Here is a 57,671-nt window from a genome sequence, read left to right on the forward strand (position 1 = left end):
GAATTTTAGCTAAAATAACAGCTTTAACTTTGGTTCAATTCATCAATAGATTTATTTTTGAAAGACCAATAAACAATATTAAAACACAAATAGTTTAATTACACCCAACGGGTTAATTGTATAATATAAAAGCACTAATACAAAAATAATATGGGCAGACTTGGAGCTACAGAGATAGTTGTTCTGATTTTCATCGGTGGAATAATTTATTTCGCTTTCAAACAGAATAAAAATAATATAAATATAGATGTTTTGAATAAACACTATTTGCAATCACAAATTAAATCTAGCGGAACTGCCTATCTTTTATGGTTCTTTTTTGGATTTCATTATGCTTACCTTGGAAAATGGGGGATTCAAATTTTATATTGGATAACTTTTGGAGGATTGGGAATTTGGGCAATTATTGATTTGTTTACTCTTTCCGGAAGAGTTGCTAGTCATAATGCGTTAATTTTTCAGCAAATTGACACTATTGACAGGAAAGAAAGAGATGCCGAACAAGCTAGAAATATGGCTATGATATTAGCAGCAAAAGGAAATTAAAAATCAATTTAAATAAATAACATGGATACACAATTTGCCGAAACTCATATTAATGAGTTTATTGAGAAGTTAAGAAACGATTACGAAGCAAGACAAAATGCTGTTGTGAAAATTGCAATTTCAGGACAAAGTGGTTCTGGTAAATCTTCGTTAATTAATGCTATTTTAGGAAGAAAAGTCGCTGAAGTTGGAATTACAGAAACTACAACTCATATTAAATCATATATAAGTGGAGGTATTCATTTTTCAGATTTACCTGGATGTGGAACTGTGAAATTTCCTGTAAATTCATATATTGATAATTGTAAATTAAATGATTTTGATGCTGTAATTATTGTTACCGCAAATAGGTTTTATGAAAATGATATTTGGTTAATTGAAGAAATGGTTAGTATAGGAAGACCCGTTTATGTTGTAAGAACAAAAATGGATACCTCTATCAAAGATGGTGAACATGATGAAGAATTAAATGAAACTGAAGTTTTTGAAAAGGTAAAAGAGGATATTAAAAAAAATGTTGGAAATATTAAAATTAATGGAGTCTATTTAATTTCATCTAGGGTGCCATTAAAAATGGATTTGCCAAATTTACTTGTAGATATAAAGAGTAATTTAGACTCAATAAAGAGACAAAGATTTATCTCAGATGTTTCACCTTTAAATTCTCAAATATTATTAGCAAAGAGAGAAGTTGCCATATCAGTTGTAAAATATAGAGCTGCCGCAGCTGCATTAAATGGGATAAATCCTATTCCTGGTTTAGATATTTCCTTAGATATTGCGATATTATTGAATATGGCTTCAGAAATCAAGAAAATTTATGGTTTAGATGAAGAAAACATAAGTGAACTTTCTAAAAAAATGAAGTCGAAAGCAAATTTTACTGCTTTTAGTCTTAAAGTTGGACAATATTCATCGAAGTTTATTACAAAGGAAGGAATAATTATCATTTTAAAAAGATTTGCCGTAAGTTTAAGTTCACAAGAAATGCTTAAATATATTCCAATTATTGGTCAAATAGCATCTGCTGGTATTGGATATAAAATGACTTATAGTTTTGGAGATAATTTAATAATGGAATCTGAATCTTTAGTGAATGAAATCCTTGTTAGAACGGAAGAGGATATTGTTAGTTGAAAAATTTGAAATATAACTAATTAGATATGATACAATATATTATTATACGGTTATTGAATTTTGTAATGTGGGTATTTTTTGCAATTGTTGCTATCCCTTTTGGAGTGTTTATGTTGCTAAATAAATGGTTTCCAGTTTTTAGCCACGATTTAGGTTTTTGGTTTTGGTCCGTTTTTGGGATTGTTACTATTGTAGCTTATGTAGTTTTATGGAAACCCTTACTTTGGATAATAGGAATTTTTCAACTATTGGGAGGAGCTGGGCAATAGGGAAATAATTTTGGTATAGCGATGAAAACACTATCCTAAAAAGTGTGTGTCTTAATAAATTACGAGGTTTGACTTTTTATTAAAAAGTCAAACCTTTTTTTATTTAAAATTATTCTTCGCTAACAACGAAAAGAAACACTAAAAATGCTCCCTATAATACTCGCAAATCCCATTAATTGGACATTCTGGACACTTGGGTTGAGGACGACAAATTTCTCTTCCTAAAAATGAAATCGCCATGCCTATTTCTCCCCAAATGGTCTTTGGCAATACTTGCATAAGTTGCTTTTCTACTTTGATGCCGTCTTTCGATTCTGGGATTAATCCAATTCTTGGAGCGACACGAATCAAGTGTAAATCGGCAATAATTCCTTCAACGGGAACATTGGCTTCTCGCATAATGACATTGGCGGATTTACGCCCGATACCTTTCAGAGCCGTTAATCCGTCCATCGTGAGCGGAATATTTTCATCTTTTTTGATGGTTTGTGCAATTTCTATTAGCCAATTGGCTTTGGTGCCAAAATTCCTTACTTTGGAGATGTGAGGAATTAATGCTTCCACATTAGAAACGGAAAGACTTTCCATATTAGGAAAAACTTCAAATAGGGAAGGAGCAATTTTGTTGATATTCGCATCGGAATCTTGGGCAGAAAGGACAACCATTACCAGCAATTGGTACAAATTATGATAATCCAACGGATGTTTTCGACCTTTGTATTTCTTTAGAATTGGTGCTAATTTTTCCGTCCAATCATTTGTTTCTTCAAATAAATTCATAATTTGGGATTTTATATTTCACAAAAAAAATACTGATAATTCCTCAGTTTAGTTGGGAAAGTATCAGTATAAAGTTAAGATAAAAATGCTGAAAGATTGTTTTTGCTTTTACGAATTCTTCCAATACATTGGGTTAGTTTCTTCGGTTCTTTGAAACCAGTAATCTTGTGTTACTTTGTGGCCATCTAGCGTTTTCATTTTCCGTTCGAAAATCCAGATTGTAGGATTGAAAACCATATTGGTTACTGCCACGGTATATAATTGTAGATCTTCTTCCGCTTTTTTAGTTTCTTCTTCGATAACTACTTCTAATCCATTGTGTTCTAATAGTTTCTTTAAGAAATCTTTACGGTTTTCATCAACCCCTTTTTCTACAAAAGTGACTCTTGTTTCTCCAATGCTTCCAAATGAATGTTTTCCGTCTAATGTTGCCATAACTTATTTATTAAAAATGGTACTTAATTCAAAAATGTAATCGTATAATGGACTGTATAATCCAAGAGCTAGAATGCCTAAAACGGTAATTATTAGCCCCAAACGCATATAAATTTTGCTCTTGAAAAAAGGAATTGGATTGTCACTTTTTCTAATGAACATAGCTCTTATTAACAATAAATAATAGTATAGCGAAATGGTTACATTGACAACTGCTAAGAAAACTAATAGATAATACCCTTTGCTTGCTGCTGCTGCGAACAAGAAAAATTTACCGAAAAAACCAGCAACTGGCGGTATTCCTGCTAATGAAAATAAGGCTAACATCATCACAAGACTCAAGTTGGGATTGGTTCTGTACAAACCATTGTAATCATCTCTATTTTCTTTCCCAGTTTGCAACGAAATAGCTTGTACCACTCCAAAAGCTGCTAAATTTGTGAATATGTAAACCATTATAAAATAAACAACTGTAGCAGTTCCTAATTGTGTACCAGAAATTAGACCTAATAAAATAAAACCAGCTTGCGCAATTGATGAAAAAGCCAAGAATCGTTTCATATTCTGTTGGCGTAAAGCAAATAAGTTACCAATAAACATTGTGGTAAGTGCTATCAAATAAATGATATTTTCCCAAATGTACATCAAGGGTTTTAATACAGTAAACATTAAAATCATCAAAATAAACACGGCAGCTCCTTTTGAAATTACAGATAAATAGGAAGCAATTCCAATTGGCGCTCCTTCATAAACGTCAGCTGTCCAAAAATGAAATGGAACCAATGATATTTTGAATGCCAATCCGACAAAAAACAAGATGGAACCTAATATAGTCAAGTTGGTTGACGTTAAAACTTCAATGACATCATTAAAATAAATGGAACCCGTTGCAGCATATAACAACGAGATTCCAAACAAAGAAACTCCCGATGCCAATCCTGCCGAAAGTATAAATTTAACACCTGCTTCACTCGAAATTCTTTTGGAAGTTTCCCAAGCTACCAACGCAGCAACTGGCAAAGTTGATAATTCCAATCCAATGTAAAACATTAGAAAATCACCTGCCGAAATCATAAAATACATTCCCAAAAGAGAAGAAAAGAGCAACATAAAAAACTCGGTTCCTTTATTCAAGGGCACCATTTTTTCTTGAATCCAATCGGCTGATTGAAGTAGGACTATTAATACACCTACATTAAGCGTGTTTTTAAAGAAGTGAATCAGCGTATTTGTGCGGAACATTCCACCAAACAAACTAGTTTCCTCGATAGCAAAAAAGCCTAAAATGGTATGGATACCAAATAATATTATAGCTATGTGTACAATCCTTCCTTTATTGTTTTTATTTATGAAAATTTCGCCTACAATCAATAATAGTATAATTGTCAATAGGAAAATTTCTTGTCTCATTGCGATAAAACTGGTCAAATTCATTTTTGTTATTTATTATAAATGATTTAATACTCCTTGAATAAATGGCCCAACACTGTCCATCGTCATATTGCTTAACCAAAGCGGTGCTACTCCCATTCCAATCATAGGAATTAATAGCAACATTATACCTGTTACCTCGAACCAGGTTACCTTTGGTAAGTCTAAAAACTCTTCGTTTTTAACTTCTCCCATCAACATAATTCCCAGAACTCGCAGGATGTAAACTGCGGTAACCACAATTGCCGAAACTGAAATTATCGTCGCTACTCTATAGAACATTTCTTCGTGTTGGAATGCACCAACGAAAATGTTCATTTCAGCAATAAAACCACTAAATCCAGGCAATCCCAATGAAGCCAAACCCGCAATTACATAAATCACAGAAATGAATGGCATAACTTTTAATAAACCACCCAATTTTGTGATGTCTCTGGTGTGTGTTCTTCCATAAATCATCCCGATTAAGGCGAAGAATAAGGCTGTCATAAATCCGTGGGAAAGTGATTGTAAAATCGCACCGTTCCAAGCGGTTTTGTTCAACATCAACAAAGCAAACAACACCATTCCCAAGTGACTCACTGAGGAATACGCATTGATGTATTTTAAATCGGTTTGTTTCAATGCTCCAAAGGCGCCATAAATAACTCCCGTTGCGGATAATATGATGAAAAACCAAGACCATTCGATAGCTCCCAATGGCAATAAAAACATTGCAATTCTAAAGACTCCATAACCTCCCAATTTCATTAAAACTCCCGCGTGAAGCATTGATACTGCTGTTGGTGCCGAAGCGTGACCATCAGGAGACCAAGTGTGAAAAGGAAATAAGGCTCCAAGAACGGCAAAGCCGATAAAAGTCAAAGGGAAAAATAGTTTCTGAGCTTCAAATGGGATATGTACTTTGGAAATTTCTAATATATTGAATGTCAGCACCCCTCCATCAGCATTGGAATTAAAATAAATTCCCAAAACGCCAACCAATAAAACTGCTGAAGCTCCCATTAGCATTAATGTTAATTTCATTGCCGAATATTCTTTTGGTCCTGAGCCCCAAATTCCAATCAACAAATACATTGGTATAACTGCAATTTCGTAGAATACAAACATCGTGAACAAATCGATTGAAATGAAGAATCCGTAAACGCCAGTGGCCAAAACCAATAGCGAAACAAAAAATTCTTTTGGTAAATCGTCCGTTTTCCAAGAAATAAAAACACCAGCCAAAACAACTATTGAAGTCAACAACAATAATGCGGTCGAAATACCATCGACTCCAATGGCATAATGCACATTGAAATTTTTAAACCAAACCGTGTCTTGAGTAAAAAGCATTACGCTTTTATTGATAGCTCTTTCTCTAAAATAAGCAAAAAGCAAATTGATAGCCATTCCTAGTTGAATGAAACTTCCAATCATTGAAATAATTCGTGCCTGTTTTAATCCTTTGGAGAAAACCAAAGCTATAACTGTGAGTACAGGTACAATTACAAAAAGTGATAAAATATCCATATTAATTGATTAGTTTGTCCATAAATAAATGAAAACCAAAGCGACAATCACAACTCCCGATACAAAAAACATTGCGTAATCTTGTAGTCTTCCGGATTGCAATCCTTTTATTTTTTCGGAAATAATTACCGTTTTGTTTCCAATGCCTTCCATCGTTCCGTCAACATATTTCTTATCGAATTTTGCAATTGGAGTGGAAATTAGATTAAAAACAATTTTTTTGGTAACGAACATATAGATTTCGTCGAAGTAAAATTTATGAAAGGCCCATTTGTACAACATTCCAAAAGCATTGGAAAATCGTTCAGCCAAATCATTTTCTTTTTTGTAGAAAATCCAGGCAAGGATGATTCCAACTAATCCGGTTCCCACGGCTACTGCGGCCATTGGATAATTCAAATGTCCTTCAAAAGCAACTCTATCGGCAGTCACGAATTCGCTGAAAGGAATAAATCCTGCCACGATACTCATAAAAGCCAAGAACAATAAAGGAAATGTCATCGAAATTGGTGATTCGTGTGGAGTGTGTTTGTATTGGGTATCTTTGCCCCAAAATATTCCAAAATAAAGTCGGAACATATAAAAAGCAGTTAATCCCGCCACGAAAAGCGCCATAAAATAAATCAGCTGATTTTTTTCGAATGCTGCCACCAAGATTTCGTCTTTACTCCAAAATCCTGCAAACGGTGGAACTCCGGCAATTGCCAAAGCTGCAATCAAGAACGTAATATTGGTAATTGGCATATATTTGCGCAATCCGCCCATATCTTTCAAATAATTGCTGTGAACTGCGTGAATAACGGAACCAGCGCCCAAGAATAACAAGGCTTTGAACATTGCGTGTGTAAACAAATGAAACATTGACGCCATATAACCAACACCTTCTTCTCCTTTATAACTTGAAACACCAAGTGCCAACATCATATAACCAATTTGTGACATTGTCGAAAAGGCCAAAACTCGTTTAATATCCGTTTGTGTAAGAGCGATTATTGCTGCAAACAAGGAAGAAAATGCTCCCACATAAGCCACAATATTCAAGGCAAATCCACCTTCAACGAAATAATACATTGGGAATAATCGAGCAACCAAATAAACTCCGGCTACAACCATTGTTGCTGCGTGAATTAATGCTGAAACCGGTGTTGGCCCTTCCATTGCGTCCGGTAACCAGATGTGTAATGGGAACATCGCTGATTTTCCAGCTCCACCCATAAATATTAAAAGCAATGCCCAAGTAATTACGGATAATCCCATAAAGGAAGAAGATGCCCAATTTAAAAGCAAACCTTCACCTTCTGGATTGACAGCATTTAATGTTTGAAAATCAAAAGTACCGGCATAATAGCCAACAATTAATATTCCAATCAAGAAGCCAAAATCAGCAAAACGAGTCACTATAAATGCTTTTTTTGCTGCAGCTACTGCCGAAGTTTTGGTATAATAATAACCAATTAATAAATAGGAAGAAACTCCTACCAATTCCCAAAAAATATAGATTTGGAAAAGGTTTGTTGCCAATACTAATCCAAGCATTGAAAAGGAAAATAGCGATAAAAAAGCAAAGAATTTGGTATAACCATCATCACCTTTCATATAACCTCGGCTATAAATGTGTACCATCAGGGAAACTGTAGTCACGACAATAAGCATCATCACAGATATTGGATCAATCAAAATTCCCATATCGATATGCAAAGTATCGGTGAAGTTCATCCACACTGTTTTTTCAACGAATGTTTGGTAAACACCATCGACTTTTCCTACCACAAAAAAGTATTGGTAGGCAGTATAATAAGACAATGCAGCCGAAACTGACAATCCTAAAACGCCAATGTATCCAGAAACTGCCGGTTTAATTTGTTGGTTAAAAATTCCCAAAAGCAAGAAAACAGCCAGCGGAATAAACGGAATAAATAATATATAAGAGATGTCCATAGTTGATGAATATTAATACTTCATAATTTCAGTGTCCTTCACTTCAACAGAGCTAATTTGTCTGTAAAGATTAATTATGATTGCAACAGCCAGCGCAGTTTCGGCGGCAGCCACGGCAATAATAAAAATCGAAAAGAAAACGCCTTGCAACACATCCGGATATAAATATTTGTTGATGATAACAAAGTTTATTGCCGAAGCGTTTAAAATTAATTCAAGAGAAATTAAAATTGAAATCAAGTTTTTTCTTGTAATAAATCCATAAATGCCTATAAAAAACAGAATAGAGGTAAGGGTGAAAATTTCGTAAATGCTAATTCCGGCTATCATAATGTGTCGTCGTTTTTAGTTAGTTTGTCTCCTTTTCCAATGATTATTGCTCCAATCATTGCGGCCAATAATAGAATACTAATCACTTCAAAAGGTAAAATGAATCCGCCTGCTCCGTAGCTTAAAAGTCCCATTCCAATATCAGAAACATCGGTAGTTTTAGAATTTTCGACAACATTAAAATTGGTTGAATAAATGACGGACAAGAAAACGCCTAGTCCAATCAAACAAACCAATCCGGTTATTAATTTTTTGGACAATTTTGCCATTTCCAATTCCATTTCGATATGGTGAACCAGCAGCACCGAGAAAATGACCAACACAATAATTCCTCCTGCGTAAACCGTTAATTGAACGGCGGCCAAGAAATTATAGTCAATCAAAAAGTAAATTCCCGCCACACCAATAAGCACAAACAGCAGATAAATAACGGAGCGAAGCATTTGGCGACTCGTTACAGAAGCAATGGCAGCAACAATCATTATCAATGCCAGGATATAAAATACAATTTTTTCCATAAGATTAATCTTCTACTCCAGGCATCAATTTGGATCCTGGTTTGTTTAAAACTCTAGTGAGGTATGTTCTGTCGTAAACGGAATTTTCAAAATTTTGTGCCCATTTGATGGCGTCGGTAGGGCAGGCTTCAATACATAAACTACACATCGTGCACATTCCCAAATGATAAATATGTTGGTCTATCATTTTTTTCTTTTTGCCTGTTTCAGGGTCAATTTGTCTGTCCCAAATGATTTCGATACTTCCGTTTGGACAAGCCAATTCACATTTTTGACAACCCGTACAGCGGTGTTCATTGTTTTCGTCGTGAGGCATCACCACTTCACCACGAAAACGTTCGAACATTTTTAAAGTATCTCGATTATCGGGATATTGTTGCGTTATGGCGCCTTTTCTCGAATGTAAAAAGTACTTTCCGGTAACACTCATCCCCGTGAGGAGTGATTTAACCGCATTATATATATCTGAAAAATAACTCATAAGTATTAAAATTTAATGGTTAATCCTAGCAAGACCATTAATGCCATCAAAACCAAGTTCATTAAGTTTAAAGGAAGTAAATATTTCCATTCCAATACCAAAAGTTGGTCGATTCTCAATCTTGGAAACGTCCATCGAAACCACATCATCAGAAATATTAGTACCAATGTTTTTGCCAAAAACCAAAACACACCCAGTAATGGAATCGATTCCGTTATTCCGAAAGGCGATAAATAGGCTCCAAAAAATATGGTTGTTGCGATTGCCGCGATGATAAACATATTGATGAATTCGGCCAAGAAGAAGTAAGCGAATTTCATTCCCGAATATTCCGTGTGAAAACCGGCACCTAATTCTGATTCGGCTTCAACCAAATCAAAAGGAGCTCTGTTGGTTTCAGCAGTTCCGGCAATCATGTAGATGCAAAAAGCAATAATTGCAGGTATATGTCCTTGAATGATAATCCAGCCACTTTTTTGAACTTCAACTATTTGCGAAAGTTGTAAAGAGCCTGTCATGACAACCATAGTCAACAACGATAATCCAACGGATAATTCGTAACTAATGGTTTGGACCCCGCTTCGCATCGCGCCAATCAAGGAAAACTTGTTGTTGCTACTCCAACCCGCCAATAAAATTCCGATAACTCCAATGGATGATATAGAAGTCAAAAAGAAAATCCCAATATTAATGTCAAAGGCCTGAAATTCTTTCGAAAAAGGAAAAAGAGACAAAGCCATTAATGCGGTAACGATAACAAAATAAGGAGCCAAATTGTATAAAAATTTATCTGCTTTTATGGTAACGGTTAACTCTTTAGAAACTAATTTCAAAGCATCGGCCATTGTTTGTAATAAACCTTGGTAACCAACTCTGTTTGGTCCAAGTCGCAATTGAAACCAGGCTGCAACTCTTCTTTCAAGTAAAACCAAGTACAAACCGGCAACAGCAAAAATGAGCAAGTAAACAATTGCTATTAATACCATTTCTACAATGCTTGCTGTAGCTTCCGGCATCAGGCTAAAAAGCCATTCGTGAATATTTTTTGTAATGTTCATAGAATTAATTTTATCGGTCAATATCAGGAATTACAAGGTCTAAAGTCGCCATAGTTGCCACCAAATCCCCAATTTTTCCACCAACAGCAATATGATTTAATAAAGATAGGTTGGAGAATCCCGGTGATCTAAATTTCATTCGATACGGATTTTTTGTTCCGGTACTGACGATATAAACGCCCAGTTCTCCTCGTGCGGTTTCTACTTTTTGATAATATTCACCTTCGGTCAATTTGATAACAGTATTGGTTTTGGCAAAAAATTCTCCTTCCGGAATGTTGTCTATCAATTGTTCGATTATGGACAAGGATTCCCACATTTCAAGAATCCGAACTTGATAACGGGCAAAAGTGTCGCCTTCGGTTTTCAAGACTTCGTTGAAAGTTACTTTGTCGTAAGCACTGTAGCTATGGTGTTTTCTCACATCGCAAGAATAGCCGGAAGCACGACCCACTGGTCCTGAAGCTCCAAAAGAAATCGCATCTTCTTTGGATAAAATTCCAATACCTTCCATCCTTTTTTGGAAAATTATATTGCCGGTTAAAAGCAAGTCGTATTCGGGTAATTTTGTTTTGAAATGGGCAATAAATTCCTTGGTTCTTTTTACAAAATTGGGGTGAATGTCAAACATCAATCCACCGGGAATGTTGTAGTTCATCGTCAAACGCGCACCACAAGTTTCCTCGAAAATATCGTTAATCAATTCGCGGTCCCTAAAACCATAAAAATAAGTGGTCAAAGCTCCTACGTCCATTCCCATTACACCCCACCATAAAGTATGGGAAGCGATTCGGGTCAATTCGCCAATAATGGTGCGAATGACTTTTACACGCTCCGGAATTTCGAGTTGAAGTGCATTTTCAACCGTAAGACAAACCGCTTCGTTGTTGATGTGCGAAGACAAATAATCCATTCTGTCAGTCAAATGCACGATTTGCTGATAGCTGTCGCGTTCACACATTTTTTCGATGGAACGGTGGATGTATCCTAAATCAGGTTCCACTCTTTTAATTATTTCACCGTCAATAGTCAATAAAAGTCGCAAAACACCGTGAGTTGCCGGGTGTTGCGGTCCCATATTGATTTGATATTCTTCGGATCTAAAGTTGTTTTTTATGGTAGTTGTATCCATTTTACTTATTTGATAATCATGTTAATTTCATCCACATAATCTTTTCTAAGCGGAAAACCGTCCCAGTCTTCGGTCAGAAAAAGTCTTTTTAGATTAGGGTGATTATTGAATAGTATTCCGAAGAAATCAAAAACTTCCCGTTCGTGAAATTCGGCCGTGCGCCAAATAGTCCAAACAGAATCGAAAGTTGGGTTTTCCCGATCTTCAGTTTTTACCTTCACCACCAATTGATGTCTGTGAGTGGTTGACTCTAGATGATAAACAACGCCCAATTCCTTTCCCCAATCTACACCGCTTAAACAAAACAAATAATCGAAATTCGTTTCGGAATTGCTTTTTAATTGTGTCATTAATTGATGAAGTTGTTCGGGTTGAACGGTGATATTTAAAAACTGTGATTTTTCTTCGGTGAATTCTAATTCGGGAATCCAGGTGCTTATTAAACTTTGTAATGCTTCGTTTGTCATAATTTTGATATTATAATCCTTCGTCAAACCCATCAATTGGGAAAACTTTGGCTTTCATACTTTCTGTTTTGATTTTTGCTTGAAGCATTAGCATTCCTTCCAATAATGCTTCCGGACGGGGAGGACAACCAGGTACGTAAACATCAACGGGTATAACGTGGTCAGCTCCTTTTACCACAGAATAAGAATTATAATAAAATGGACCTCCAGAAATAGCGCAAGCTCCCATGGCAATTACGTATTTTGGTTCCGCCATTTGATCGTATAAACGACGTAAAACAGGAGCCATTTTATTGACAATAGTTCCTGCAATAATAATTAAATCAGCTTGTCTTGGCGAAGGTCTAGCAACTTCAAAACCAAATCTTGAATAATCGTGGCGAGCAGCTCCGGTTTGCATCATTTCGATGGCACAACAACTAGTTCCGAAATATAGAGACCAAAGCGAATTTGCTCGACCCCAATTTATTATTTCGTCTAATGAGGTAACTAAAATATTAGCTCCATTACCTCCAGGAATTACTTTTCCCGGGAAATCTTCCGGTATATCAGGGGTGTTATTTATTCCCATTTTAATGCTTCTTTTTTCCAGGCATAGGCTAATCCTAGACCTAATATTACTAAAAATATGATGATTTCATAAAAGGCGACTATTCCAATTTTTTGGAAAACAACAGCCCAAGGAATCAAAAAGGCTACCTCGACATCAAACACTAAGAATAAAATAGCATATAAATAGTATCCAACTTTAAACTGAACCCATGTTGGTCCAATGGTGGTCATCCCACTTTCATAAGGTTCACGCTTTTGTGAATTGTCTGATTTTGGTGAAAGTAAATTAGATAAGAAATTTGCGCCAGCAACTAGAACGATGCCGGCTAACAAGAAAACTATAATTGCTTCTGAACCCATTTTTAAAAAGTGTTAATGGTTTATATTTTATTATTTTACTTCATAAGTTTCTCCCGAGAAGAATAAATCATCGGTTTTTGTGAAACTTGAGTTTGCTTTGACTTGTGCTGTTAATGCATCTTCTCTTTCTTCTAAAGTCACATCATCAAAACTTCTGATAACTCCGGTTGCCAATGGAGATTCTAATCGAACCAACATATAATGAAGTGTTGGATCTTTTTCTTTGGCATTGTGTACCAATAAATCTTCCTGTGTAATTCCGTTTTCGCCAATGGTTACGGTTTCTAATTTTAGTCTGTTTAAAACTAAACCTTTGTCACGGTTTTTTCCAAAAATCATTGGTTTTCCGTGCTCTAAATAGATTTGTTTGTCATCTTTAACTTCTTTATCAGTAATATGATTGAAGCATCCGTCATTAAAAATAACGCAGTTTTGCAAAACTTCAATTAAAGAAGTTCCTTTAAATTGATGGGCTTCCATAAAAATTTGCCCCATTTCTTTTGGACTTCCACCTCCAACTCTTGCAAAAAATCGGGCTTGTGCTCCTAAAGCTAATTCGCCAGGAGAAAAAGGAGGTTGTGTATTTCCGTAAGGAGAAGATTTTGTTTTTTGTCCAATTAAGGAAGTTGGGGAAAATTGCCCTTTGGTTAAACCATAAATTTCATTATTAAATAGGATGATATTCAAATCAATATTTCTACGTAAAACGTGAATAAAATGATTTCCACCAATGGCCATTGCATCACCGTCGCCAGTTGCAATCCAAACGCTTAAGTTAGGATTTGCCAGTTTCACACCCGAAGCAATTCCGGGGGCTCTACCGTGAATACTGTGAATTCCGTAGGAATTAATATAATAAGGAAAACGAGAAGAACATCCGATACCAGATATGAAAACTACGTTTTCTCTGGCAACACCCATTTCAGGAAGTGCTTTTTGCATCGTGCGTAAAATTACGTAATCATCGCAACCTGGGCACCATCTTACTTCCTGATCACTTGTAAAATCTTTAGCAGTATATTTTTTTTCAGCAGTAGTTTCCATAATTATACTAGTTCTTTAAATTTTTGAATAAGGTCATCGTTAGCAAATGGTAATCCTTGGACTTTATTGAATTGTAAAAATTCAAATTTGCTATGTTTTATTTTTAAAATACTGGCAAACTGACCTGAGTTTAATTCGCAAACAAGAATTTTTTTGTACTTGGATAAAATTGCTTCCGTATTTTTTGGCATTGGATTAATATAATTGAAATGAGCATAACCAATGTTTTTATATCCTTCATCATTTATTTGTTTAACTGCAGAATGCAAAGAACCATAAGTTCCACCCCAACCAATTACCAATAGATCTCCAGCATCGGTAAATTCAGTTTCTATGTCCGGAATGTTAAATTTAACACGTTCAATTTTTTCTGCTCTGATGTTAGTCATAGTCTCATGATTTGCAGGTTCATAAGAAATATTTCCAGTAACAGCATCTTTTTCTAAACCACCAATTCTATGTTCTAATCCTGGAGTTCCGGGGATTGCCCAATTACGAGCAAGCGTTTTTTCGTCTCTGTCATAAGGATGCCAGTTTTCTTTAACTTCAGTAATTCTATTGTTTTTAATAGGAGGCATTTCGGCAACTGTTTTAATTTTCCAAGGAGCTGAACCGTTTGCGATGTATCCGTCAGTCAATAAAATAACCGGCGTCATATGTTCTAATGCAAGACGAGCTGCTTCATAAGCAAAATTAAAGCAATTTGCAGGTGTACTTGCTGCGATAACAATTACCGGGCTTTCACCATTTCTTCCATACATTGCTTGCAATAAATCGGATTGTTCTGTTTTTGTAGGTAAACCTGTTGAAGGTCCGCCGCGTTGAACATTCACAACAACTAAAGGCAATTCAGTCATTATAGCTAAACCAATGGCTTCACCTTTTAGTGCCAATCCTGGTCCTGAAGTGGTGGTTATGGCTAAATCACCAGCAAATGAAGCTCCAATTGCTGAAGTTACACCAGCAATTTCATCTTCTGCCTGAAATGCTTTTACGCCAAAATGTTTGTGTTTTACTAATTCGTGTAAAATATCGGTGGCGGGAGTTATTGGATAAGAACCTAAGAATAATTCCAATCCTGATTTTTCGGCTGCTGCCAAAAATCCCCATGCAGTTGCTGTGTTACCCATAATAATTCTATAGGTTCCAGCTTCCATTTTTGCAGGTGAAATAGTGTACGAGTTTGGAATAAGCTCTAAAGTTTCGGCAAAATAATAACCCGCATTTAAAACTTTGGTATTGGCTTCAACCAATGAAGGTTTTGATTTGAATTTTTTATTAAAAAAATCAATTGTATGTTCTAACGAACGATTGTACATCCAATAAACCATACCAAGAGAAAACATATTTTTGCTTCTGGATATTGTTTTATTATCCAATCCTGCAACATCTTTCAACGCCTCTTTGGTTAAAGAAGTCATATCAACTTCAATAACTCTGAAGTTGTCTAGACTTCCATCTTCTAGTGGATTTGTTGTGTATTCTGCTTTATCTAAATTTTTCTTTGTAAATGAATCAGTATCTATTATTAAAGTATGACCTGGTTTTAAAGCATATATATTGGTTTTCAAAGCAGCAGGATTCATTGCGACCAATAAATCGACGCTGTCACCAGGAGTGCTTACTTCAACGCTACCTATATGTACTTGAAATCCCGAAACTCCATATAAACTTCCTTGAGGTGCTCTAATTTCAGAAGGGTAATTTGGGAAAGTAGCAATGTCGTTGCCAAACATAGCCGAAGTATCAGAAAACTGTGTTCCTGTCAACTGCATTCCATCACCAGAATCACCAACAAACCGAATTACTACGGCTTCCAGTTTTTCAGGTTGAAGTTTTATTTTATCTGCAATCATAATTTAGGGAATTTAATATTTCAAAATTGATTAATAATACAATAATTGATTAAGCCAAATTTAATTTCACTTTTTAAAATAAAGTATGATTTTTATCATATAAAAGTATGAAAATTGAATTTAAATTTACACTATAATTACTAAATATAAAATCATGGCAATAATTATTACGGACGAGTGTATCAACTGTGATGCATGTATTTCAGAATGTCCAAACAACGCAATTTATGAACCAGATGACAAATGGTCTTATTCTGATGGGACAACCCTAAAAGGTATGGTAAAAACCCCAAAAGGAGTAGAGGTTGACGCAGATGCTGAAAACGATCCTATTTCTGATGAGTTTTTCTATATCGTATCAGATAAATGTACGGAATGTAAAGGTTTCCACGATAAACCTCAATGCGCTTCTGTTTGCCCAGTGGACTGTTGTATACTTGATGAGAATCACATAGAAACAGAAACTGAACTGTTAGCGAAAAAAGCATGGTTGCATAGTGAAAACTAATAAAAAAAGCTAAACCCCCTTCTTCAAAATGGTTTTTAGCTTTTTTTTAATCTTAAAATTAATACTGTCAAGTAATTTGTGGATTGAATAGAGAGTCGCAGATTCAGGATGGTAAAATAACTTTATAAAAATGAAGAATAAAATTTTCCCAAAATTAATTTGTGATGGTAATGAAGCGGTAGCAATCATTGCTCACAAAACAAATGAAGTCTGCGCAATTTACCCTATTACACCATCATCGCCTATGGGTGAGCATGCGGAACTTTATAGCTCTAAAGGCAGAAAAAACATTTGGAATAATGTTCCAAAAATTGTTGAATTACAAAGTGAAGGTGGGGCCGCAGGAACTGTTCACGGCGCATTGCAAGCCGGAGCTTTAACCACAACTTTCACCGCCTCACAAGGTTTATTGTTGATGGTACCTAATATGTACAAAATCGCCGGTGAATTATTGCCTTGCGTAATTCACGTTGCTGCCAGAACAGTTGCTACACATGCACTTTCTATTTTTGGAGACCATTCCGATGTAATGGCTTGCAGGCAAACTGGCTTTTCAATGTTGTTTGGTGGTTCTGTTCAAGAAGCACACGATTTTGCCTTAATTTCACAAGTCGCAACTTTAAAAACTCGAGTACCGTTTTTGAATATTTTTGATGGTTTTAGAACCTCTCACGAAATTTCAAAAATTGACGGTATTACAGACGATATCATTAAAGCAATGATGCCAGATGATAAAGTTATGGAACATAAAAAAAGATCATTAGATCCTGACCGTCCTGTTTTAAGAGGAACAACCCAAAATCCTGACGTGTTCTTTCAAGCAAGAGAAGCTGCAAATTTATTTCACGACAGAGTTCCTGCAGTAGTTCAGGATGTTATGGACGAATTTTACGAACATACGGGTCGTAGATACAATTTGTTTGATTATATAGGTCACTCAGAAGCCGAAAGAGTCATCATCGTTATGGGTTCTGCCGAAGGTCCTGTAAAAGAAGCTCTTGATGTTATGCTAGCCGAAGGCGAAAAAGTGGGTGTTATTTTAATACGTTTATTTAAACCTTTCTCTATAGATGCTTTTGTTAATGTATTACCAAAAACCGTTCAAAAAATAGCCGTTTTAGACAGAACTAAAGAACCAGGAAGCGTTGGAGATCCTCTTTATTTAGACATTGTTACCGCACTTGTTGAAAGTGGAAGAGATATGCCTATTGTTGTTGCCGGTCGTTACGGATTGTCATCCAAAGAGTTTACTCCAGCAATGGTAAAAGGAATTTATGACGAGTTGTTGAATAAAAAACCTAAAAATCACTTTACCATTGGTATCAATGATGATGTGACTTTTAAAAGTTTATATTATGATACTAAATTCGATACTAAAGCAACCACTATTAACTGTATGTTTTATGGTTTAGGTTCTGATGGAACTGTTGGAGCGAATAAAAATTCTATCAAAATCATTGGTGAAACTACTGATAATTATGTTCAAGGATATTTTGTTTATGACTCTAAAAAAGCGGGAGCTCAAACTATTTCACACTTGCGTTTTGGTCCAGACCCAATCAATTCTAATTATTTAATTGATAAAGCCGATTTTATTGCCAGTCATAAATTCAATTTTGTTGAAAAATTCAATATGATTGCCGACTTAAAACACGGTGGTACTTTCTTATTAAACTCTCCTTATTCTGCAGCCGAAATTTGGGATAGATTACCAGTTCAAATTCAAGAAGGGATTATCGAAAAACAAGTCAAGTTTTATGTAATTGACGCAACAAGTGTAGCTCAAGAGGCTAATCTTGGAAAAAGAGCCAATACTATTTTACAAACTTGCTTCTTTGCCATTTCCGGAATCTTGCCTAAAGATGAAGCAATTCAAAAAATTAAAGATGCCATCGTTAAATCCTACTCTCATAAAGGAGAAAAGGTGATAAAAATGAACTTTAATGCAGTTGATAAAGCTCTTGAAAATTTACACCAAGTAGATTATCCAAAAGTGGCTTCAAGCAAAAAACAAATGTTGTCAGCAATGCGAAATGCACCAGACGGATTTGTTACTGAAGTTTTGGAAAAAATATTAGCCGGTTTTGGAGATGAACTTCCAGTAAGTGCTTTCACAGTTGACGGAACTTTCCCTACAGGAACTTCACAATACGAAAAAAGCGGAATTGCCGATTTTATTCCAGTTTGGGATGACGAAAATTTATGTACACAATGTAACAAATGTATCGCCATTTGTCCTCACGCAGCCATTCGATCTAAAGTAGTTTCTAATGAAGACTTAGCTAGTTTTCCAACTTCTTTAAAAAGCGTTCCAGCCATCGGAAGACCATTTTCTAAAGAGAATGAATCTTATATCTTGCAAGTTTCACCTGAAGATTGTACAGGTTGCGACCTTTGCGTAGTGGTTTGCCCAGCCATAAGTAAAGAGAAAGAAAACTTCAAGGCTATCAATATGCATAAGAAAATTGAAGTTGATGTTGAAGAAAATGTTAATTGGAATCACTTCGTAAGTTTGCCATATTATGACAGAACAGCTTTGCAGACAACAAATATAAAAGGATCTCAATTCTTGGAACCTTTATTTGAATTCTCAGGAGCTTGTTCCGGCTGTGGGGAAACGCCTTATATTAAGATGGTTACCCAATTGTATGGCGATAGTATTATGATTGCTAATGCAACAGGCTGTTCTTCTATTTATGGAGGGAATTTACCAACGACACCTTATAAAACCAATGAATTTGGTAGAGGTCCGGCTTGGGCGAACTCACTTTTCGAAGACAATGCCGAGTTTGGTTTAGGTCTGAAATTGGGGTTAACCAAAAAACAAGAAATTGCAGTTGATTTATTAAAATCATTGGAATCAATTATTGGTACCGAATTAGTGGAAGCCATTTTAAATAACACCGAAGAAACCGAAGCGTTGAAAAACGAAAAATTCGCACAAATTGATGCACTTAAAAAAGTATTATCAAACATTGGAGACAATGAAGACGCTAAAAAACTAAGTCAATTAACGGAATATTTACGTAAAAAAGCGGTTTGGATCTTTGGTGGGGACGGTTGGGCTTATGACATCGGTTACGGTGCAGTGGATCACGTTTTATCGACTGGAGAAGATATTAATATTATGGTATTGGATACCGAAGTTTATTCTAACACTGGTGGACAAGCATCTAAATCGACTCCTCTTGGAGCAAGTGCTAAATTCACAATTGGTGGTAAAAAAACAGGTAAAAAATCACTAGCACTTCAAGCTATTTCTTATGGGAATGTTTACGTAGCCCAAATTGCAATGGGTGCCAAAGATTTACAAGCACTAAAAGCGATTGAAGAAGCTGCAGCTTATCCTGGGCCATCATTAATTATTGCTTATTCCCACTGTGGTGAACACGGTTATGAATTGAAAAATGCTATTTCACAGCAAGAAAAAGCAGTGGATTCAGGCTACTGGCCATTATTTAGATTCAATCCTTTAGAATCAAAAGGTAAAAAATTCAAATTAGATTCTAAAGCACCAAGTATTCCTTTGAGTGACTTTATGTATAACGAAACTCGTTTTACCAGAGTTGTTAAAGAAAATGCAACATTAGGAGCTGAATTGCTTACTCGCGCTCAGGATGAAGTGGATTCTAAATGGGAAAGATTGGAACTTTATAGAGATTTGTAATAGATTCTATATAATTAAAAACTGCTTAAAAAGGCAGATGAATTATTAAATTGAAAGGCCTACTCGGGATTTAAAATCTTGGGTAGGCTTTTTTATTTATGCCTTTCGAGCACAAATTCTAAAAAAATAAAAAGAAGTTATGTCAACTACGGAAAACCGTAAAATATAATGTTGTGGACTTTGTAATTTTGAAACTATAATTAAAAACGTACAAAAAAACAATGTTTTTATTTGTGTAAAAAGAAGAAAAAACTTATATTTATTAAAAATTTTGTAAGTAAAGATATAATGTTTTTTTTGCAAATATTTAACTAACAAAGCACTAAAAATTAATAACGTTCGCCATATGAAAATACAAAAAAAGAGGCTGTTGCAAGACCACAGCCCGCCCCTTAAAAACAGATTAATGATTATTAACTTTTATAAATCTTTTATACATACATATGAAAACAATTAAAATATTTTTTATTATAACAATTTTATTTACTCTTTCAGCCAATTCTCAAATTACAAAAGAAAACTGGATGGTTGGAGGAAGTGCCAATTTTAATAACTCAAATTCAGTAAATAGTAATGGTAATATTACTGGAAGCGGAAATGGAGTACAAATTTATCCTAACATTGGATATTTTGTTTATGACAAATTTGCTGTTGGTGTAAGTGCTGGTTTTAGTTATGGAAAACCAAGTAGCACTCCTTCAAACACTAGCTTTGGTCTTAGCCCTTTTGTAAGATACTACTTTTTAAAACCCGACAAATTAATTAATGTTCTAGCTGAAGCTAGTTACGGCTATAATATTTCAAAAGTTCAAGGAAATAGCAATACATTCGATAGCAGAGGATACAAAATAAAAGCTGGTCCAGTTTTATATTTTAATAGTAGTGTAGGTTTAGAATTAACGTTAAACTATAATTCTTCAAATTCAGACGGAAATACTTATAATTATTTTCAAGCTGGTTTTGGATTTCAAATACATTTAAAAAAATAACAAATTAAAAAAAATGAAAAAATCAATTAAAATATTATTCGTAATAATTGCGCTTACTTCTTATTGTTCATACAGTCAAGTTGTAACAGCAATATCTCAGGTATTTGTAAATAGTCAAACAACTGTATCAAATTGTTCTCTTATCGATTTTGCTACAACTTCAAATAATAGCATAACGGTTTATTATAAACTTACTAAACCATTAAGTCAAGCAGTTTCTGGTAATATAACTTTGCAATTAAAATATTCAAGTTCATCAAATGGCACTCAAAAAGCAAGTATTCCAGTTCAGGCAATTTCTTGGGTTGATAATACTCAAACAAATACTTCAACTTTTGAGTCAACAATTTCCTGTAATATCTCGGAAAGTGAAATTCAAGTTACAGGAAGCAGTATTTATGCAGAATTTGCTACAAGCTCAAATATAAAAACTTCAAGTTGTGAATATTCTTTAAAGAAAACACCTCTTCCAAGTTTTTCTTTCTCCCCAACAAGTTTAAACCTTTCTTGTGGAGATATAAGTGCAAGAACCTTTACGGTTACACCCGCAAATATTCCTAATGGTGCAAATGTAACTTATCAATGGAATTACAGTGGTTGGTCAGGAACAGTAAATTCTTCTATGAATTCAGTTACTTTGACACCAACTTCTGGAACTTCTTTGCCTTTAAACGTTTCAGTTACTCCTTATATTAATGGTGCGGCTTACCCATCAAAAACCTGTACTATTTCTCGCTCATCAATTGCTTCTAATGGCTCTATATCAGGAAACACAACAGTATGCACGACTAGAACCTATACTCTAACAGGTTTATTGTCAAGTGAATTTGTGAATTGGAGTTTGTCAAATGCAACAGCTGGAACTTTAAGTACAACAACAGGAAATTCCACCATTTTTACTGCAACAGGAAGTGGTTCGGTAGATATAATGGCAACTGTGTCAAACACATGTGGAGAATCATACACAAAAACACTAAGTTTATTTGCAGGTTCACCACCAAGTTTTAGTTTGAAAAATGATTTATATGAAAACCAATCTTGTGATATTAAATATCACTATGTGCCATTTATCATTAAAAAACCTGTTGGTGTTAGCCTCAGTTTCGAATTTTTATATCCAAATGCTAGTTATACGGCTACAAGCCTAGGAAATAATGATTACAGATATACTTTTGCATTTAATAAATCATATAGTGGATATTTTAATGTAAACGCAACATTTACTAATAGTTGTGGTTCATCTTATTTTGAAACCGAAGGGGAGTATTACATTCAAAGTTGCGATCAAATTCAGGCAAATAATAATCTAAATAATACTGAAAATAGTTTTGTAATTTTTCCAAATCCAGCAAGCGACATCTTGACAATCGAATTAAAAGATTCAGAAAATCAACTCGAAAAAGACGCAACAATTTCAGGAGAGCTTTTTGATATGTTTGGACAATCAAAATCAAAAATTGAGATTTCTGATAACAAGGCGACTTTTTCTGTAAAAGGATTAAAAAAAGGTATTTATATTTTAAAAATTTACGTTAATGACCAAGTAGAAAATCATCAAATAGCAGTCGAATAAAAAATTGAATTAGTGAATTGAAAAACCTACTCGGGATTTAAAATCTTGAGTAGGTTTTTTTATTTATGCCTTTCGAGCACAAATTCTAAAAAAATAAAAAGAAGTTATGTCAACTACGGGAAACCGTAAAATATAATGTTATGGACTTTGTAATTTTAAAACTATAATTAAAAACGTACAAAAAAATAATGTTTTTATTAGTGTAAAAAGAAGAAAAAACTTATATTTATCAAAAATTTTGTAAGTAAAGATATAATGTTTTTTTGCAAATATTTAACTAACAAAGCACTAAAAATTAATAACGTTCGCCATATGAAAATACAAAAAAAGAGGCTGTTGCAAGACCACAGCCCGCCCCTTAAAAACAGATTAATGATTATTAACTTTTATAAATCTTTTATACATACATATGAAAACAATTAAATTATTTTTTATTGCAACAATTTTATTTACTATTTCGGCTAATTCTCAAATAACAAAAGGAAATTGGATGGTTGGAGGTAGTGGAAACTTTACAAACTATAAAAGTACATTTCAAAGCAATAATACAGAATTTACTCAAACTGGTAGTGGTATTAATATTTCACCAAATTTAGGTTATTTTGTTGTAGATAACTTTGCACTTGGAACGACAGTAAGTTTTGGCTTCTCAAACCCATCGGGTGCTAACAATAATAGTCACAGTTATGGCATTTCGCCTTTTGTGAGATATTACTTTAGAAAACCCGAAAAAATCATTAACCCTTTTTTACAAACAAGTTATGGTTATGGTAAAGGTAAAAGTGATGACGGGGGTTCAAATAAAAGCAGTGGATATACCATAAAAGGGGGGGCAGCTATTTTTTTTAATAGTAGCGTTGCTCTCGAACTTTCGCTAAATTATAATTCATCCAAATATAATTCTGATACAAAATATAATGATTTCACAATTGGAATTGGTTTTCAAATACATTTAGAAAAATAAAATTAATCTTTAAAAACGAGTAAAATGAAAAATAAAATACAGCTTTTACAATTTGTTGCGATTTTAATCTTTTCTTTTGGCGCTTATGCACAAGTAACAATAAGTGTATCGAATTTGCAATATACAAATAATGGTCAATCTACTATTACATTAGCAAATTGCGGAAATATAGATTTAGCATCAAGTACTACTACATCAATAAATTTAGGAATAAACTTAAGTAAACCAAATGGTTAAGTTGTAGGTTTAAGTGATTTGCGTGTATATACGAAAAAATCTTCATCAGATTCGAGAATAGAAAGAAGTTGGGTACAGATTTCAGAAGCATCGTGGAATACTTCTGTTCAACCTAATACCCGTTCAACATCAGCCAGTTTCTCGATAAATTCCTCTGACTTTAATGCTTCTGGTGGCACTCTATATTTGTGGTTTTTAAGTCAAGCGGAGGTTTAGAATATACATCAACGTGCATTTTCACAATATCAAAAGCACTAATACCCAGTTTCACATTATCGCCAACAAGTCAAATCCTTGCTTGCGAAGATACTAATGTAAGAACGTTTACCGTATTAGCGTCTAATATTCCAAATGGGGCAAATCTTTCGTATGGTTGGGGGTTCACTGGTTGGAATGAAATTAGTAGAACTTTCAATACAATTACGCTTTCTCCAGCATCGGGTGCTTTATTGCCTGGTAATGTAATGGTTTTCCCAACCGTGAATGGCGTTGCTTATCCGTCAAAAACTTGTACTGTAACTAGTTCATCTATTGATCCTACTGGATATATTTCTGGAAGTACAACAGTATGCACGACTGGAACTTATACATTTACAGGGTTGTTAGGGGGTCAATCGGTAGCTTGGAGTTTGTCAAATACAACAGCTGGAAATTTAAGTACAACAACAGGAAATTCCACCATTTTTACTGCAACAGGAAGTGGTTCGGTAGATATAATGGCAACTGTGTCAAACACATGTGGAGAATCATACACAAAAACACTAAGTTTATTTGCAGGTTCACCACCAAGTTTTAGTTTGAAAAATGATTTATATGAAAACCAATCTTGTGATATTAAATATCACTATGTGCCATTTATCATTAAAAAACCTGTTGGTGTTAGCCTCAGTTTCGAATTTTTATATCCAAATGCTAGTTATACAGCTACAAGCCTAGGAAATAATGATTACAGATATACTTTTGCATTTAATAAATCATATAGTGGATATTTTAATGTAAACGCAACATTTACTAATAGTTGTGGTTCATCTTATTTTGAAACCGAAGGGGAGTATTACATTCAAAGTTGCGATCAAATTCAGGCAAATAATAATCTAAATAATACTGAAAATAGTTTTGTAATTTTTCCAAATCCAGCAAGCGACATCTTGACAATCGAATTAAAAGATTCAGAAAATCAACTCGAAAAAGACGCAACAATTTCAGGAGAGCTTTTTGATATGTTTGGACAATCAAAATCAAAAATTAAGATTTCTGATAACAAGGCGACTTTTTCTGTAAAAGGATTAAAAAAAGGTATTTATATTTTAAAAATTTACGTTAATGACCAAGTAGAAAATCATCAAATAGCAGTCGAATAAAAAATTGAATTATTAAATTGAAAGGCCTACTCGGGATTTAAAATCTTGAGTAGGTTTTTTTATTTATGATTTGTAACCAAAAAACGAAGCCCACGTCTAACTTGTCAATAAAATGAAAATTATCTCAATTCCAAATTAGTTTTTTCTAAATTTATAATCGTATTTTTGCATCGATTTTTGCAAACCTATTTGCTTGCATTTTCAATAAACAACTACAACTACAACAACAATAAAATGAATCAAACGAAATATATTTTTGTTACAGGCGGAGTTACGTCTTCTTTAGGGAAGGGGATTATTGCGGCTTCATTGGCAAAATTATTGCAGGCAAGAGGATATCGAACGACCATCCAGAAGTTTGATCCATACATCAATGTCGATCCTGGAACATTAAATCCATACGAACATGGAGAATGTTATGTAACCGATGATGGTGCCGAAACTGATTTGGATTTAGGACATTACGAACGTTTTCTGAATGTTCCAACTTCTCAAGCGAATAATGTGACCACAGGAAGAATTTACCTTTCGGTTATCGAAAAAGAACGAAGAGGTGAATTCCTTGGAAAAACAGTTCAGGTTGTTCCTCATATTACAAACGAAATTAAGGACAGAATGCAATTGCTTGGTAAAACAGGTGATTTTGACATTGTAATTACTGAAATTGGCGGAACTGTTGGTGATATTGAATCTTTACCTTATATTGAATCTGTTCGTCAATTAGTTTGGGAATTAGGAGAACACAATGGTTTGGTAATTCACCTGACTTTGGTCCCTTATTTGGCTGCAGCCGGAGAATTAAAAACAAAACCAACGCAACACTCTGTTAAAACTTTGATGGAAAGCGGTATAAAAGCAGATATTTTAGTTTGCAGAACAGAACACGAAATTTCAGAGGAATTGCGTAATAAATTAGCTTTGTTTTGCAATGTAAAAAGAGAAGCCGTAATTCAATCTATTGATGCTTCAACGATTTATGAAGTGCCGGTTTTAATGCTCGAAGAAGGCTTGGACGTTGTCGCTTTAAAGAAATTGGCTTTGCCAAAAAGAGCGGCTCCGGATTTAAGAAACTGGAACACTTTCCTGCATAGAATTAAACACCCAAAACATACCGTAAATATTGGTTTAATTGGAAAATATGTAGAATTGCAAGATTCATACAAATCCATTTTAGAAGCTTTTATTCATGCTGGTGCTGCCAATGAAACTAAAGTAAATGTGGTTTCTGTGCATTCTGAATTTCTTGATGCATCAAATGTAGAAGAGAAATTAGCTGGATTAGACGGAATTCTTGTTGCTCCAGGTTTTGGAGAAAGGGGAATAGAAGGGAAAATCGAAGCGGTGCGTTATGCTCGTGAAAATAAAATTCCGTTTTTTGGAATTTGTTTAGGAATGCAAATGGCAATTATAGAATATTCAAGAAATGTTCTTGGTTATGCCGATGCAAATTCGACCGAGATGAATCCTGAAACAAAACATCCTGTTATTGATTTGATGGAAGCTCAAAAAACCATCACGGATAAAGGAGGAACAATGCGTCTTGGAGCTTGGAAATGTGATATAAAAACAGATACTTTAGCTTATAAAATATACGTGCAAGAAACTGTTTCTGAACGTCATCGCCATCGTTATGAATACAATAGTAGTTACGTAGATGTTTTAGGAAAAGCAGGACTAATCGCTTCGGGTGTAAATCCGGAAACTGGTTTGGTCGAAATTGTAGAATTAGAAGATCATCCTTTTTTCATTGGTGTACAATACCATCCTGAATACAAAAGTACCGTGGCAAATCCGCATCCGCTTTTCGTGAATTTTGTGGCAGCAACTGTAAAAGCAAAGAAAAAATAATAGAGTTTCTTTAAACTTTAAAACCTTAAACTTTTTTAAATAAAATAATGGAAGAAAAAAAATTAGACCTCAATTCGATTATTGGATTCGTATTGATTTTTGGAATCTTGATTTGGATAATGTACCAAAACAAGCCTTCTGATGCAACTATTGCAGCTGAAAAGGCCAAAAAAGAATTAGTAGCTAAAGAAAATGCAAATAAATCAGTTGCTACTCAAGTAGCAGCAACTCCTGCAGTTGTTGTGGCTGGTGATTCAACACAATTGGCTCAAGCTCAAAAAACGCTTGGTAGTTTTGCGTATTCTGCAACTCTTCCATCTGCAAAAAATGATTTTACCACTATCGAAAATGAATTGGTAAAACTAAAAATCGCCAATAAAGGTGGTTATATTGTAGAAGCCACTTTAAAAAGTTTTGAGAAATTCAAGAAAGGTTCAGGACAATTGGTTGAATTGATAAAAGACAATAATGCCAATTTGAATATTCAATTGCAAACTATCGATAATCGTACTTTAAATACAAAAGACCTTTATTTCGAACCTACTTTGATGAAAGTTGGAGCAGACCAAATCCTTTCAATGAAATTGAAGGCTGGAGCCAATGAATATTTGGAATACAAATATATTTTGAAACCAAATGATTATATGGTTGGTTTTGACCTTCATTCTCAAGGCTTGAACAAAGTTCTAAATACTGCCAAACCATTGGATTTTGAGTGGAGTTTAAAAACGTACAGAAACGAGAAAAGTATCACTTATGAAGATCGATATACTGATATTCGTTATGAATATGAAGAGGGTAAAGTTAACAGTACAGGACTGGGAAAAGATACAGAAGATACACCTGTAAAAGTAAGTTATATTGCCTTTAAACAGCATTTTTTCTCTACAATATTATTGACTGACAAACCTTTTTTGACATCAAAACTACATTCTACCAAGTTAGTTGCTGATGAAACAATTGATACCGTTTTTACCAAACAATTGAGAGCTAATGTTCCTTTGGCTTTTAGTAATGGGGAAATAGATTATAAAATGAATTGGTATTTTGGGCCATCAGATTATAAAACATTAAAACAATTTGATAAAAATCTGGAAAAAATTATTCCATTAGGTTGGGGGATTTTCGGATGGATCAATAAATTTATTTTTATTCCATTATTTGGATTTTTAAGTAACACTATAGGTCTTTCATTGGGAATTGCAATCATTATTTTTACAATATTGATTAAAATTGCGATGTCACCTATTACGTTTAAATCGTTCTTGTCTCAGGCAAAAATGAAAGTATTGCGTCCAGAAATCACAGAATTGGGCGAAAAATACAAAAAGGATGCAATGAAAAAACAACAAGAAACAATGAAATTGTACAACAAAGCAGGAGTAAATCCTATGGCAGGTTGTATTCCGGCATTGATTCAAATTCCGTTTATGTATGCTTCGTTTCAATTTTTTCCATCAGCTTTTGAGTTGAGACAAAAAAGTTTTCTTTGGGCAGACGATTTATCATCATTTGATGCTGTTGTTAAACTTCCATTTCATATTCCATTATACGGAGATCATATAAGTTTGTTTCCAATAATGGCAGCAATTGCAATTTTCTTTTATATGAAAATGACTTCAGGCGACCAGCAAATGGCTGCTCCACAGCAAGAAGGCATGCCAGATATGGCTAAGATGATGAAATATATGATTTATATTTCGCCTGTAATGATGTTGATCTTCTTCAATAGTTATGGCGCTGGATTGAGTTTGTATAACTTTATTTCGAATTTGATTACTATTGGAATTATGTTTGTAATCAAACGATATTTTATTGACAGCGACAAAATTCACGCCCAAATTCAGGAGAATAAATTAAAAGAGCCAAAAAAGCAAGGTAAATTCCAACAGAAACTTCAAGAAGTGATGGAACAGGCCGAAGCTCAAAAGGCAAAAGATAAAAAGAAATAAAAGTTTTATTTATATGCAGAATACTCAAAAGTCCCGCAATTTGCGGGACTTTTGAGTTAAAGCAATTTTTTAATTATAATGTTGGTAGCAAAACTTTGTTAAGAACGTGGATAACTCCATTGGAACATTGTACATCAGTGGCGACAATTGTTGAAATTCGATTGTTGGCATCCTTTATTTTTGCTCCACCAGCAAGTTGTACCGTGAAAGTTTGAGGGGTTTGTAAAGTACTTACAACTTGGCCTTCAGTCAAACTAGCTGCCAAAATATTTCCGTTTACTACATGGTATTGTAAAACTTTAGTCAAGTTGGCACTTGAAACTCCAGCGATTCCTCCAGGAGCCAATTCAGTGTTTAATGCAGTAAAAGCATCATTGGTTGGTGCAAAAACGGTAAATGGTCCAGTTCCAGAAAGAATACCCACAAAGTTTGGTTGACCTGCTTTTGTCAAAGCACCAACTAAAGATGTAAAGTTTGCATTTGCTGTAGCATGAGTTACAATAGTTGGTAAATTGATTACGGCATCAACAATGTGGATGACACCATTGGATGCCATTACATCTGCAGTAGTAACTTTAGCAACTCCATTCAATTTTACCCCAGCAGTAAGATCCACGTACATACTCATCGTGTTCGTTCCTGAAGTGGCGCTTTTAGCTAAGGTTTTAACATAGCCAGTAGTTAAATCTGTAGATTTAACTTTTCCACTCACGACATGATTTAGTAAAATTTGTGTCAATACATCCTTGGGAACATCGTTTAATGTGGCATAAGGGGTAGTTTTTAAAAATGCCGTGAAGGCTGCGTCAGTTGGAGCAAATACTGTAAATGGTCCTGTTCCTTGGAGAGTTCCTGCTAAATCTGTTTTTACTAATGCTTGAACAAGAATTGTTAGGTTTGAATTTGTTTTAGCAATCCCAGTAATGGTATTGTCATCCGGCATATCATCATTATTATCACAAGAAATAGTGAAAGATGTTAAGGCAATTATTGCAAACGCAATCTTCAATTTAGATAAAATTTTCATGATTTTTTCGTTTATTTATTAATATTTGTTTTTAATTTATGTTCAAAATTATTTAAAAAAAATTAAACAAAATCTATTTTTATGAAAAAATTAACTATCGTTTAGTTTATTTCGCATAGAGTTAAAGTGCTGTTTGTTAGTTTATTACCGTTTGTTGTTTAATTTAATTATAAAAAAGTTAAACAGTTTTTGTTTTCATAAGTTAAGTGTTATTTTCGTATGTTTGTATTTATTGCATTTTCAACATCGGAACAATTTTTTTAGTAAAAAATTGTTTTAGAATTCAATCAATTATTTTTATTAAAACGTTATGGGTATTAAACAATTTTTTGGATTTTTATTATTGTCAAGCATCTCAATGTTTGCTCAAGCAGATTACAATAAATTAGACGAAAAAGGCAACAAAAATGGACTTTGGAAAGGGTTTTATGAAGACACTAAAAACCCAAAATACGAAGGGACTTTTAACCACGGAAAAGAAGTTGGAACTTTTACTTTCTTCGATAATACCAAAACAAAAAGGGTTATCGCTACCAGAGAATTTAATACCAACGACAATTCTGCCTACACGATTTTTTATGACCAACTCAAGAATATAGTTAGCGAAGGCAAAGTCGTCAATAAATTGTATGAAGGCCAATGGAAATACTACCATAAAGCTTCAAAAGTTGTTATGACTATCGAGAATTATAATAAAGGAAATTTAGAAGGCCTGCGTTCTGTTTTTTATCCAAATGGTAAAATTGCCGAAGAAATAAACTATAAAAACAACCTGAAAAACGATTCTTATAAGAGATATACTGAATCAGGAATCATAATCGAAGAATCGAATTACAAGAACGATCAGTTTGATGGATTTGCAACTTTCAGGGATCCAGATGACGGAAATATTGTCTCAAAAGGAAAGTTTGCCAATGGGAAAAAAACTGGAATTTGGCAGTTTTTTAATAATGGAAAATTAGTAAAAGAAATGAATATGAGTTTTCCGCAAAGCAAGTTAAAAACAAAAAGCAATTAACTTTTTGGGTACACAAATCCTATCGTAAATCTTTGTAACTTTGCCACCTTGTAAAATTATAATTATTTCAAAATGAAACGTGTAGTTGTTGGGCTTTCAGGTGGTGTAGATTCGAGTGTTGCTGCATATTTATTGCAACAGCAAGGTTATGAAGTCATCGGTCTTTTTATGAAAAATTGGCACGATGATTCCGTTACTATTTCTAATGATTGTCCTTGGCTCGAAGACAGTAATGATGCTTTATTAGTTGCCGAAAAATTAGGAATTCCTTTCCAAACAGTTGATTTAAGCGAAGAATACAAAGAAAAAATCGTTGATTATATGTTCAACGAATATGAAAAAGGGAGAACTCCAAATCCTGACGTGCTTTGTAACCGCGAAATAAAATTCGATGTTTTTATGAAAATCGCTTTGAGTCTTGGTGCTGATTTTGTGGCAACAGGACATTATTGTCGAAAAGGAGAAATTGAAGTTAACGGAGAAAAAGTATTCCAACTTTTAGCTGGTGCCGACAATAATAAAGACCAATCCTATTTTCTTTGCCAATTATCACAAGAACAATTAGCTAAATCCTTGTTTCCAATAGGTGAATTAACAAAACCAGAAGTTCGCAAAATTGCTGCCGAAATGGAATTGGTTACCGCCGATAAGAAAGATTCACAAGGTTTGTGTTTCATTGGAAAAGTGCGATTACCAGAATTCTTGCAACAAAAATTACAAACCAAAGACGGATTAATTTTCCAAATCGATAAAAATAATCCCGTTTATACTTTAGAAAAAGAAGTAAGTCTTTCTGTTGAAGAAGAACTCGCTTTTGAATCAAATAAAATTGACTATACCCCAGAAATGGGAAAAGTTGTTGGTAAACATCAAGGGGCACATTATTTCACTATAGGACAACGAAAAGGACTTAATGTGGGCGGAACAACTGATCCATTATTTATCATCTCCACCAATGTTGTGACCAATACTATTTATACCGGTTTAGGCAGTCAACATCCGGGATTGTTCAAAAAAGCTTTGTTTATAGAAAAATCCGAAACACATTGGATTCGTACTGATTTGGCTTTAGCCAATGGTGATACAATGGAAGTTATGGCGCGAATTCGTTACCGTCAGCCATTACAAAAAGCGACTTTACATCAATTTGAAAACGGAATATATGTTGCTTTCGAAGAACCACAATCGGCAATTACCGAAGGACAATTCGTAGCTTGGTATCTAGAGGATGAATTAGTTGGTTCGGGAGTTATTTCTTAGATTCGTATTTTATTTCCAAAAAGTATGAAAAAAATATTCATTTTTCTGTTTTTAGTTCCAAGTTTTGTTTGCTTTTCCCAAGAAGATGCTTGGGTTTATTTCAAGGATAAACCAGATTCGGCTGCATATTTAAGCAATCCTTTGACGATGCTCACACAAAGAGCTTTAGACAGGAGAACTGCTCAAAATATCCCTTTAGATTTATTAGATGTTCCAATTTACCTTCCTTATTACAACCAAATATTATCAGCCTCAGGAATAGCATTGTTGGCGAAATCAAAATGGTTGAATTGCGTTTATGTTCGAGGTTCGCAAACGGATATTAATGCCTTAAGATTATTGTCTTCAGTTCTTCGTGTTGATTATGCTGATAAGTCTTTGAATGTTTCAGGCAAAAAAACAACCGCAAAAATTAAATTTAAGCCCGTAAACAAAACGTTACAAACTCTGACCTCGTTTAATTATGGTAATTCTGCCAATCAAATTCAAATGCTCAACGGGCATTTATTGCATCAGTTAAATTATACGGGTACAGGAAAAATAATAGCTGTGTTAGATGCCGGTTTTCCTGGAGTAAATACTGCACAACCTTTTCAAAGATTGATTACCGGTGGTTCGATTCTTGGTGGATATGATTATGTAAATAAAAGCACCAATTTTTATACTGGAAATTCACACGGAACGCTCGTGCTTTCTACTATGGGAGGTTTTACAGATGGACAATTAGTAGGAACAGCACCTGACGCAAAGTATTATTTATTCATTACCGAAGATACGGCCTCAGAAAACCCGGTTGAAGAATCGAATTGGGTTGAAGCTGCCGAGGAAGCCGATAGGTTAGGGGTTGATATTATCACATCTTCTTTGGGGTATTTTGCTTTTGACAATCCTGCTTATGGTCACACTTATGCTGATATGACAGGAAATTCTGCCTTTGCTTCACTAGGTGCGAATATTGCTTTTAACAAAGGGATTTTTGTTGTTGCAAGTGCTGGAAATGAAGGCACAACTGTAGAACCACACGTTGGAGTTCCAGCAGAAGCCTTAAATGTTTTAGGAATTGGAGCTGTAAAAGCAGATAGAACTTATGCCGCATTTAGTTCTATTGGACCAAGTTTTGACGGTCGTGTAAAACCGGATGTTATGGCTCAAGGAAATCCATCAGTATTGTCAGATCCAGCCGGGAATATTGACACAGCAAGCGGAACTTCTTTTTCGGGGCCAATAATGGCAGGGATGGTAGCTTGCTTATGGCAAGCATTACCCGGAAAAACGAATGCTCAAATCAAACAATTAATTACACAATCAGCTGATAATTTTAATCAAATAGTGAAATCACGTACTCAATATGGTTATGGAATTCCTGATTTTAATTTGGCTTTATCCAATGGATTATCGGTTAGTGTGTTTTCCAAAAATGATTTTATAGTTTATCCAAATCCAACGAGTGATTCTATTTCTATAACTTTGCCAGAAGGATTCAATTCTGAAATGCTTGTTATTTATACCATTTTGGGACAAAAAGTTTTAGAGAAAAACATATCAATTCAATCACCAACTATCTCGTTAAAAACGTTGACTACTGGAATGTATTTTTATAAAATAGAATCGAATGGTTTTTTCAAAAGCGGAAAGATAATAAAACAGTAATTTTCAATTCAATAAATGAATAGAATCACCCAGCTTTTTAATATAAAATACCCAATTATTCAAGGAGGAATGATTTGGAATTCCGGTTATAAATTAGCAAGTGCGGTTAGTAATTCCGGTGGTTTGGGATTAATTGGTGCAGGTTCAATGTATCCCGAAGTTTTGCGGGAACACATTCAAAAATGTAAAAAAGCCACCGATAAACCTTTTGGTGTAAATGTTCCAATGTTGTATCCCAACATCGAAGAAATTATGAATATTATTGTCGATGAAGATGTGAAAATCGTTTTTACTTCGGCAGGAAATCCAAAAAATTGGACTTCTTTTTTGAAAGGAAAAGGGATAACGGTAGTTCACGTAGTGAGCAGTTCCGTTTTTGCGTTGAAAGCTCAGGATGCGGGAGTTGATGCCGTTGTTGCCGAAGGATTTGAAGCCGGAGGACATAACGGAAGAGAAGAAACTACCACTTTTACCTTGATTCCGATGGTGAAAGAAAAAATACGAATTCCGTTAATTGCTGCAGGTGGAATTGCAACTGGTAAAGGAATGCTTGCTGCAATGGTCCTTGGAGCAGATGGCGTGCAAGTTGGGAGTCGTTTTGCAGCATCTGTGGAATCTTCAGCACACGAAAATTTCAAAAACAAAATTCTTGAAACCAAAGAAGGCGAGACTCAAGTTACTTTGAAAGAGTTGGCTCCCGTTCGGTTAATCAAAAATAAATTTTATCAAGACGTTCAGGATTTGTATGCAAAATGTCCAACAAAGGAAGAATTATCTTCATTGTTAGGCAGGGCAAGAGCAAAACACGGGATGTTTGAAGGTGATTTAATTGAAGGTGAACTCGAGATTGGACAAATAGCAGGATTAATTCACTCGATTAAACCAGCTGCTGAAATTATTGCCGAAATGATTACAGACTTTGAATTAGCAAAAAATGATGTTACAAAATATAATTTCTAGATTCTAATTTCATTACTTTTGGCTGCACACTAATTTTATAAATGATGACAAAAATAAAAATAATTATTGTTTTGGCTTTTCTTGGTTTGGGTTTGCATCAATCTTACGGTCAAACATACAAGTTCAGTACCTCTGGTTTAAGTGTATTAGAAAAAGACCAAAGAGGGAATTGGGGGAAATGGTCTGATTTGAAATTAGTTAATATTTTAGTAAAATTGGATACAGATAAAAATCGAATTATTGTGTATTCCGAAGCGATTCAAGTGTTTGAAATTGTGGATTATATTCCTTTAGAAGAGAGCGAAACCGATAGTGTTTACTCTTTTACCTGCAAAGACAACAATGGTGAAGATTGCACTCTTTCTATAATTACCAGAAAAAAACAAGACAATCGCAAGCAACTTTACATCAATTATGATGACAGAATTATACTCTACAATATCTTCAATTACAAATAACAGTAATAAGTTAAGATTCTATTAATTTTTCTCCAAAATCTCTTCATCATTCAAGTTTCTAAAAAGGGAATGTGTATTTTTGTTTCAATAAAAAATGTATTATGAAAAAATTGTTTTTGTTATTGTCATTTGTACTAATCACTACCCTTTATGCCCAACAACGCCCAAAATTAGTAGTTGGAATTGTGGTGGACCAAATGAAAATGGAATATTTATATCGGTTTTCGGATGATTTTTCTCCAAATGGTTTCAAGCGTTTGATGAGCAAAGGATTTGTTTTTCATAATGCAAATTTTAATTATATGCCAACTTATACTGGTCCCGGTCACGCCTCGATTTATACAGGAACGACACCATCAGTAAACGGAATTGTTGGAAATGAATGGTTTAGCAGAAAGTTAGGAAAAACAACTTATTGTACGGATGATGATTCCGTAAAAATTGTTGGCGACGGAACGGAAAAAGAAGGAGCAATGTCTCCAAAAAACCTGCAAAGCACTACCATTACTGATGAATTAAGATTGGGAACCAACTTTAAAGGAAAAGTAATCGGAATGAGTTTAAAAGATCGTGGAGCGATTTTGCCAGCCGGACATTTTGCCAATTGGGCTTTTTGGTACGGTGCTTCGGGTTCGTTTATTTCAAGCACATTTTATGGTTCAAAACTTCCGGATTGGGTTGCTGAATTCAATAATCAAAAAAATTATATGACCTATATTAATAAAGGTTGGAATTTATTGAAACCAGCGGCAGATTATAACGAAAGTTGGCCAGATGATAATCCGTATGAAGGAAAATTATACAATTGCGACAAACCAGTTTTTCCGTACGACCTAAAATCAATGTATGATAAAAATGATGCTGGAATTTTGAGATCGGTACCTTTTGGAAATAATTTATTGGCTGATTTTGCCAAGAAAGCTATCGAAAAAGAAGAATTGGGAAAAGACAACATCACTGATTTTCTAACTATTAGTTTTTCGTCAACCGATTATGTGGGTCATATTTTGGGGCCAAGATCAATGGAATTGCAAGATACTTACTTACGTTTGGACTTGACCATTGCAGACCTTTTGGACTATTTAGATAAAACCGTTGGTAAAGACAATTATTTGCTTTTCTTGACTGCTGATCACGCTTGTGCGGAAAATGCCAGTTATTTAAAAGACAATAAATATGCAGTTAAGAATCTCGATACTAAAGAAATTACTAAATCTTTGAAAAACTTTTCAATAGCTACTTTTGGTGAAGACTTGGTAACCAATTATTCTAATTTTAATCTTTTTTTCAACAAGGAAATTATCAAGTCTAAAGGCTTGGAATTAGTTAAAGTAAAACAAGCGTTCAAGGATTATTTGATGACGCAAGAACAAGTAAAAAGAGTGTATACCGAAGAAGAGATTTTGGCTTCGACAGGAAATGATTATTACCTGAATTTTATTGCCAAAGGTTATGATCCAACCCAAAATGGCGATATGGTGGTGCTGGACAAACCCGGATATATTCAATATGGACCAACGGGTTCTTCTCACGGAACGCCTTATGCTTATGACACGCACGCTCCTTTACTTTTCTATGGTTGGAAAATAAAACCCGGAGAAAGTTTTGATAAAAAAGAAATTACTCAAATAGCACCAACACTAGCGCTAAAACTAAGAATTGAAATGCCAAACGGCACGGAAAGCAAGGTTTTGACGGAGATTTTGGGAGAGAAATAGAATAAGTAATTAAGACTTAAATAAAGGAATCCCATTTCAATGAAAGATGAAATGGGATTCTTTATTTATAAAAATTGAAGTTTTACTTATTTTAAAAGAACTGCATCTTCAATAAGAATATCGTATTTATAGCCTGCACCTAAATCTTTATTTAAAGCAACGGTACCTTTTACAGTAACTATTTCATCAACTTTTACTTTAGCTAAAGTGGTAATTGTAATATCATTAAATCCATTAAGACTTGTTCCGTCTTGTAAATGAATCCAGTTTTTATTCATAATTTCAGGTAAAAATTTCACCACTTTACCAGTCAAAATAACGGTTTTACCAGCTAATTTATCTTTTGTTGAATACAAATCAAATATAGAAATTCCGCCTTTGGCTAATGTAATTCCTTTTGATAGTTGAGTAGAAGAAGTTACTTTTGGAAGAGTCGTAGCAGTTTCAGTTGCTGCTGGTGGGTTTGGGTCTGTCAATCCTTCTACGAAGAAAACCGAGTCGAAAGTTCTTTTTAAATCTTTACTCTCAAATTTTTTCATTTCCATCCCGCCTTCATAGGTATAAGTTTTTCCAACTTTTACATCTGTTTTCGGAACTGCAATCCAATATTCCTTTGCGCCTTCTGTAGCTAAAAGATAGGTGTATGCATTTGCGTTTAAAACCTCTTTAACTGTAATTTTATGTGAATTTGAATTTTCCTTAACTGCCTCTACTCCCTTTATGGTTTCCGGTTTTTCGTTATTAGGTTTACATTGAACTAAAGTCAATAGCGCTACTAAACAAGCTGAGCTCCAAATTATTATTTTTTTCATTTTTTCATTTTTTCATTTAATTTATTATTGATTGTAAAATTAACCAATTTAAAATCTAATAAATATGATAAATCTCACTTTTCTAAAAAGAAATAGATGAATATATAAAATATTATAACAATGACAGAAGTAGGTCTAATTTAATCAAAATGAGCTCGATACAATATCGAACTCATTATTATCAAAATCAATTATAAATTTGTCCAAACTTTTGGGGGCAGTCTAAAATTTGAAATGGGATTTTATATTTATTTCGACATACATCAGCAGTAGTGGCTGATTTTGTATACGAAGTAGTTTGTTGTATTGTAAGAGTATATATTATTCTATAATTTTATTTTCTAAGAGATATTCTTGTTTAATATGCATTTTAATTTTCTTTTGTATTGAAAAAACATCAAGTTCATCTGGATTTAAAAATTCTGTTTCAGAATTTATATTACCATAAGTTACTTCTTCGGTATTTGAACTAACAAGGTTTCCTATTTTATTATTTGAACTTTCTGAAATAATAACTGCCTTATCACGAGCGTTTTTAGTGGCACTTGCTAATAAACTAAGTTTTATTTCTTCTGTATTTTTAACAAAAAATTGAGGTCTTTCAGATTTCACTTTATTTTTTTGAGATACAGAGATGTTTTTATATAAATTATCAACTATGCGAACAAATTCTGATTGGATTTTAAAAAATTTCTTGTTGAATGTAACCTCTTCTGGTTTTATACCTTGCGTGATAAGGTATTTCTTAAAATTTATTATTTCATTTTCAGAATTTACAGAGCCTGTTAAAACAGCTAAATCTGCAAGGAAATTTTTTTCGGCAAATCCTATTACTACTATCGAATGTTGTTTGCCTGGACCGCCAAATTCCTTTTCAAAATGAAAGTAGGAATATGAAAATATAGCAGTTGATATAATGAGACCTAAAGATAAAATTAAAGATACAATAATTAGACTTAACTGTCTTGACATAATTTTTTATTTTTAAATTAATAATTCTATATATTAAACTATTGCTTTTTCTACTGGCAACGGAATTTGATTTTTGAGTAAATCTTCAAAGGATTCGCGAGCTCTAATCAAATGACTTTTGCCATTCTGCCATAAAACCTCGGCAGGTTTGTATCTCGAATTGTAGTTCGATGCCATCGAGAAGCAATATGCCCCGGCATTTCTAAAACTTAAAATATCACCTTCTTTGATTTCGGAGATTCTGCGATTGTTTGCAAAGGTATCGGTTTCGCAAATGTATCCTACAACTGAGTAGAAACGTTCTTTTCCTTTTGGGTGCGAAATGTTTTCTATATGATGTTGCGAACCATAAAACATTGGACGTATCAAGTGATTAAAGCCGCTGTCAATTCCAGCAAATACTGTCGAAGTTGTTTGTTTTACTACATTTACTTTGGCTAAAAAGTGACCTGCTTCACTTACCAAAAATTTTCCTGGTTCGAAAATCAAGGTTAGATCTTTTCCATACTCTTTGCAGAAAGCGTTAAATCTTTTAGATAATTTTTTTCCTAATTCTTCAATATCTGTTTCGATATCGTCTTTTTTGTAAGGAACTTTAAATCCACTTCCAAAGTCAAGGAATTCAAGATTTTTGAAGTTTTTGGCCACATCAAATAAAATTTCGGCAGCATATAAAAACACTTCAATATCCAAAATATCAGACCCTGTGTGCATGTGGATTCCCACGATGTGCATTTTTGTGTTCTCAACAATACGCAACAAATGAGGCAATTGATGGATTGAAATTCCAAATTTACTATCGATATGACCTACAGAAATATTAGTGTTTCCACCAGCCATCACGTGTGGATTGATACGAATGCAAACGGGTACGTTTGGATATTTTGTACCAAATTGTTCTAAAATTGACAAATTATCAATATTAATTTGAACGCCCATGGCTGATACTTCCTCGATTTCTTCAAGAGAAACACCATTTGGAGTAAAAAATATTTGCTCAGGCGAATATCCGGCGTAAAGTCCCAATTGAACTTCTTGTATTGAAACTGCATCCAAACAAGATCCCATTTCTCTTAACAATTGAAGAATGGCAACATTTGACAGAGCTTTCATTGCATAATTGATACGCAACTTTTCTACTTTTGAGAAAGCATTTGTTAATCTTTTATATTGGGATTGGATTTTGTCAGCATCATAAACATATAATGGACTTCCAAATTGTTCTGCTAATTGTACTAAATCTTTTGATTGCATCTTGCTACATTTTTGGCAAATTTATTATTCTTTATTGGTTCACACAAGAGTAAAACTCAAAATTAACAAAATATAACAATATGTTTAAAAAATAACATTTGTTATCGTTTTTAATATTAATTTTAAATGAAAAACCCTTGAAATATAATTTCTCAAGGGCTTAAAATAGTAGTTGTGTTGTTGATTATAAACTTGGCAAATCGCCATTGCCTTTTGTTGGTAAATTGGTGTAACCCATTAAATAATTATCCACTTCTCTTGCGGCTTCACGACCTTCGGAGATTGCCCAAACGATTAGTGATTGTCCTCTTCTCATATCACCAGCGGTGAAAATATGAGGAACATTAGTTTGATAATTTGTAGCAAAATAATTGTTGCGAGCATCAATTTTTATTCCCAATTGGTCGCTCAAGGTTTTCTCAGGACCCGTAAATCCTAGAGCTAACAAAGCCAAATCGCATGGCCAAATTTTTTCTGAGCCTTCTTTTTCGATAAGTTCAGGTCTTTGTCCCGGTTTTAGTTTCCATTCTACTTCGACAGTTTTTAAACCTACTAGTTCTCCTTTTTCATTGGCAAGAAATTCTTTGGTATTGATTAACCAGTTTCTTCCACAACCTTCTTCATGGGAAGATGAGGTTTTTAATTGCAAAGGCCAAAATGGCCAAGGTGTAGTTTCGCTTCTTCCAACGGGTGGTTTTGGCATGATTTCAAAATTGGTAACAGATAATGCTCCGTGTCTGTTAGATGTTCCTACACAGTCAGAACCAGTATCTCCACCACCAATAACGATTACGTTTTTACCGGTTGCTTTAACTTGGTTTTCAATTTTTTCACCATACAAAACTTTAGTTTGTTGTGACAAGAAATCCATTGCCTGAACAACACCTTTACTGTCGGCACCTTTTGTTGGTAAACCTCTTCTTTCGGTTGCGCCACCGCATAATACGATAGAATCAAAACTATTTAATTGATCGATACTGTAATTAACGCCAACATTTACATTGGTTTTAAAAACAATTCCTTCTGCTTCTAAAATAGCGACACGTCTGTCAATAATTCCTTTTTCTAATTTAAAATTTGGAATACCATAACGTAATAATCCGCCAATGGCATTATCTCTTTCAAAAACGGTTACGGTGTGACCCGCACGATTTAATTGTTGTGCAGCTGCTAAACCAGCAGGACCAGAACCAATAACTGCTATTGTTTTTCCAGTTCTTATTTCTGGGGGTTGTGGTTTGATCCAGCCTTCAGAAAAACCTCTTTCTACTATGCTTTTTTCAATATTTTCAATCGCCACGGGATCTTTTATAATTCCCAAAACACAAGATTTTTCACAAGGTGCAGGACATAAACGGCCTGTAAACTCTGGAAAGTTATTTGTTGATTGTAAAATATTCAAGGCACTTTGCCATTCTTCCTGATGCACCATATCGTTAAAATCAGGAATCAAATTCCCTAACGGACATGCGCTGTGACAAAAAGGAATGCCACAATCCATACATCTTGAACCTTGTTCTTTGATTTTATCTTTCGCTAACGGAATCGTAAATTCATTATAGTTTGAAACTCGTTCCAGAACAACTACATTACTTTCGTCAGCTCTATTATATTCTTTAAATCCGCCTATCTTGCCCATAACTATTGTGCTATTAGTTCTTCTAATTCTTTTTCTTTAGCAATTCTCAATAATGCTTTTCTGTATTCTGTTGGCATTACTTTGACAAAATGCTTTTGTTGATTTTCCCAATCTTCAAGGATTCTTTTTGCCAATGGACTATTGGTATACATAGAATGGTTTCGAATCAGACGTTTCAATTTTGTCAAGTCATCCTCTTCTAAAGTTTCAAATTCGACCATTTCCATATTACAAACTCTGCTATCGAACTGTTTTTTATCATCAAAAACATAAGCAATTCCACCGCTCATACCTGCAGCAAAATTTCTACCTGTTTTTCCAAGGACTACTACAGTTCCCCCTGTCATATATTCACATCCGTGATCTCCAATTCCTTCGACAACCGCTGTTGCGCCTGAATTTCTAACGCAAAAACGTTCTCCGGCAATACCATTTATATAGGCTTCACCAGTTATTGCGCCATAAAGAGCAACGTTACCAATAATAATATTTTCTTCAGGTTTGAAAGTTGCTGTAGGAGGAACCTTGATAATCAATTTTCCGCCAGAAAGCCCTTTTCCTAAATAATCATTACAGTTTCCGTGAATTTTATAGGACAATCCATTGGTTGCAAATGCGCCAAAACTTTGTCCTGCTGAACCTTCAAAATCGACTAATATGGTGTCTTCAGGTAAACCTTGAGCTCCATAAATTTTCGAAATTTCGTTGCTCAAAATTGCACCAACAGCACGATCAGTATTTTTAATTTTAAAAGTAACTCTAGTTCTTTCTTTTCTGTAAATCGAAGGAAGAGCCGCTTTTATTATATCAAAATCTAAAACGTGTTCTAATTCGTGATCTTGTGTTGTGGTATTATGATTAGGTACGCTATTTGCTTTTTCTGGTTTATAAAGTATGGTTGATAAATCCAATCCACTTGCTTTATAGTGTTTGATGGCTTTGTTGACATTCAGTTTTTGAGATTGTCCCACCATTTCTTTCAGTGTTTTAAATCCTAGTTGTGCCATAATTTGTCGCAACTCTTCAGCAATAAAATACATAAAGTTGATGACATGTTCTGGAGTTCCCTTGAAATTTTTTCTTAATTCCGGATCTTGTGTGGCGATACCAACTGGACACGTGTTCAAGTGACAAGCTCTCATCATGATACATCCTGAAGCTACTAATGGTGCAGTTGCAAAACCAAATTCTTCCGCACCAAGCAAAGCAGCGATAGCTACATCACGGCCTGTTTTCAGCTGGCCATCACATTCTAAAACTACACGACTTCTTAAATCATTTAAGATTAAGGTTTGTTGCGCTTCGGCTAGTCCAAGTTCCCAAGGAATCCCTGTATGTTGTAATGAAGTTAAAGGTGCTGCACCTGTTCCTCCGTCGTATCCTGAGATCAAAATCACATCGGCTTTTGCTTTAGCTACACCAGCTGCGATTGTTCCAACACCAACTTCTGAAACTAATTTAACGTTAATTCTGGCTTCACGATTGGCATTTTTTAAATCAAAAATTAATTGTGATAAATCTTCAATTGAATAAATATCGTGATGCGGAGGCGGTGAAATAAGCCCAACATAAGGAGTTGAATTTCTCACTTTGGCAATCCAAGGATATACTTTTTCACCCGGTAATTGTCCACCTTCTCCAGGTTTTGCACCTTGAGCCATTTTTATTTGAATCTCTTTGGCATTTGTCAAATAGTTTATAGAAACACCAAATCTTCCTGAAGCAACTTGCTTGATAGCACTATTTCTGGAATCACCATTTAAGTCTTTTTGAAAACGTTTTGGATCTTCTCCACCTTCTCCAGAATTACTTTTTCCGCCAATTCTGTTCATCGCAATGGCTAAATTCTCATGGGCTTCTAAACTGATAGAGCCATAAGACATTGCGCCGGTTTTAAATCTTTTTACAATTTCTGTCCAAGGCTCTACTTCATCAATTGAAATAGGATCAAGGTTGTTAAATTCGAATAATCCTCTGATAGTCATAAGATTTTTGCTTTGGTCATTAACCATATTTGCATATTCCTTATAGCTTTCTGGACTGTTTAATCGAACCGCTTGTTGCAATTTTGCAATTGTGGTTGGGTTGAACATGTGTTTTTCTCCAGACCTTCTCCATCTGTAAATACCACCAATTTCTAGAGGTAATAGACTTGCAACTTTTGAATTTGGGAAAGCTTTTTGGTATCTTTTTTTAACTTCTTTTTCTACTTCCATAAGTCCAATTCCTTCGATTCTTGATGGAGTGTTTGGGAAATATTTTGAAGTGAATGTTTTGTTTAATCCTAAAATTTCAAAAATTTGTGCTCCTCTATATGAATGCAAGGTGGAGATACCAATTTTGTTCATAATTTTCAGAATCCCTTTTGCAATTGCCTTGTTGAAATTTTTGATTGCATAATCAGCATTTACATTGGTAATAAAACCTTTATCAACTTGGTCACGAATAATTTCGTTTACCATATATGGATTAATCGCACTGGCACCATAACCAAATAATAAGGCAAAATGGTGCGGTTCGCGAGGTTCAGCAGATTCAATAATGATTCCCAATTTTGAACGAACTTTCAAAATATTTAGCGAATGGTGAATGTAAGAAGAAGCCAATAACATTGGAATTGGCGCCATTTTTTCACTCACGCCTCTGTCAGAAAGAATAACTATGTTACAACCTTCGTTGACTGCTTTGAATGTGGCAGCTACACATTTCTCTAAAGCGCGTTCCAAGCCATTAACTCCTTTTTTTATTTCGTATAAGGTAGAAATAGTTACTGATTTGAAATCGGGATGGTTGACGCTTCTTATTTTATCCAAATCCTCATTTGAAATAACAGGATTGTGAATTTTTAATTTCTTGCAATGTTTTGGAACAATGTCAAAAATATTGTAATCACCACCAATTGCCAAGCTGATGTCGGTAATGATTTCTTCACGAATACCATCCAAAGGGGGATTTGTGACTTGTGCAAATAATTGTTTAAAATAGTTGTATAAAAGTTGTGGTTGGTCTGATAATACAGCTAGTGGAGTATCATTACCCATGGAACTAATGGCTTCGGCTCCACTAGAACCCATTGGGTTTATGATAGTTTTCAAATCTTCAATTGTATATCCAAACAATCTCTGTCGGGTTTGAAAATCTATGTTTTCAACAGGAATGACATTGTCTGTATAAGGAATCTGTGAAAGGTGCAACATATTTTCATCTAACCATTTTTTGTATGGATGTTTGGTTACGACAGAATTTTTTACTTCATCATCTTCAATAATTCGTCCTTCATTCATATCAACTAAGAACATTTTTCCTGGTTCTAATCGGCCGTGCTGTACAACATCTTCTGGTTTTATATCAAGAACTCCAATCTCTGAAGACATAATTACAAAACCACCTTTTGTAAGCGTATAACGAGATGGACGCAATCCATTTCTATCCAATAAAGCACCAATTACGTTTCCGTCAGTAAAAGGAATCGAAGCTGGCCCGTCCCATGGCTCCATGATACAAGAATTGTATTCGTAGAAAGCTTTCTTGTCTTCGGACATGTTTTGGTGTTTTTCCCAAGCTTCCGGTACGACCATCATCATGGCTTCGGGTAAAGAACGACCTGTCATCAACAATAATTCAACGACCATATCCATAGAAGCTGAATCGGATTTTCCTTCTAATATAATTGGAAATAATTTTTTGATGTCTTCCCCAAAAACGTCGCTTTTCATCAATTCTTCACGAGCACGCATTCGGCTAATATTTCCTCGAAGGGTGTTTATTTCGCCATTATGGCACATATATCTGAATGGTTGCGCCAATTCCCAAGAAGGGAAAGTATTGGTAGAAAAGCGTTGGTGAACCAAAGCTAGTCTAGTAACCAAATCATTATCTAATAAATCAATGTAATAAGGACTAATGTCTTCGGGTCTTAAAAGTCCTTTATATATTATGGTAGTAGTTGAAAAACTTGAAAAATAAAATCGGTGACTTTCTGAAATCTTTGAATTGATTACAGTGTGTTCTGAAATTTTTCTGGCGGCAAACATTTTAGCATTGAATTGCTGCTCTGTTAAATCCAAACCATTTTTACCAACAAATACTTGTTTTACGGTTGGTTCTTTTTCAGCGGCAATTTGTCCTAAATTAGAAGGATCCACAGGAACGTCTCTCCATCCTAAAATTTGTAGGTTTTGATTTTTGATTGACTCCTCAAAAGTAGTTTTGCAAAAAGCAATTTGATTTTTACTTTTTGGCATAAAAACCATTCCTACAGAATATTCTCTTGGTTCTGGAATTTCAAAATCACATACTTTCTTAAAAAAATTATGTGGAATATCAAATAATATTCCAGCTCCGTCTCCGGTTCTACCGTCAGCACTTACGGCACCCCGATGGTCTAAATTTATTAAAATGTCGAGTGCTTTGTGAATAATGTCATTCGACTTGATCCCATTCAAATTGCAAATAAATCCTGCGCCACAGTTGTCGTGTTCAAATTCCGGCAAATAAAGGCCTTGTTCTTTAACTTTCATGCTTGATAATTTTTATGCAAAAATATAGTTTTCATTAATTACTTGAATTTTAAAATTTGCGTTTAACTTATTTTTACTATAATGTTAAAAAAACGTTTAATAAATAACAATAAATCATTCTTATACATTCAAATTGACAAAATGATAATTCAATTTTGGTATACAAATGCAATTTGATGTTGGGTTACTATAATTCCCGCTTTATATTTAAAATACGCAATCGATATAGTGGTTTATAATTTAATATTTCTCATAAAATGTGCCACTAATTTGTTGATGAAGGTACAAAATGTATATTTAAATAGATAAATTTTCATTAAATGATATTTATGTTTTTATAATGAAAAAAGATTTTAGTTTTAAGATGAATTTCGCTATTTTTGTACCACTTTTTAAAAGTCAAACAATTCAATCATGGATATACACGAATACCAAGGAAAACAAATACTAGCCAGTTATGGCGTGAAAGTGCAACGTGGTTATGTTGCTAACAATCCAAAAGAAGCGGTTGCTGCGGCAAAACAATTAACTGCTGAAACCGGAACAGGATGGCATGTTATTAAAGCTCAGGTTCATGCAGGTGGACGTGGAAAAGGGGGTGGAGTTAAGCTAGCTAAAAACCTTCAGCAGGTTGAGGAATTAGCTGAACAAATCATAGGAATGCATTTAATTACACCACAAACTTCTGCCGAAGGCAAATTAGTGCATAAAGTTTTAGTTGCTGAAGATGTTTATTATCCTGGCGAAAGCGAAACTTCTGAGTTTTATATGTCAGTTTTATTGAATAGAAGTAAAGAACGTAACATGATTATGTATTCTACCGAAGGTGGAATGGATATTGAGCATGTGGCTGAACATACTCCTCATTTAATTTTTACTGAAGAGATTGATCCAACAGTAGGATTACAAGCTTTTCAAGCTAGAAGAATAGCCTTCAATTTAGGCCTTTCAGGAAATGCTTTTAAAGAAATGGTTCAGTTTGCAGATGCTTTATACAAAGCTTATATTGGTTCTGATGCTTCGATGTTTGAAATCAATCCGGTTTTAAAAACTTCAGATAATAAAATCATTGCAGTTGATGCCAAAGTAAATTTAGATGATAATGCTTTGTATCGTCATCCAAAATTAGCTGAAATGCGCGATGTTCGTGAGGAAAATCCAATCGAAGTAGAAGCAAAAGAAGCAGGATTAAACTACGTAGATCTTGATGGAACTGTAGGTTGTATGGTAAATGGTGCCGGACTTGCTATGGCAACGATGGACTTAATAAAATATGCAGGTTTTGAACCGGCAAACTTCTTGGATGTTGGTGGAACTGCCGATGCAAAACGTGTCGAATTAGCTTTCCGTATAATCTTGAAAGATCCAAACGTAAAAGCAATTTTAATCAATATTTTTGGCGGAATCGTTCGTTGTGACCGTGTTGCTCAAGGTGTTGTTGATGCATACAAAAATATGGGAGATGCTATTAAAGTACCAATAATTGTTCGTTTGCAAGGAACTAATGCTGTTATTGCAAAAGAATTAATTGATAATTCAGGAATGCCAATTTTATCTGCCGTTGAATTTCAAGAAGCAGCTGATCAAGTAAAAGCAGCGCTTTCTTAATATTATAGTTACATATTTTATAAAATAAGAAAATCCTGAACGAGAGCTCAGGATTTTTTTTGGACAATATCATTAATAATTTTGATGTGATGTTTGGTGTGTATGATCAAGAATTTTTCGGTTTCTTTTAGATTTAAAACTCCAAAATAAGAATGGATAAAGTTGCAGTTATCATTCAAATGATTCAATAAACAAACTGAAAATTTTGCGTTTTTTAACTGTAAAAGCAAATCATCTAAAGTAATCTCATCAAAGGATTGAACTGATTTTGGTGCTTTTGCTTTTCCTCTAGGTATAACCCCGGTTATAAATACAAATTGCTTTTTAAAATTAAAACTTCTCTTATATTCATTAGGTTTAGAGTTTTTTAACGTTTCGATTATTAGGATTAATACCTTTAAAGTATGGTTTATATGCCATGAAACATTGCTTTTTGATACGGATAAATTTTCTATATCTCTATACTTAATTTTAGTTTCTAATTCCTCTAATAATAAATGGAGTTTTTTCATTCTCTATTTTTTTTACCAAAATTGAACTTTACTTTTTCCACAACTTGAACTTTTGGAGCAGGTTTCTTAAAAGATTTCTTTTTTGTCGCTGAGCTTTTTTGTCCGGGTTTTTGATCACCTCTGGCTCTTTCTTCGTCTTTTGGTTTTGCTTTAAATTCAGCTCTTTCTGAAACTCCTTCTTTTACTGGGATTTGTGCTTTGTGTTTAGCCAAAACCGCTGTTGGATTCTTCGGATTTTCTTTAGTTCCTCGCAAATGAATCACTAATCCATTTAGGAAATTGCGTAACACTTGGTCACCACATTCCACATAATTCTCGTGATCTTCGGCACGGAAAAAAGCACCTAATTCTGATTTTGAAATTCTGAAATCTACCAATTCCAAGATTTCAACTATTTGGTCATCTCGCAACATCAGTGCGACACGCAGTTTTTTTAGTATATCGTTATTCGTCATTTTTTATATTTTAAAGTTTAATTTCAAACTTGAATTAAAAAAGCCAAAGATACGCTTTTACAAAATTATCTCGCCATAATTTTTCGTTATGTTGTCCGCCTTTTACTATTTTCACTTTTGTCATATTGTTACATTCACATCTTTTTTCGGCAATCAAATCATCTATTTTATTAATGTTTGTAATCATTATTTTTTTGTCACTTTCATCACCTTCATTATCGCCGCAAAGAAAATAAATTTTGGTTTTTAGTTTTGGAGTTTTTTTAGTTAAATCAATTATTTCTTCTTGGTTAAACCAAAAAGATGGCGAAAAAATTCCCGCTCTCCCAAAAACTTCAGGATATTTTAAAACGGCATAATAGGAAACCAATCCGCCAATTGAACTTCCCATAATAGCAGTGTTTCGTGCATTTGTTTTTGTTCTGTATTTCATGTCTATTTCTGGTTTTAACGTTTTTACAATAAACTCAAGATAATTATTGGCATTTCCACCTCCATATTTTGCGTTTTTATAGGGTGTTAATTCGTTAATTCGTTTTTCATTTCCGTGTTCAATACCCACGACAATTGCTTGTGCGTTAAGGCTATCAAGTTTTTCGTCTATATTCCATTCTCCAACAAAGGAAGTCTTTGCATCAAAAAGATTTTGTGCATCGTGCATGTAAATTACGGGATATTTCTTTTTAGATAAATCATAATTCTTAGGTAAATAAATCCAAATTTTCTTTACATATCCTAATTGTGGTGCTTCGATTGTAAAAGTTGAAACTTGTTTTGAAGCCGTGCTTTGTTGTGCGATGGTTTTTCCTGACGCAATAAAGAGTATAAAAAGTAGTATGAATCTTTGAATCATTGTTTGGAGTATATATTTCAATTTAAAAATAATTTTTTAGCTAAAATTAATGATTAGATGAGCACTTTCGAAAATAAAAGAAGTTTACTTTCAGAAATGATTGCATTTGCCACTGTGGACGGTAGTTTACATAAGAAAGAATACGCATTTTTAGGCAATTGTGGAAAGAAATTAAATATTGACAAAACTAAGTTTATTGATGTATTTCATCAGGATTTACCTCGAATAGTTATAAAATCTGAGTTCGAACGCTTCCAGTAGTTTTATCGTTTGACTTTATTAATGCATTGTGACGTCGTTTTACATTATAAAAAAGAAGGGGCTATCCAACAAATTGCAATTAATATGGGTTGAATACAATAATTGCCAACCGTATTCTCTAATGATGAAAATGACTAAAAGCCCAATAATTGATGTTGATGTATTATTGGAAATTTTTAAGTTACAGCATAACTAAGTTTATAAAATTAAATCATTATTCATGTGAAATCATGGTGATTAATTCCTTTACAGAAATTGGTTTTGCGATATAACCAAATATATCTTTATACGTTTTAGACTTGTTTTTATCTTCAACAGCTATGGAAGAACTTACTATATAGATTATAATTTTTTTGCTGATTTTAGATTTTATCATTTTTATTTCTTCCATAAATTCCCAACCATCCATAACAGGCATATTTATGTCCAGTAAAATAATATCAGGAAGAGATTCAATATCTTCTAATATATTATTTAATGCATTTATGGCCTCTTTTCCATTTAAGAATGAGGAATGTGCTGAAAAAACACCCGATTTTAAAATCAATTTATCGATGATTGTTTGGTAAATGCGATCATCATCAATAATCCAGATTATCTTTTTTTTCATTTGATATAGATTTTAAAAGTTGTACCTACATTGACGACGCTGTCTACGGTTATGATTCCACCCATAGCATCAATTTGGTTTTTTGTTATAAATAGCCCAATTCCCCTTGCATCTGAATTATTACTGAATGTTTTGTACATTCCAAAAATTTTATTACCGTGTTTTTTTAAGTCAATTCCAATACCATTATCTGAAATTTCAATGACATCTTTGTCATTCTCTTTTTGCAAGTTTATTGTAATAATTGGTTTTCGTTGGGGATGCTTGTAGCGGATTGCATTTGAAATTAAATTATAAAGAATACTCTCCATATACGCTGAATTATAGTTTATCAATGCATCATCGGGTATGTTTGTGATAAAGGAAGCTCCGTTTAACAGTATTTGTTCTGAAAGTACACCTTTTGCTTTTGAAATATACATGTTTAAATTCAGTGGCTTAACTACTAAGCTCATATTTGTATTTATATTTACAACTTCGTTCAGGTGTATCATTGTTTCGTCAAGTGAATTGGAAACAGATTTTAGCAAATGCATCATCGCATTGCGTTCTTCTACTGAATCAGCAGATTCTATTAAATTGATAATAGATTCAATATTGCTGGTATGTGATCTTAAGTTATGTGAAACAATATAAGAAAAATTGAGTAGTCTTTTATTCTGTTCAGTGACTAATTGCAGCGAGTTATTTAAGTCTTTCTCGGCTTCTTTCATTACGGTTATATCAATCATGATACCTCTGGATATTACCGGTTTCCCATCTTCAAAAACGTAATTCATATTGTCTCTTATCCATATTACTTTTTCGCTTTTAGTAATCATTCGGTATTCGAAAACATGATTTGTATAGTTTTTGTTTTCTTTGGCAGATAGTGTCATTGCAAATTCCCGGTCTTCGGGATGTATATGATCTTCCCAAAAACTTGGACTTCCCCAATAATCATCTACTGAATACCCTAGTATATCTTCTATTTTTTTGCTTATAAAAGTTGGAGAATTTGTTTCTAAGTCGTACTCCCACACGATACCGTCTATTGTGTCAATTAGTGATTTATAACGTGCTTCATTTCTTTTATTTAGCTCTTCAGCCTCTTTTCTCTCCGTAATATCTTTGATAAAAGCAATATGGGTAGCAGGCTTTTCATCGTTTTCCCAAAGAGGAGAAATGGTCAGATTAACCCAAATAATTTTTCCAGATTTGGTGAGACATCTTTTTTCCGAAAAATATTCCTTAATTAAACCTTCATTAAGTTTTTTTATATTTAATAGGGTATTATCTATGTCATCAGGATGGGTTAAACTCCCCAAGCCTTTCTCTTTAATCTCGTTGTGTGTGAAACCAAGCATATTGTAAAACTTTTCATTGGCTTGCAATAAATCAAATTTGTAGGCATCTATTATCGCAAAACCAATAGTGGCTTGTTCAAAAACAGTCTTGAACTTCACTTTATTTTTTAAGAGTTTTTTCTCCTGTTCTTTTAACAAAAGTCTTAACTCTTCGGGTTTTTCCAATAATTTTGTTGTTAAAACACCAAGCAATATGGCAATAATAAAGCCTAAAATTGCACTTAACAGAATTTGAGGATAAATTCTAAATGGTTTTTTGGTAATCAAATAGAGTTTCCAATCGCTATCAGAGATGTTTTGGGAAATATAGTAGCTTTTATCTAAATTTGTTTTGGAAGGAAGATAAAATTGTTCTTTGGAAGTATTTGGGTTTTTCTTTGAAAACTGGAAATAATAGTTGGATTGATCAATAGAATTAATTCCGGAGGCTTTTAATAAAGTTTCCAATTTAATAATTACTGAAGAAAATCCCCAAAACTTGTTGTTATTGTAAATGGGGAGTCTTCCTACAATTCCAACCCCTCCTTGTTTTAAATTAAGGGGTCCGGCAAAATAAATTTTTTGTGTTTCAACAGATCTTTTAGCTTCTTTTTTAAGGTATTCAGAATTTAAAATGTTTAAATTCATCGCAGCCTCATTGCCTTTCATTGGATAGATATACTTGATTATTCCATCAGGAACTAATTGAACTACACTGACAATAGGATTTAATTTTATGAGTTGTTTACTGATGGTATCAAAATTTTTAGGGATACCATCGTTATTAAGAGTAAGAGCAAGTGAAGTAGTTGTGGTGTAACAGTTTTTTAAAGATTCCTCAATATTTTGATGAGCATTTGTTAAAATAATATTCATTTTATTTTGTTCCTCTTCTCTCTGAATATGATTTCTTAACAGACTTACAAAAAGAGTGGCAATAGTAATAGCTATGAATAGTAAAAACCCAGAAACTCTGGGTCTATTTGAAAACCAATTTATGAAATTAGTCCAGTTTTTCTCATCTCTCATTTATTGTTTTTTGATAGGCTTGGGGCCAATTTTCTTAATTAATTTGATAAACTTACTATTTTTTTATTAAATAGTGTTTAACATAAAGTCAATTTATAATTAAAAGTTAAAAAGCAAAATTAGACAAGTACTGAAGGTTTTAAGTAGATCGTTTAATTTCAAGAGGTTAAGCAGGTTTATACTAATTGTGCCTGGAGTGCTTTAATATCGTCCCGCAGTTTTGCAGCTTGCATAAAATCTAAATCTTTGGCTGCTTTTTCCATTACTTTTCGTTTCTCCCGAATCTGTTTTTCGATTTCTGGTTTCGAAAGGTATTCCGTGATGGGCTCCGCGGCTATTGAACTAGTATAGCCCAATTCATAATCTGCTAATGGATTTTTTGTAAAGGCACTTTCTATTTTCTTGTTTAAAGCCTGAGGAACTTGATTATTTTCAATATTAAAATTAATTTGTTTCGTTCTGCGGTAATTGGTTTCATCAATAGTTTTTTGCATACTTGCCGTAATTTTGTCAGCATACATAATCGCTTTTCCGTTGAGGTTTCTCGCCGCACGACCAATGGTTTGGGTAAGCGAACGGTGACTTCTCAAAAAGCCTTCTTTGTCGGCATCGAGAATGGCCACCAGGGAAACTTCAGGTAAATCCAATCCTTCACGCAGTAAATTCACGCCAATCAAAACATCGAATAACCCTTTTCGTAAATCCTGCATAATTTCAATGCGTTCCAAAGTGTCAACATCTGAATGGATATAACGGCAACGAATTGAAACTTTGGTTAAATATTTTGCCAATTCTTCCGCCATTCTTTTGGTTAAAGTAGTAACCAAAACACGTTCGTCAATTTCGGCTCTTGCTTGGATTTCCTCTATTAAATCATCAATTTGATTCAAGCTAGGACGAATTTCTATTATTGGATCCAATAATCCTGTTGGACGAATGACTTGCTCGATATAAACTCCATCGGTTTTTTGTAGTTCATAATCGGCTGGTGTTGCCGATACATAAATGACTTGGTTTTGCATCGCCTCAAATTCCTCAAACTTCAACGGACGATTGTCCATCGCAGCCGGAAGCCTAAAACCATATTCTACCAAGTTTTCTTTTCTGCTTCTGTCGCCGCCATACATGGCGTGAACTTGCGAAAGCGTAACGTGACTTTCGTCAACAACCATCAAGTAATCTTTTGGAAAATAATCCAATAAGCAAAATGGTCTTGTGCCGGCTTCTCTGCCATCTAGATAACGGGAATAGTTCTCAATTCCGGAGCAATAACCTAATTCGCGAATCATTTCTAAATCAAAATTGGTTCGTTCTTCTAGTCTTTTGGCTTCTAGATGTTTGCCAATTTCTTTGAAATAATCAACTTGTTTAACCAAATCCTGTTGGATTTCCCATATAGCACTTTGTAATGTGTCAGGCGAAGTCACGAACATATTCGCGGGATAAATGGTAAGTTGTTCGTGTCTCTCGATTACTTTTGAAGTTTTGACATCAAAAGCTTCAATTTCTTCGATTTCATCACCAAAAAAGTGAATTCTAAAAGCATCATCTGCATAACTAGGATAGACTTCGAGTGTGTCTCCTTTTATTCTAAAGTTTCCGGGATTAAAATCGACTTCTGTCCTGGAATATAAACTTTGAACCAAACTATGTAATAATTTGGTGCGGGAAATAACTTGGTTTTTCTCGATGGCAATGACATTCTTCTGAAATTCCACAGGATTTCCAATACCATAAATACACGAAACCGATGCCACAACTATAATATCTCTTCGCCCTGAAAGTAGTGAGGAAGTAGTGCTCAAACGCATTTTTTCCAGCTCTTCGTTGATGGATAAATCCTTCTCGATAAATACTCCAGAAACAGGCATAAAAGCTTCAGGCTGGTAATAATCGTAGTATGAAACAAAATATTCCACGGCATTATTCGGAAAAAATTGTTTGAATTCTGAGTATAATTGTGCCGCCAATGTTTTGTTGTGTGCTAAAATCAAAGTAGGTTTTTGCACTTCCTGAATGACGTTAGCTACAGTAAATGTTTTTCCGGAACCCGTTACCCCCAATAAAGTTTGATAGCGTTCGCCTGCCTCAATCCCTTGAGCTAATTTTTCAATGGCTTGTGGTTGGTCACCTTTGGGCTGGTAATCGGAGATAACTTGAAATTTCATTTACTATTTTTCAGAATTACAAAGTTACAAAGTAATACAAAAAAAAATAGTTTAGAAAGACTTAAAACTTCCAGTTTTTTTGTTGAGATTCTGATTGGAATGTCCAAGCGAGAATTCTACTGTTTTTTTGTCCTTGTGCCATATCAATGGTTTTTACTTCGGCGACATTTACTTTATTCAATGTTTTATAAAAACTGGCCAAATTTTCTTTTTTTGATACTAAAGTTGTAAACCATAAACATTGCATTGGATATTTAGCACTTTCGAAAATCATTTGCGTTACGAAACCAGATTCTCCGCCCTCACACCATAATTCGGCATTTTGGCCACCAAAATTCAAAGTTGGATTTTTAGTTCTAGTTTTTTCAAGGTTATTGACTTTGCGAATAGATGATTTTGTAGCTTCTTCTTGGGAGTTATGAAACGGCGGGTTACAAATCGTTAGCGAAAAACGATCTTCGGGAGTAATGATGTTTTTGAAAATAAAACGCGATTCGGTTTGGAGTTGCAAACTTATAGCGTCCATTAATTTTGGATTATCTTCTATGATTCTTTTACAGTTTTGAATGGCTTTTTCATCTACTTCTGTACCAACAAAGAACCAACCATATACAGAGTTTCCCAATATTGGATAAATACAATTTGCCCCAATGCCAATATCTAACACTTGAACATTTTCGCCTTCAGGCACAACACCATTGTTGTTTGAAGCCAATAAATCAGCAATATAATGAATGTAATCTACTCGACCCGGAATAGGAGGACAAAGGTAATTATCTGGAATATCCCAATTTTTGATATCGTAATTAGCAATTAACAAGGCTTTGTTGAGTGCTTTTACAGCTTTGGGATTACTGAAATCTATAGTTTGAATATTATGTTCATTAATAGCAACAAATTGTTGAAGTTCAGGACAAGTTGTAATTAATTGTTCAAAATTATATCCTAATCGGTGTTGATTTTTAGGATGTAAATTGGTTTTTTCGATAATCGGTTTCAGTTTCATTTTTTCTATTCAGGTGGCAAAGATAGTTGTAATATTTGGAACACGGATATAACTGATAGAAACGCTTTTTTTGCCACAGATTATAAAGATTGTCGCATTTTTTTTATTTATGCTCGTGAAATTAATCCCAACATTCCATAAGCAATAAATCGCCTTCATTGTGTTCTATAATTACCAATCCATCTGCAATCACGTGATTACTGCTTCCGGTTCTGTAACCTATGGTTAGTGTGTCATTAGATAATGGATAAAATAGATTCTTGGAGTGAACTCCTGTAACATTTCCGATTGGGATGAGAGAAATTGGTGTGCTGGCAGGATACCATTTTTCGAATTTTTTGGGCAATAAAAATACTTTTGAATGGTCGTCGAGTACAACGATTTTTAATAAATCTCGGTATCGGGTAATATTTGTCAGGTTTGTAATGGTATGATCAGCGCGCTTTCCGGTTGCCCAGACTACGTTTGCGGCAGGAATTTTTCTTTCGATAAGATAATCAAATGCTTTCTCTAAATCGGTTTTGTTTTGATCTGGCGTGTGGACAATTTCTAGTGGAAATTGTTTTTCCTTGTAATATTCCGGATCAAACCCTCGGTCGAAATCGCCCAGTAAAACATCTACTTTTATGCCCAATTCCACAACACGTTCCATTGCTGAGTCAAGTACTATAACTAATGGAGACCATTCGAGTAATTGTCCTAATAATTCTATGTTGCAGGAAGCGCCGTTTGCAATAATCAAAGCTGGTTCTTGGTCGTCTCGAACGATATGGTGTGAAGACATAGTTAATTGTGAATTACGAATTGAAAATTACGAGTGCAAAGATAGTGATTCATAACTCGGAATTTGTAATTACTGGTTTTTTAGCCCAGATAGCAATTAAAAACAAAACAGTGTTGAAAAATTTAGTTTTGCCAGGTTTCAAGAACGACCAGCGGAAGTTCCTTGAAGGCTTTGGAAAACTATTTTTAATACTGTTTTTTTGTAATGGATAGCTGGAATGGCTTCTTATTGAATCACATAATTTCGGATGTCAATTTCGCTTAGGGAAAAATACCCCAAAGCATAATTGTTGAAATCTGTCGTATTTACAATGTTTCCCCTCACGGTTGCGGAAGGAGATTGAAACGGAGCTCCATTGTTATTTCCTGCAATGCTAATTAAAACTTTCATATAATTTGAATACGTTTTTGATATTCCAAAATGCGTTATTTTAATTGCATCTCCAATTTTTAAATCGTTATTTTGGGAAAGACTGAAAAATTCATTTCCTTGAAAATAGGTGTCTTCGCCAATATAATAATTGTCTAATAATGGATTTTGATAGCCATACACATACATATAATAATTTTCTTCGGAAGCCGGATCGTTGAAATAGGTTTTGATTTCTATCGTTTTTCCGAGAAAACCACCTTGATTGTTTTGAACAATTTTAGTGATTGGCGCCACTGGTTTTAGGGTTTCTGTAGCGGTATAAGTTTGGCCTTTACTAATTATTGTTAAGGTGTAGGTTTCATTTAGTATTGGAATAAAATTGGTGCAAACATATTCGCCGGTATTTGGTTTTTCGATGAAATAGAAAATGACTTTGGAGCTGTTTTTAACAAAAA

51 protein-coding genes and 1 pseudogene (1 of these 52 running past the window's edge) are annotated in these 57,671 nt (G+C 34.1%); 22 read left to right on the plus strand and 30 right to left on the minus strand.

Translation table 11 applies throughout. The features are described 5' to 3' along the window. The 4 genes and pseudogenes from IR213_RS08855 to IR213_RS08870 form a co-directional block, all read left to right on the plus strand. Positions 1 to 98 (plus strand): annotated as a pseudogene (locus IR213_RS08855) (IS982 family transposase); the annotation flags it as partial. A gap of 52 nt (positions 99 to 150) precedes the next feature. Further along, positions 151 to 546, plus strand: a complete 396-nt coding sequence (locus tag IR213_RS08860) for a TM2 domain-containing protein (protein ID WP_228479145.1) — start codon at positions 151 to 153, stop codon at positions 544 to 546. Positions 547 to 567: 21 nt separating this feature from the next. Further along, positions 568 to 1,683 (plus strand): GTPase, encoded by a 1,116-nt coding sequence (locus tag IR213_RS08865; RefSeq protein WP_194311950.1) that lies wholly within the window; start codon positions 568 to 570, stop codon positions 1,681 to 1,683. A gap of 26 nt (positions 1,684 to 1,709) precedes the next feature. Then, positions 1,710 to 1,952, plus strand: coding sequence for a hypothetical protein (locus IR213_RS08870; protein ID WP_194311951.1), 243 nt, complete (start codon positions 1,710 to 1,712; stop codon positions 1,950 to 1,952). A 138-nt stretch (positions 1,953 to 2,090) separates the two neighbouring features. Here IR213_RS08870 and IR213_RS08875 read toward each other — a convergent pair whose 3' ends face one another. The 15 genes from IR213_RS08875 to IR213_RS08945 form a co-directional block, all read right to left on the minus strand. Then, complete coding sequence (locus IR213_RS08875) at positions 2,091 to 2,732, minus strand: endonuclease III domain-containing protein (protein ID WP_194311952.1); 642 nt, start codon at positions 2,730 to 2,732, stop codon at positions 2,091 to 2,093. A 108-nt stretch (positions 2,733 to 2,840) separates the two neighbouring features. Further along, positions 2,841 to 3,167 carry a hypothetical protein gene (locus tag IR213_RS08880; protein ID WP_194311953.1) on the minus strand — a complete coding sequence of 109 codons (327 nt, stop codon included), beginning with the start codon at positions 3,165 to 3,167 and terminating at the stop codon, positions 2,841 to 2,843. Between the two features lie 3 nt (positions 3,168 to 3,170). Further along, positions 3,171 to 4,601: an NADH-quinone oxidoreductase subunit N gene (locus tag IR213_RS08885; RefSeq protein WP_194311954.1), complete on the minus strand. Its 1,431-nt coding sequence runs from the start codon at positions 4,599 to 4,601 to the stop codon at positions 3,171 to 3,173. A 12-nt stretch (positions 4,602 to 4,613) separates the two neighbouring features. After that, positions 4,614 to 6,110, minus strand: coding sequence for a complex I subunit 4 family protein (locus IR213_RS08890; protein WP_194311955.1), 1,497 nt, complete (start codon positions 6,108 to 6,110; stop codon positions 4,614 to 4,616). Positions 6,111 to 6,119: 9 nt separating this feature from the next. Continuing rightward, on the minus strand, positions 6,120 to 8,048 hold the full coding sequence (gene nuoL / locus IR213_RS08895; protein WP_194311956.1) for an NADH-quinone oxidoreductase subunit L: 1,929 nt from the start codon (positions 8,046 to 8,048) through the stop codon (positions 6,120 to 6,122). Positions 8,049 to 8,060: 12 nt separating this feature from the next. Then, the gene (gene nuoK, locus IR213_RS08900; RefSeq protein ID WP_194311957.1) at positions 8,061 to 8,378 is read right to left on the minus strand and encodes an NADH-quinone oxidoreductase subunit NuoK; all 318 of its coding nucleotides are present in this window, start codon (positions 8,376 to 8,378) and stop codon (positions 8,061 to 8,063) included. Beyond that, on the minus strand, positions 8,375 to 8,896 hold the full coding sequence (locus tag IR213_RS08905; protein ID WP_194311958.1) for an NADH-quinone oxidoreductase subunit J family protein: 522 nt from the start codon (positions 8,894 to 8,896) through the stop codon (positions 8,375 to 8,377). The genes nuoK and IR213_RS08905 overlap by 4 nt, the downstream gene beginning before the upstream one ends. Positions 8,897 to 8,900: 4 nt before the next feature. Then, the gene (locus IR213_RS08910) at positions 8,901 to 9,377 is read right to left on the minus strand and encodes a 4Fe-4S binding protein (protein WP_194311959.1); all 477 of its coding nucleotides are present in this window, start codon (positions 9,375 to 9,377) and stop codon (positions 8,901 to 8,903) included. Positions 9,378 to 9,382: 5 nt separating this feature from the next. Continuing rightward, on the minus strand, positions 9,383 to 10,435 hold the full coding sequence (gene nuoH / locus IR213_RS08915; protein WP_194311960.1) for an NADH-quinone oxidoreductase subunit NuoH: 1,053 nt from the start codon (positions 10,433 to 10,435) through the stop codon (positions 9,383 to 9,385). A gap of 10 nt (positions 10,436 to 10,445) precedes the next feature. Next, on the minus strand, positions 10,446 to 11,567 hold the full coding sequence (locus IR213_RS08920; protein ID WP_194311961.1) for an NADH-quinone oxidoreductase subunit D: 1,122 nt from the start codon (positions 11,565 to 11,567) through the stop codon (positions 10,446 to 10,448). 5 nt (positions 11,568 to 11,572) lie between these two features. Continuing rightward, a complete protein-coding gene (locus tag IR213_RS08925) occupies positions 11,573 to 12,034 on the minus strand; it encodes an NADH-quinone oxidoreductase subunit C (RefSeq protein WP_194311962.1) in 462 nt (153 codons plus the stop codon). A gap of 10 nt (positions 12,035 to 12,044) precedes the next feature. Next, a complete protein-coding gene (locus tag IR213_RS08930) occupies positions 12,045 to 12,605 on the minus strand; it encodes an NADH-quinone oxidoreductase subunit B (RefSeq protein WP_228479146.1) in 561 nt (186 codons plus the stop codon). After that, positions 12,596 to 12,946, minus strand: a complete 351-nt coding sequence (locus IR213_RS08935) for an NADH-quinone oxidoreductase subunit A (RefSeq protein ID WP_194311963.1) — start codon at positions 12,944 to 12,946, stop codon at positions 12,596 to 12,598. Before IR213_RS08935 ends, IR213_RS08930 begins: the two co-directional genes overlap by 10 nt. A 30-nt stretch (positions 12,947 to 12,976) precedes the next feature. Then, positions 12,977 to 13,990 (minus strand): 2-oxoacid:ferredoxin oxidoreductase subunit beta, encoded by a 1,014-nt coding sequence (locus IR213_RS08940; protein WP_194311964.1) that lies wholly within the window; start codon positions 13,988 to 13,990, stop codon positions 12,977 to 12,979. A gap of 2 nt (positions 13,991 to 13,992) precedes the next feature. Next, the gene (locus tag IR213_RS08945) at positions 13,993 to 15,846 is read right to left on the minus strand and encodes a 2-oxoacid:acceptor oxidoreductase subunit alpha (RefSeq protein WP_194311965.1); all 1,854 of its coding nucleotides are present in this window, start codon (positions 15,844 to 15,846) and stop codon (positions 13,993 to 13,995) included. Between the two features lie 154 nt (positions 15,847 to 16,000). Here IR213_RS08945 and IR213_RS08950 point away from each other — a divergent pair, with 154 nt between their 5' ends. From IR213_RS08950 to yidC, 9 genes are all read left to right on the plus strand, one after another. After that, positions 16,001 to 16,354: a 4Fe-4S dicluster domain-containing protein gene (locus IR213_RS08950; RefSeq protein WP_194311966.1), complete on the plus strand. Its 354-nt coding sequence runs from the start codon at positions 16,001 to 16,003 to the stop codon at positions 16,352 to 16,354. A gap of 130 nt (positions 16,355 to 16,484) precedes the next feature. Next, a complete protein-coding gene (gene nifJ / locus IR213_RS08955; protein ID WP_194311967.1) occupies positions 16,485 to 20,021 on the plus strand; it encodes a pyruvate:ferredoxin (flavodoxin) oxidoreductase in 3,537 nt (1,178 codons plus the stop codon). Positions 20,022 to 20,464: 443 nt separating this feature from the next. Further along, entirely contained in the window at positions 20,465 to 21,010 is a 546-nt protein-coding gene (locus IR213_RS08960) for an outer membrane beta-barrel protein (RefSeq protein WP_194311968.1), read from the plus strand. 13 nt (positions 21,011 to 21,023) lie between these two features. Next, positions 21,024 to 22,583 (plus strand): T9SS type A sorting domain-containing protein, encoded by a 1,560-nt coding sequence (locus IR213_RS08965; protein ID WP_194311969.1) that lies wholly within the window; start codon positions 21,024 to 21,026, stop codon positions 22,581 to 22,583. A 409-nt stretch (positions 22,584 to 22,992) separates the two neighbouring features. Further along, positions 22,993 to 23,547 carry an outer membrane beta-barrel protein gene (locus tag IR213_RS08970; RefSeq protein ID WP_194311970.1) on the plus strand — a complete coding sequence of 185 codons (555 nt, stop codon included), beginning with the start codon at positions 22,993 to 22,995 and terminating at the stop codon, positions 23,545 to 23,547. A gap of 24 nt (positions 23,548 to 23,571) precedes the next feature. Further along, on the plus strand, positions 23,572 to 23,784 hold the full coding sequence (locus tag IR213_RS08975; protein WP_194311971.1) for a hypothetical protein: 213 nt from the start codon (positions 23,572 to 23,574) through the stop codon (positions 23,782 to 23,784). A gap of 188 nt (positions 23,785 to 23,972) precedes the next feature. Further along, a complete protein-coding gene (locus IR213_RS16570; RefSeq protein WP_194311972.1) occupies positions 23,973 to 25,145 on the plus strand; it encodes a T9SS type A sorting domain-containing protein in 1,173 nt (390 codons plus the stop codon). 234 nt (positions 25,146 to 25,379) lie between these two features. Further along, positions 25,380 to 26,993 carry a CTP synthase gene (locus tag IR213_RS08985; RefSeq protein WP_194311973.1) on the plus strand — a complete coding sequence of 538 codons (1,614 nt, stop codon included), beginning with the start codon at positions 25,380 to 25,382 and terminating at the stop codon, positions 26,991 to 26,993. A gap of 47 nt (positions 26,994 to 27,040) precedes the next feature. Then, positions 27,041 to 28,945: a membrane protein insertase YidC gene (gene yidC / locus IR213_RS08990; RefSeq protein ID WP_194311974.1), complete on the plus strand. Its 1,905-nt coding sequence runs from the start codon at positions 27,041 to 27,043 to the stop codon at positions 28,943 to 28,945. 73 nt (positions 28,946 to 29,018) lie between these two features. Here the strand turns inward: yidC and IR213_RS08995 are convergent, their stop codons facing one another. Beyond that, complete coding sequence (locus IR213_RS08995; RefSeq protein ID WP_194311975.1) at positions 29,019 to 29,972, minus strand: fasciclin domain-containing protein; 954 nt, start codon at positions 29,970 to 29,972, stop codon at positions 29,019 to 29,021. A 310-nt stretch (positions 29,973 to 30,282) separates the two neighbouring features. On the opposite strand from IR213_RS08995, the gene IR213_RS09000 reads away from it, so the two are divergent. The 6 genes from IR213_RS09000 to pafA all read left to right on the plus strand — a co-directional run bounded on the left by IR213_RS09000 (position 30,283) and on the right by pafA (position 37,036). Then, positions 30,283 to 30,990, plus strand: a complete 708-nt coding sequence (locus IR213_RS09000) for a toxin-antitoxin system YwqK family antitoxin (protein WP_194311976.1) — start codon at positions 30,283 to 30,285, stop codon at positions 30,988 to 30,990. Positions 30,991 to 31,062: 72 nt separating this feature from the next. Beyond that, positions 31,063 to 32,250, plus strand: coding sequence for a tRNA 2-thiouridine(34) synthase MnmA (gene mnmA / locus IR213_RS09005; protein WP_194311977.1), 1,188 nt, complete (start codon positions 31,063 to 31,065; stop codon positions 32,248 to 32,250). A 24-nt stretch (positions 32,251 to 32,274) separates the two neighbouring features. Then, complete coding sequence (locus IR213_RS09010; RefSeq protein WP_194311978.1) at positions 32,275 to 33,900, plus strand: S8 family peptidase; 1,626 nt, start codon at positions 32,275 to 32,277, stop codon at positions 33,898 to 33,900. A 15-nt stretch (positions 33,901 to 33,915) separates the two neighbouring features. Further along, positions 33,916 to 34,860 carry an NAD(P)H-dependent flavin oxidoreductase gene (locus IR213_RS09015; RefSeq protein WP_194311979.1) on the plus strand — a complete coding sequence of 315 codons (945 nt, stop codon included), beginning with the start codon at positions 33,916 to 33,918 and terminating at the stop codon, positions 34,858 to 34,860. Positions 34,861 to 34,901: 41 nt separating this feature from the next. Beyond that, the gene (locus tag IR213_RS09020; RefSeq protein ID WP_317173141.1) at positions 34,902 to 35,318 is read left to right on the plus strand and encodes a hypothetical protein; all 417 of its coding nucleotides are present in this window, start codon (positions 34,902 to 34,904) and stop codon (positions 35,316 to 35,318) included. A 101-nt stretch (positions 35,319 to 35,419) separates the two neighbouring features. After that, entirely contained in the window at positions 35,420 to 37,036 is a 1,617-nt protein-coding gene (pafA, locus tag IR213_RS09025) for an alkaline phosphatase PafA (RefSeq protein ID WP_194311980.1), read from the plus strand. Between the two features lie 86 nt (positions 37,037 to 37,122). Here pafA and IR213_RS09030 read toward each other — a convergent pair whose 3' ends face one another. Further along, positions 37,123 to 37,848 (minus strand): hypothetical protein, encoded by a 726-nt coding sequence (locus IR213_RS09030; RefSeq protein ID WP_194311981.1) that lies wholly within the window; start codon positions 37,846 to 37,848, stop codon positions 37,123 to 37,125. Positions 37,849 to 37,940: 92 nt separating this feature from the next. Between IR213_RS09030 and IR213_RS16625 the strand changes: the two genes are divergently transcribed. Continuing rightward, positions 37,941 to 38,045 carry an IS3 family transposase gene (locus IR213_RS16625; protein ID WP_194312011.1) on the plus strand — a complete coding sequence of 35 codons (105 nt, stop codon included), beginning with the start codon at positions 37,941 to 37,943 and terminating at the stop codon, positions 38,043 to 38,045. Positions 38,046 to 38,169: 124 nt separating this feature from the next. On the opposite strand, the gene IR213_RS09040 is transcribed toward IR213_RS16625, so the two are convergent. The 4 genes from IR213_RS09040 to gltB form a co-directional block, all read right to left on the minus strand. Then, complete coding sequence (locus IR213_RS09040; RefSeq protein ID WP_194311982.1) at positions 38,170 to 38,820, minus strand: hypothetical protein; 651 nt, start codon at positions 38,818 to 38,820, stop codon at positions 38,170 to 38,172. Between the two features lie 33 nt (positions 38,821 to 38,853). Further along, complete coding sequence (gene lysA, locus IR213_RS09045) at positions 38,854 to 40,074, minus strand: diaminopimelate decarboxylase (RefSeq protein WP_194311983.1); 1,221 nt, start codon at positions 40,072 to 40,074, stop codon at positions 38,854 to 38,856. A 184-nt stretch (positions 40,075 to 40,258) separates the two neighbouring features. After that, a complete protein-coding gene (locus IR213_RS09050; protein ID WP_194311984.1) occupies positions 40,259 to 41,713 on the minus strand; it encodes a glutamate synthase subunit beta in 1,455 nt (484 codons plus the stop codon). Between the two features lie 2 nt (positions 41,714 to 41,715). Beyond that, positions 41,716 to 46,233 carry a glutamate synthase large subunit gene (gltB, locus tag IR213_RS09055; RefSeq protein ID WP_194311985.1) on the minus strand — a complete coding sequence of 1,506 codons (4,518 nt, stop codon included), beginning with the start codon at positions 46,231 to 46,233 and terminating at the stop codon, positions 41,716 to 41,718. A gap of 414 nt (positions 46,234 to 46,647) precedes the next feature. Here gltB and sucC point away from each other — a divergent pair, with 414 nt between their 5' ends. Beyond that, positions 46,648 to 47,841 carry an ADP-forming succinate--CoA ligase subunit beta gene (gene sucC / locus IR213_RS09060; RefSeq protein ID WP_194311986.1) on the plus strand — a complete coding sequence of 398 codons (1,194 nt, stop codon included), beginning with the start codon at positions 46,648 to 46,650 and terminating at the stop codon, positions 47,839 to 47,841. A gap of 47 nt (positions 47,842 to 47,888) precedes the next feature. On the opposite strand, the gene IR213_RS09065 is transcribed toward sucC, so the two are convergent. The 3 genes from IR213_RS09065 to IR213_RS09075 are packed head-to-tail and all read right to left on the minus strand — an operon-like array spanning position 47,889 to position 49,661. Then, positions 47,889 to 48,353 carry a DUF1569 domain-containing protein gene (locus IR213_RS09065; RefSeq protein ID WP_194311987.1) on the minus strand — a complete coding sequence of 155 codons (465 nt, stop codon included), beginning with the start codon at positions 48,351 to 48,353 and terminating at the stop codon, positions 47,889 to 47,891. Next, entirely contained in the window at positions 48,350 to 48,808 is a 459-nt protein-coding gene (locus IR213_RS09070) for a DUF1456 family protein (RefSeq protein WP_194311988.1), read from the minus strand. The genes IR213_RS09065 and IR213_RS09070 overlap by 4 nt, the downstream gene beginning before the upstream one ends. A 34-nt stretch (positions 48,809 to 48,842) precedes the next feature. After that, complete coding sequence (locus IR213_RS09075; RefSeq protein ID WP_194311989.1) at positions 48,843 to 49,661, minus strand: alpha/beta hydrolase; 819 nt, start codon at positions 49,659 to 49,661, stop codon at positions 48,843 to 48,845. A 57-nt stretch (positions 49,662 to 49,718) separates the two neighbouring features. Between IR213_RS09075 and IR213_RS16315 the strand changes: the two genes are divergently transcribed. After that, entirely contained in the window at positions 49,719 to 49,922 is a 204-nt protein-coding gene (locus tag IR213_RS16315; RefSeq protein WP_228479147.1) for a hypothetical protein, read from the plus strand. A 214-nt stretch (positions 49,923 to 50,136) separates the two neighbouring features. On the opposite strand, the gene IR213_RS09085 is transcribed toward IR213_RS16315, so the two are convergent. The 6 genes from IR213_RS09085 to IR213_RS09110 all read right to left on the minus strand — a co-directional run. Beyond that, positions 50,137 to 50,532 carry a response regulator gene (locus IR213_RS09085; protein ID WP_194311990.1) on the minus strand — a complete coding sequence of 132 codons (396 nt, stop codon included), beginning with the start codon at positions 50,530 to 50,532 and terminating at the stop codon, positions 50,137 to 50,139. After that, the gene (locus IR213_RS09090; protein ID WP_194311991.1) at positions 50,529 to 52,886 is read right to left on the minus strand and encodes a PAS domain S-box protein; all 2,358 of its coding nucleotides are present in this window, start codon (positions 52,884 to 52,886) and stop codon (positions 50,529 to 50,531) included. The genes IR213_RS09085 and IR213_RS09090 overlap by 4 nt, the downstream gene beginning before the upstream one ends. Before the next feature lie 176 nt (positions 52,887 to 53,062). Next, positions 53,063 to 55,054, minus strand: a complete 1,992-nt coding sequence (uvrB, locus tag IR213_RS09095; protein WP_194311992.1) for an excinuclease ABC subunit UvrB — start codon at positions 55,052 to 55,054, stop codon at positions 53,063 to 53,065. A gap of 61 nt (positions 55,055 to 55,115) precedes the next feature. Continuing rightward, positions 55,116 to 56,060: a 23S rRNA (adenine(1618)-N(6))-methyltransferase RlmF gene (gene rlmF, locus IR213_RS09100; protein ID WP_194311993.1), complete on the minus strand. Its 945-nt coding sequence runs from the start codon at positions 56,058 to 56,060 to the stop codon at positions 55,116 to 55,118. A 121-nt stretch (positions 56,061 to 56,181) separates the two neighbouring features. Next, positions 56,182 to 56,844, minus strand: a complete 663-nt coding sequence (locus tag IR213_RS09105) for a thiamine diphosphokinase (RefSeq protein WP_194311994.1) — start codon at positions 56,842 to 56,844, stop codon at positions 56,182 to 56,184. Positions 56,845 to 57,069: 225 nt separating this feature from the next. Then, positions 57,070 to 57,671: the 3' portion of a DUF4249 family protein gene (locus tag IR213_RS09110; RefSeq protein ID WP_194311995.1), read on the minus strand. It continues 220 nt past the right edge of the window; 602 of the gene's 822 nt are visible here — the last part of the coding sequence; the start codon falls outside the window, past its right edge; it ends in the stop codon at positions 57,070 to 57,072.

Source organism: Flavobacterium soyangense, from assembly GCF_015277675.1.
Lineage (GTDB): Bacteria > Bacteroidota > Bacteroidia > Flavobacteriales > Flavobacteriaceae > Flavobacterium > Flavobacterium soyangense.

Bases quoted from the DNA above. Each gene is read 5' to 3' on its own strand.
- IR213_RS08890 (WP_194311955.1), bottom strand. From the start codon at position 6,110: ATGGATATTTTATCACTTTTTGTAATTGTACCTGTACTCACAGTTATA.
- IR213_RS08875 (WP_194311952.1), bottom strand. From the start codon at position 2,732: ATGAATTTATTTGAAGAAACAAATGATTGGACGGAAAAATTAGCACCA.
- IR213_RS09075 (WP_194311989.1), bottom strand. From the start codon at position 49,661: ATGATTCAAAGATTCATACTACTTTTTATACTCTTTATTGCGTCAGGA.
- IR213_RS09000 (WP_194311976.1), top strand. From the start codon at position 30,283: ATGGGTATTAAACAATTTTTTGGATTTTTATTATTGTCAAGCATCTCA.
- IR213_RS08920 (WP_194311961.1), bottom strand. From the start codon at position 11,567: ATGGATACAACTACCATAAAAAACAACTTTAGATCCGAAGAATATCAA.
- IR213_RS08945 (WP_194311965.1), bottom strand. From the start codon at position 15,846: ATGATTGCAGATAAAATAAAACTTCAACCTGAAAAACTGGAAGCCGTA.
- IR213_RS08995 (WP_194311975.1), bottom strand. From the start codon at position 29,972: ATGAAAATTTTATCTAAATTGAAGATTGCGTTTGCAATAATTGCCTTA.
- IR213_RS09030 (WP_194311981.1), bottom strand. From the start codon at position 37,848: ATGAAAAAAATAATAATTTGGAGCTCAGCTTGTTTAGTAGCGCTATTG.
- uvrB (WP_194311992.1), bottom strand. From the start codon at position 55,054: ATGAAATTTCAAGTTATCTCCGATTACCAGCCCAAAGGTGACCAACCA.
- IR213_RS09085 (WP_194311990.1), bottom strand. From the start codon at position 50,532: ATGAAAAAAAAGATAATCTGGATTATTGATGATGATCGCATTTACCAA.
- gltB (WP_194311985.1), bottom strand. From the start codon at position 46,233: ATGAAAGTTAAAGAACAAGGCCTTTATTTGCCGGAATTTGAACACGAC.
- IR213_RS08940 (WP_194311964.1), bottom strand. From the start codon at position 13,990: ATGGAAACTACTGCTGAAAAAAAATATACTGCTAAAGATTTTACAAGT.
- mnmA (WP_194311977.1), top strand. From the start codon at position 31,063: ATGAAACGTGTAGTTGTTGGGCTTTCAGGTGGTGTAGATTCGAGTGTT.
- IR213_RS08965 (WP_194311969.1), top strand. From the start codon at position 21,024: ATGAAAAAATCAATTAAAATATTATTCGTAATAATTGCGCTTACTTCT.
- IR213_RS09050 (WP_194311984.1), bottom strand. From the start codon at position 41,713: ATGGGCAAGATAGGCGGATTTAAAGAATATAATAGAGCTGACGAAAGT.
- IR213_RS08870 (WP_194311951.1), top strand. From the start codon at position 1,710: ATGATACAATATATTATTATACGGTTATTGAATTTTGTAATGTGGGTA.
- IR213_RS08970 (WP_194311970.1), top strand. From the start codon at position 22,993: ATGAAAACAATTAAATTATTTTTTATTGCAACAATTTTATTTACTATT.
- IR213_RS08865 (WP_194311950.1), top strand. From the start codon at position 568: ATGGATACACAATTTGCCGAAACTCATATTAATGAGTTTATTGAGAAG.
- sucC (WP_194311986.1), top strand. From the start codon at position 46,648: ATGGATATACACGAATACCAAGGAAAACAAATACTAGCCAGTTATGGC.
- IR213_RS16315 (WP_228479147.1), top strand. From the start codon at position 49,719: ATGAGCACTTTCGAAAATAAAAGAAGTTTACTTTCAGAAATGATTGCA.
- nuoK (WP_194311957.1), bottom strand. From the start codon at position 8,378: ATGATAGCCGGAATTAGCATTTACGAAATTTTCACCCTTACCTCTATT.
- nuoH (WP_194311960.1), bottom strand. From the start codon at position 10,435: ATGAACATTACAAAAAATATTCACGAATGGCTTTTTAGCCTGATGCCG.
- lysA (WP_194311983.1), bottom strand. From the start codon at position 40,074: ATGCAATCAAAAGATTTAGTACAATTAGCAGAACAATTTGGAAGTCCA.
- IR213_RS09065 (WP_194311987.1), bottom strand. From the start codon at position 48,353: ATGAAAAAACTCCATTTATTATTAGAGGAATTAGAAACTAAAATTAAG.
- IR213_RS09090 (WP_194311991.1), bottom strand. From the start codon at position 52,886: ATGAGAGATGAGAAAAACTGGACTAATTTCATAAATTGGTTTTCAAAT.
- IR213_RS08925 (WP_194311962.1), bottom strand. From the start codon at position 12,034: ATGACAAACGAAGCATTACAAAGTTTAATAAGCACCTGGATTCCCGAA.
- IR213_RS09020 (WP_317173141.1), top strand. From the start codon at position 34,902: ATGATGACAAAAATAAAAATAATTATTGTTTTGGCTTTTCTTGGTTTG.
- IR213_RS08930 (WP_228479146.1), bottom strand. From the start codon at position 12,605: ATGGGAATAAATAACACCCCTGATATACCGGAAGATTTCCCGGGAAAA.
- rlmF (WP_194311993.1), bottom strand. From the start codon at position 56,060: ATGAAACTGAAACCGATTATCGAAAAAACCAATTTACATCCTAAAAAT.
- IR213_RS09105 (WP_194311994.1), bottom strand. From the start codon at position 56,844: ATGTCTTCACACCATATCGTTCGAGACGACCAAGAACCAGCTTTGATT.
- IR213_RS08960 (WP_194311968.1), top strand. From the start codon at position 20,465: ATGAAAACAATTAAAATATTTTTTATTATAACAATTTTATTTACTCTT.
- IR213_RS08860 (WP_228479145.1), top strand. From the start codon at position 151: ATGGGCAGACTTGGAGCTACAGAGATAGTTGTTCTGATTTTCATCGGT.
- IR213_RS08905 (WP_194311958.1), bottom strand. From the start codon at position 8,896: ATGGAAAAAATTGTATTTTATATCCTGGCATTGATAATGATTGTTGCT.
- pafA (WP_194311980.1), top strand. From the start codon at position 35,420: ATGAAAAAATTGTTTTTGTTATTGTCATTTGTACTAATCACTACCCTT.
- yidC (WP_194311974.1), top strand. From the start codon at position 27,041: ATGGAAGAAAAAAAATTAGACCTCAATTCGATTATTGGATTCGTATTG.
- IR213_RS08935 (WP_194311963.1), bottom strand. From the start codon at position 12,946: ATGGGTTCAGAAGCAATTATAGTTTTCTTGTTAGCCGGCATCGTTCTA.
- IR213_RS09040 (WP_194311982.1), bottom strand. From the start codon at position 38,820: ATGTCAAGACAGTTAAGTCTAATTATTGTATCTTTAATTTTATCTTTA.
- IR213_RS08880 (WP_194311953.1), bottom strand. From the start codon at position 3,167: ATGGCAACATTAGACGGAAAACATTCATTTGGAAGCATTGGAGAAACA.
- IR213_RS09015 (WP_194311979.1), top strand. From the start codon at position 33,916: ATGAATAGAATCACCCAGCTTTTTAATATAAAATACCCAATTATTCAA.
- IR213_RS09070 (WP_194311988.1), bottom strand. From the start codon at position 48,808: ATGACGAATAACGATATACTAAAAAAACTGCGTGTCGCACTGATGTTG.
- IR213_RS08985 (WP_194311973.1), top strand. From the start codon at position 25,380: ATGAATCAAACGAAATATATTTTTGTTACAGGCGGAGTTACGTCTTCT.
- IR213_RS08885 (WP_194311954.1), bottom strand. From the start codon at position 4,601: ATGAATTTGACCAGTTTTATCGCAATGAGACAAGAAATTTTCCTATTG.
- IR213_RS08950 (WP_194311966.1), top strand. From the start codon at position 16,001: ATGGCAATAATTATTACGGACGAGTGTATCAACTGTGATGCATGTATT.
- IR213_RS08910 (WP_194311959.1), bottom strand. From the start codon at position 9,377: ATGAGTTATTTTTCAGATATATATAATGCGGTTAAATCACTCCTCACG.
- IR213_RS08975 (WP_194311971.1), top strand. From the start codon at position 23,572: ATGAAAAATAAAATACAGCTTTTACAATTTGTTGCGATTTTAATCTTT.
- nuoL (WP_194311956.1), bottom strand. From the start codon at position 8,048: ATGGACATCTCTTATATATTATTTATTCCGTTTATTCCGCTGGCTGTT.
- nifJ (WP_194311967.1), top strand. From the start codon at position 16,485: ATGAAGAATAAAATTTTCCCAAAATTAATTTGTGATGGTAATGAAGCG.
- IR213_RS09010 (WP_194311978.1), top strand. From the start codon at position 32,275: ATGAAAAAAATATTCATTTTTCTGTTTTTAGTTCCAAGTTTTGTTTGC.